Here is a 57671-nt window from a genome sequence, read left to right on the forward strand (position 1 = left end):
ACCTTGCACGATGCCGCCGCCACCGTGCCGTACTTGAAGTCCCTGGGCGTGGACTGGGTCTACCTGTCGCCCATCCTGACGGCAGAGCAGGGCTCGGACCACGGCTACGACGTCACCGACCCGGCGGCAATCGATCCGGATCGCGGCGGTGCCGAGGGGCTGGCGGCGGTGTCCCGCGCCGCGCGGGAGGCGGGCATGGGCGTGCTCGTGGACATTGTGCCCAACCACGTCGGCGTCGCCACCCCTGCCCAGAACCCGTGGTGGTGGTCGCTGCTCAAGGAAGGCCGGGAGTCCCCCTACGCCCGGGCGTTCGACGTCGACTGGGACTTCGGCGGCGGCCGCATCCGGATTCCCGTGCTGGGCGATGATTCGGACGTGGACGCGCTCGAGGTCCGGGACGGCGAGCTGCGGTACTACGACCACCGCTTCCCGCTGGCCGAGGGCAGCTACGCCGAGGGCGACCGCCCGCGCGAGGTCCACGACCGGCAGCACTACGAGCTGGTGGGCTGGCGCCGCGCCGACACGGACTTGAACTACCGCCGGTTTTTCGCGGTCAACACCCTCGCCGGGATCAAAGTCGAAATCCCGGAAGTCTTCGATGAGGCCCACGGGGAAGTTGTCCGCTGGTTCAGGGAGGACCTGGTTGACGGATTGCGGATCGACCACCCGGACGGCCTTGCCGACCCGGAAGGTTACCTGCAGCGGCTGCGCGAAGTAACGGGTGGGGCATATCTGCTGATCGAGAAGATCCTTGAGCCGGGGGAGGTGGTTCCGGCCGGTTTCGAGTGCGAAGGGACCACCGGGTACGACGCCCTCGCGGACGTGGACCGGGTCTTCGTCGATCCTGCCGGCCGGGCTGGCCTGGACGCGCTCGACGGCTCGCTGCGCGGCGGGGAACCCGCGGACTACGAGGAGATGATCCGGGGTACCAAGCGCCGTATCACGGACGGGATCCTCCATTCGGAAATGCGGCGGCTGGCCCGGCTGGTGCCGGCCGGTGCCGGGCTGAGCCAGGACGCCGCCGTCGATGCGCTCTCCGAAATCACCGCGGCGTTCCCGGTCTACCGCAGCTACCTTCCGGAGGGGGAGGCCGTGCTCCGCGAAGCGTGCGCCCTCGCAGTCCGCCGGCGCCCCGAAACGGAAGTCGCCGTGCAGGCGCTGCTGCCGCTGCTGCTGCACGCCGGCCCGGGTGCCGACGCCGAACTGGGCCGCCGCTTCCAGCAAACCTCCGGCATGGTGATGGCCAAGGGCGTCGAGGACACCGCCTTCTTCCGCTACACCAGGCTGGGCATCCTCACTGAAGTCGGCGCGGACCCCACCGAGTTCGCGCTTTCCACGGATGAATTCCACACCCGGATGGCCCGCCGCCAGAACCGTTTGCCGCTGTCCATGACCACGCTCAGCACCCACGACACCAAGCGCAGCGAGGACACCCGGGCGCGGATCTCGGTGCTGGCGGAGCTGGCCCCTGAATGGACCGCGGCGCTTCAACGGCTCCAGGAGTTAGCGCCGTTGCCGGACGGCCCGCTGGCCAACCTGCTGTGGCAGGCCGTGGCCGGAGTCTGGCCCGCAGAGCGGGGGCGGCTTCAGTCCTACGCCCAAAAGGCAGCCCGGGAGGCCGGCAACTCGACCGACTGGCTGGACCCGGACCCGGACTTCGAGGCGAAACTCGCAGCCGCCGTCGACGCAGCCTTCGACAACGCTCAGGTGCGTGCCGAACTTGACTCGCTGGTGGCCCTGCTGGATCCCTACGGCTCCGCCAATGCACTGTCGGCCAAACTGGTCCAGCTCACGATGCCCGGGGTGCCGGACGTGTACCAGGGCACCGAATTCTGGGACCGTTCGCTGACCGACCCGGACAACCGCCGGCCGTTCGACTTCGGAACCCGGCGCGCCGCCCTGGCCGCCCTCGACGCCGGTGAGCAGCCGGCGTCGTACCGGCACGACGCGGCGAAGCTGCTGGTGACCTCACGGGCCTTGCGGTTGCGCCGGGACGCACCGGAGCTGTTCACCGGCTACTCGCCGGTGCCGGCGACCGGTGCCGCGGCCGAGCACCTGATTGCCTTTGACCGCGGCGCCGGCGGCTCCGGGGCCGTCACCCTGGCCACGCGGCTGCCCCGCGGCCTCGAACAGCGCGGCGGCTGGCAGGACACCGCCATCGAACTCGCCGCGGCGATGACGGACGAACTGACGGGCCGCAACTTTCCGGCCGGCCCGGTGCCCGTGGCCGAGATCCTGCGCGACTACCCGGTGGCACTCCTGGTGCCTGCCGCTTAAGCACTCCTTGACGAACCGACATGGGGAACGGAAAATGCCATGACCTTGCCTGCAAGCGGGACTGACCGCTTCGATCTCTGGGCGCCGGACGCCCAGGAGGTAACGCTGCTCGCCGGCGGACAGCGCTACCCGATGAGCCGGGCCGACGCGGACGGCCGCGGCGGCTGGTGGACCGCGCCGGAGGCCCCGTCCTCCGGCGAAGTCGATTACGGGTACCTTCTGGACGGCGACACCACACCGCTGCCGGACCCGCGGTCGCGCCGCCAGCCCGAGGGCGTGCACGCGCTCTCGCGGACCTTCGACGCCGGCAGCCACGAGTGGACCGACGGCGGCTGGGCGGGCCGCGGACTGCAGGGCGGGGTGATCTATGAGCTGCATCTGGGCACCTTCACGCCCGAGGGGACCCTGGATGCGGCGATCGGAAAGCTCGGCTACCTCGCCGAACTCGGCGTTGACTTCGTGGAACTTCTGCCGGTCAACGGTTTCAACGGCACCCACAACTGGGGCTACGACGGCGTCCTCTGGTACACCGTGCACGAGGGCTACGGCGGACCCGCCGCCTACCAGCGCTTCGTCGACGCCGCCCACGGGGCCGGCCTGGGCGTCATCCAGGACGTCGTCTACAACCACCTCGGCCCCAGCGGCAACTACCTGCCCCGGTACGGGCCGTACCTCAAGTCAGGCGAGGGCAACACCTGGGGCGACTCGGTCAACCTGGACGGGCCCGGTTCCGACGTGGTCCGCAGCTACATCCTGGACAACGCCGCCATGTGGCTGCGCGACTACCACGTGGACGGGCTCCGGCTCGATGCCGTGCACGCCTTCGACGACGAGCGCGCCGTGCACCTGCTGGAGGAGTTCGGGGCCCTTGCCGACGCTGTAACCGCCGACACCGGGCGCGCCGTGACGATGATCGCCGAGTCGGACCTGAACGACCCCCGGCTGCTCTACCCGCGGGACGCGAACGGCTACGGCCTGGCCGGGCAGTGGAGCGATGACTTCCACCACGCCGTCCACGTCAACGTCAGCGGTGAAACGACAGGCTACTACGCCGACTTCGATTCGCGTGGCGCCCTGGCGAAGGTCCTCGAGAAGGGTTTCTTCCACGACGGGACCTACTCCAGCTTCCGGGAGCGGCACCACGGCCGGCCCATCAACCCTTCCCTCGTCCACCCGGCGGCCCTGGTGGTCTGCAACCAGAACCACGACCAGATCGGCAACCGGGCCACCGGCGACAGGCTTTCCCAGACCCTCGGCTACGGGCAGCTGGCGCTCGCCGCCGTCGCGACCTTGACTTCGCCGTTCACGCCGATGCTGTTCATGGGCGAGGAGTACGGCGCCACCACGCCGTGGCAGTTCTTCACCTCGCACCCGGAACCCGAGCTGGGCAAGGCCACTGCGGAGGGCCGGATCAAGGAATTCGAACGAATGGGCTGGGATCCCGACGTCGTGCCCGACCCGCAGGACCCGGCCACCTTCACCCGCTCCAAGCTGGACTGGTCCGAGGCCGCCGCGGGCGAGCATGCGCGGCTGCTGGAGCTGTACCGGAAACTGATCGCACTGCGCCGTGCGACGCCGGAACTGGCCGGGCTCGGATTCTCGGAAACCGCCGTCGACGTCAGCGAGGACGAGGGCTGGCTGCTGCTTCGCCGCGGCAGCGTGGAGGTCGCGATGAACTTCTCCGCCGAACCGCGGAGGGTTGCCGTCGGCGGCGGCTCCCTGCTGCTGGCCACCGAGGACGCCGTCCGGCTGAGCCCAGACGGGCTTGAGCTTCCCGCCCACAGCGCCGCCGTCGTCGCGCAGTAGCGGCGCAAAACCGACCGTCCAGCACGTCCCCCATTGAGGCAGGATAGACCCATGACATACCTTGCGGCAGAGAACCGCTATGGCGCCATGCCCTACCGTCGCGTGGGCCGCAGCGGCCTGAAACTGCCGGCCATCTCGCTGGGCCTGTGGCACAACTTCGGCGACGACAAGCCTTTCGAGGTGCAGCGCGACATACTGCGCCGCGCCTTCGACCTGGGCGTCACCCACTTCGACCTCGCCAACAACTACGGGCCGCCTTACGGCAGTGCCGAAACCAACTTCGGCCGGCACTTCAAAGACGACTTCGCCCCATACCGCGACGAGCTCATCATCTCCAGCAAGGCCGGCTACGACATGTGGCCCGGGCCCTATGGCAATGGGGGCTCCCGCAAGTACCTGCTGGCCAGCCTGGACCAGTCGCTGGCGCGCATGGGCCTGGACTACGTGGATATTTTCTACAGCCACCGGCCGGATCCGGAGACGCCGCTGGAGGAGACCATGGGCGCGCTGGACCATGCCGTGCGCTCCGGTAAGGCGCTCTATGCCGGGATTTCGTCCTACACCCCGGAGCAAACCCTCGAGGCGGCGCGGATCCTGCAGGAACTGGGTACCCCGCTGTTGATCCACCAGCCCAGCTATTCAATGCTGAACCGCTGGACCGAGGAGGGCAGGCCGAACCTTCACGAGGCGCTGGAGCAGGTGGGCGCCGGGTCCATCGCCTTCTCGCCGCTGGCGCAGGGCATGCTCACGGACCGTTACCTCAACGGCGTGCCGGAGGATTCCCGTGCCGCTCAGCACAAATCCCTGGATGAAGGGATGATCACCGGGGAAAAGCTGGACCGGGTGCGCGGGCTCAACCGGATCGCCGAGGGCCGGGGCCAGACCCTCGCGCAAATGGCCATCGCCTGGATCCTCCGCGAGCAGGCCAAGGGCAGTCCCGTGACCTCTGCACTGGTCGGCGCCTCCAGCGTCCGGCAGCTCGAGGACAGCCTGGCCGCGATCAACAACCTGGATTTCACAGCCGGTGAGCTGGAGGAGATCGACGAGTTCGCCGTCGAGTCCGGCATCAACCTCTGGGCCCAAAAATGAGTCGGGGACGGGGCATTCGGCCGTCCGGGCGCCGGATGTAACAGAATAGGTGCCGCTGCCGGGAACAACTGAGGTCGCGGCGCCGTTGAGTAGAATGCAAGGGCGCCTCTTGGCGTTGTGCCCGTTTGCCGCCGTCGTACATCAGAGTGCGCCCGCGCCGGGTACGTACAGTTTGTTCTCAAAGGGAGTTTCGTGTCTGCTAATCCGATTCGTGTTGCAATCGTCGGCGTGGGTAACTGTGCCACTTCGCTGGTCCAGGGTGTCCAGTACTACCGGGATGCCGACCCCCAGGCCACGATCCCGGGTCTGATGCACGTGGAGTTCGGCAAGTACCACGTCAACGACGTGCAGTTCGTCGCTGCGTTCGACGTCGACGGCAAGAAGGTGGGCCAGGACCTCTCCGCCGCGATCCTCGCTAGCGAAAACAACACCATCAAGATCGCCGATGTCCCGCCGACCGGAGTGACCGTCCAGCGCGGCCCGACCCTCGACGGCCTCGGCAAGTACTACCTCGAGACCATTGAGCAGTCCCCGGAGGAGCCGGTCGACGTCGTCCAGACGCTCAAGGACGCCAAGGTTGACGTGATGGTCTGCTACCTGCCGGTGGGGTCCCAGGAAGCGGCCGAGTTCTACGCGCAGTGCGCGATCGACGCCGGCGTGGCGTTCGTCAACGCCCTGCCCGTCTTCATCGCCGGGACCAAAGCGTGGGCGGACAAGTTCACCGCCGCCGGCGTCCCGATCGTAGGCGACGACATCAAAAGCCAGATCGGTGCCACCATCACGCACCGCGTCATGGCCAAACTCTTCGAGGACCGCGGCGTCACCCTGGACCGAACCTACCAGCTGAACGTCGGCGGCAACATGGACTTCAAGAACATGCTGGAGCGCGACCGGCTTGAGTCCAAGAAGATCTCCAAGACCCAGGCCGTCACCTCCAACGTGGAAGCCCACATCGCACCCCGCGACGTGCACATCGGCCCGTCGGACTACGTGCAGTGGCTCGACGACCGCAAGTGGGCCTTTGTCCGCCTTGAGGGCCGCAACTTCGGCGACGCCCCGGTGTCCCTCGAGTACAAGCTGGAGGTTTGGGACTCGCCCAACTCCGCCGGCGTGATCATCGACGCCATCCGTGCCGCCAAGATCGGCCTGGACCGCGGCATCGGCGGGCCGCTGCTCTCGGCGTCGAGCTACTTCATGAAGTCCCCGCCGGAGCAGTTCAACGACGACCTCGCCCGCGAAAAGGTTGAGGCTTTCATCCGCGGCGAACTGGAGCGCTAAACCCCGCACCCGTCCCGGTTGCCCTATCACTTACGATCCTCAAACCCCCGGTTTAGCTGCCATAAGTGATAGGGCAACCGTGTTTTAACCCGGCTTGCATGCAGTGCCGACCTTTCGCACCGCGGTTCGAACCTTATCGGCCCGTCGGAGTTAAACTTGCGCCCGGGGCGGCCGCCGACAGGGCCCGCGCCGAAGTTGCCCACACCCACCGGTTGCCCTATCAGTTGTGGTCCTCTGCCCCCGGAATGGCAACCGCAAGTGATAGCGCAAACGGTCAGAAGAGGCCGACGGGGTAGCCGTCGGCGTCGACGTCCATCCGCATCGCGGCCGGGGCCTTGGGCAGTCCCGGCATGGTCATCACCGCACCTGTGAGCGCCACGATGAAGCCCGCTCCCGTCTTGGGAATCAGGTCCCGCACGTGCACGGTGAAGCCCTTCGGTGCGCCGAGCCTGGTGGGGTCGTCGCTGAAGGAGTACTGCGTCTTCGCCATACAAACCGGCATGCCCGACCAGCCGTTCTTCTCGATCTCCGCGAGCCGCCTGAGCGCCGGCACGGAGAAGTCCACGCCGTCGGCCCCGTATATCTCCTGCACGATCGTGCGGATCTTGTCCTCGATGGACATCTCCAGCGGGTACAGGTGCCGGAAACCGTGCGGGCCGGCGATGGCTGTGGCAACCTTTGCCGCGAGCTCGTCACCCCCGTCGCCACCTCCGCCGCGGCCCCAGACATCGGCCACGGCCGCCTGCACGCCCTCCGCGGCGCACCAGTCCAGCAGCCAGTCGAGCTCCTCGGCGGTGTCGGTGCCGAACTTGTTGATCGCCACCACCGGGGTGATACCGAACTTTTCCACGTTGCGGACATGTCGCTGCAGGTTGGCGGCACCCGCGGCCAGCGCCTCGATGTTGGGTTCCGTGAGCCGGTCCTTGGCTATGCCGCCGTGCATCTTGAGCGCGCGGATGGTCGCCACGACGACGACGGCGCTCGGCGCGACGTCAGCGATCCTCGCCTTGATGTCCATGTACTTTTCGGCGCCCAGATCCGCGCCAAATCCGGCCTCGGTGACGACGACGTCGGCCAGGGCGCGGGCGGTCTGGGTGGCGATCAGGGAGTTGCAGCCGTGCGCGATGTTGGCGAAGGGGCCGCCATGCACCAGGGCCGGGGTGCCCGCGATGGTCTGCACCAGGTTGGGTTTGATCGCGTCCCTGAGCAGCACGGTCAGGGCGCCCTGGACGCCAAGGTCCGCGACCGTGACCGGCTCGCGGTCGTAGGTGTAGCCGAAGGTGATCCGGCCCAGCCGGGCGCGCAGGTCGTCCAGGTCGGTGGCGAGGCAGAACACAGCCATGATCTCGGAGGCAACCGTGATGTCGAAGCCGTCTTGCCGTGGCACGCCCTGGGTCGGACCGCCAAGGCCAATCACCACTTCGCGCAGCGACCGGTCGTTCATGTCCAGGACGCGCTTGAACGTCATCCGGCGCGGGTCGATGTTCAGCGCGTTGCCCTGGTAGATGTGGTTGTCCACGAGCGCCATCAGGGCGTTGTTCGCCGAGGTGATGGCATGGAAGTCGCCGGTGAAATGCAGGTTGATTTCATCCATCGGGAGGACCTGGGAGTAGCCGCCGCCCGTCGCGCCGCCCTTCATGCCCAGAATCGGTCCCAGCGACGGCTCGCGCAGCGCGATCATGACCCGGTGCCCGGCGCGGGCCAGCGAGTCAGCCAGGCCCACGGTGGTGGTGGACTTCCCCTCGCCGGCCGGGGTGGGCGACATCGCCGAGACCAGCACCACCTTGCCGGCCGGGTGCGTGCCGGCCCGGGCGAGTTTGGCCGGATCGATCTTAGCCTTGTAGCGGCCGTACACTTCCAGCGCCTCGGCGTTGATCCCGGCCGCAGCCGCCACCTCCTCGATCGGCCGCATCGTGGCCCGGTGGGCAATCTCCAGATCGCTTAGGACCGGAGCCGGGCCCGTGGTTTCCATGCTGTTATCCGACATCGTTGTCCTCCAGCTTGGGCTTCGCGTCACTGCGCCGGGATGCTTCGTGTTCCAAGGTACTGGACCAAGGCGGACTGGTAGCTCTCCAGCGTAATCTCGGCGGTGCGCTGCCAGCCGAAGTCCTGGGCATGCACCGACGCCGCGCGTCCCATGTCCTCCCGTGTCGCCGGGTCGTCGTGCAGGGCTTCGAGGGCATCGGCCCAGTCCGCAGCCTTGTGCCCCTCCACCAGCAGGCCGGTCCGGCCGTCGAAGATCGCCCGCGAGAGGCCGCCCACCTTCGTGGCGACCACGGGCGTGCCGCAGGCCTGGGCCTCGAGGGCGACGAGGCCGAAGGATTCGCTGTAGGAGGGCATCACCACGACGTCGGCCGCACGGTACCAGCCCGCGAGTTTGGGCGCGCTGACCGGCGGATGGTGCGTGACGACGTCGTCCATCCCGGCGGCGGTGATCAGGGCTTTGAGGTCAAAATCCTTCGCACCGCTGACCGCGCCCAGGATGGTCAGCTGCAGATCGATATCCGGGCGGCGGGCGCGCAGCAGCGCTGCGGCCTTAATCAGGATCTGCGGGCCCTTGAGCCGCTGGATCCGCCCGGCGAACAGCAGGTGGAAACGGCCGGGGGTCACGCCGTGTTCGCTCCGGGCGCGGCTTCGGAACGCAGGCGTGAAGACGGTCAGGTCCACCCCCGGTGGCGCCACGTCGATATGGTCCGGGTCGGCGTCGTAGTGTGAGACCAGTTCGGCGGCTTCGGCCCCGGTGTTGGCGATCAGCCGCGTGGCGCCGTCGACGATCCGATGTTCACCGTCCTCGCGCCGCCGCGGCTCGGGCTCCTCGCCGGACTCCAGCAGCAGGTTCTTGACCTTAGCCATGGTGTGCATGGTGTGCACCAGGGGCACCCCCCAGAGCTGCGAGAGCTCCAGCCCGGCGACCCCGGACACCCAGTAGTGTGAATGGATCACGTCGTAGCGGCCGTGCGGCTGCCGTTGCCGGACCCTGTCGATTTCGGCCACCATGCTGTGCAGCAGTGCCGGCAGTTCCTCCTTGGGCAGCTTCCGGGGCGGCCCGGCGAGCACGTTGTGGACGCACACTCCAGGGGACGGGTGTTCGACCGCTGCCTGGCCGGCCGCGGTGGACCGGGTAAAGATCTCCACCTCGACGCCGGTCTCCGCCAAAGCCGCGGCGAGGGCGCGGATGTACACGTTCATGCCCCCGGCGTCACCGGATCCGGGCTGTTCCATCGGCGAGGTGTGCAGGGAGAGGAAGGCTACACGACGGGCCAGCGGCATCCTGCTTCCCTTCCTTGGTGCGACGTGGATTCGATAAAACACTACTCCTGAACCGCGGACCGGTCCGCGGAGGCCCGCCGACTGCTATGGTGACCGGTGTGTGCGTCCATGCCGAAAGCCGACAGGCCCCGGCCGACAGACTAATCCGCGAGGCCACCGGCCACGACTGGCCCGCCATCTGGGAAATCCTGGAGCCCGTCATCCGGGCCGGCGAGACCTTCGCCAGGGACCGGGACACCATCGAGGACCGGGCCCGCGCCAAGTGGATCAAGACTGTACCGGGCCGCACCTTCGTCGCGGTGCGCACCGGGGAGTTCGACGGCGTCGTGCTGGGCACCGGGGGCCCGCGCGCTGTGCGCCTACTCGCTGGAGGCAGCCCGCGCCGCCGGTTTCCGCGCCCTGCAGTTCAACGCCGTGGTGGAAAGCAATAACCGCCCGTCGCCGCCTGGCAGGCCATGGGGTTCGAGATTTTCGCGACCATCCCGGAGGCCTGCAGCCACCCGGCCCTGGGCTACGTGGACCTGCATGCGATGTACCGCAAGCGCTAGGTATCTGCACCCCATCGCGCCGCCAGCTCCGGAAAGGCCGCCTCGTAGCCGGCCAGTAGCCGGGCCGCGAGGACGTCCGACGCGACCAGGGGATGCCGGGCGAAAGCGGCCAGGGCGGCCTCCCTGCGAGTGCCGGCGTTCGGTGGGGCGGTGTTGCTGGCCGGGGCGGTGTTGCTGGCCGGGGCCGCGGCCCGCACCACGAGCCGCTCGACTTCCTTGACCCGGCACATCAGCGCCAGCTGCGCTTCCGCCGGCCGGTCCTGCGGGAGCGGGGTCACGCCGCCGGCGTCCACCCGGCAGGGGACCTCAACGACGGCATCCACCGGCAGGCCCGGAATCGCGGCGGCCGCCGCACCGTCAGGGCCAATCAAGGCGTTCGGAGTATTCAGCACCAGCTCAGCCTCGCCGCCGCCGGACAGGGCGCGCATCACGGCCAGGGCGACGCGCTCATAGCCGCCGCCGGCCAGGTCCTCCTCGTCCCGGCGCTCGCCGGCTGGCCGGGCTTCGGCCAGGTAGCCCTCCTCGCGGGACCGGCGGCCGGCGTCCCACAGCCGGTACGCCTCCGCGCCGGCGGACGCCAGCCGCGGATAAAGCGCGGACTGCTGCCGGTGGATGGTCTCGCCGCGGGTCTGCGCGGCGGAGCGCATGGCGGCAACGGCGCGGGCGGTGTCGTAGTAGTAGTACAGGTATTCGTTCGGCAGGCAGCCAAGACCGGCCAGGAACGGCTGAGGGAACAACCGCCCCTCCTCAAATCCGGCCAGCGCCCCGGCGTCGGCGAGCAGGCCGGGCAGGACGTCCATGCCGCCGGCCTCCAGCCGGTACAGCCAGCCCAGGTGGTTGAGCCCGTAGTAGCCCACCCCGTCAAGCCGGCCTTCCGGCAGGACGACGCCGGCGGCCCGGGCCGCTCGCTGCACCAGACCCCCGGCGGAATCGCAGATGCCCACCACCTTGCGGCCCAGCACGGGGACCAGCGCCTCGGTCACCATGCCCGCCGGATTGGTGAAGTTGACCAGCCAGGCATCGGGACACAGGCGTTTCATCGCGTCCGCCAGGCCCAGCATCGGCGGGATGGTGCGCAGCGCGTAGGAGATGCCGCCGGCCCCGGTGGTCTCCTGGCCCAGCAGCCCCAGTCCTTGCGCCACGCGCTCGTCGGCGGTCCGCCCGGCCGTGCCGCCCGGACGGATGGCAGCGAACACCAGGTCCACTCCGGCCAAGGCATCGGCCAGCGACGTCGTGCTCCGGACTGGCGGGCCGGCCGGTGCCCGTCCATTCGGGCGAGCCTGCCCGGGCAAGGTTGCCTGCCGCGGCACGGCCGCCAACACGGCCTCGACGGCGGCCAGCCGGCCGGCGTCGACGTCGTATAGCACCAGTTCGCTGACCAACCCCGCGAACGGGCCTGCCAAAAGCGCCCGGTAGACCAAAGGCACCCGGAATCCGCCGCCGCCGGCAATCATGAGCCGCATTCCTGCAGTCTATGCGCGACCGCGCTGCGTCCGGCGGGGCGGCGTGGTGGGCCGGCGGACGGCTGGCCGGGTGGGCTGCGTCCGGAGGGGCTGGCTGGCCGCACCGCGTCCGGCGGGCGGCCCGGCCCGGGCCGGCCGGCCGTGGCGCCGAAGGTAGCCTTTCCGCGGTCCGCGGGACGGCGTAGGGTGCCGGTATGGACGCGATCCCAACCCAGCGTTTCGATCCGCTCGCCGCCGTCCGGCCCACGTCGGCGGAGGGCTTCGACTTGCTCCTGACGGGGACCGTATTCCAGGACATCATTTTCACCGGGTTGCCGCACGCGCCCCGGCCGGGGACGGAAGTCTGGAGCGAGGGGATGGGCAGCTGCCCGGGCGGGGTGGCGAACCAGGCCATCGCCGCGGCCCGGCTGGGGCTGCGGACCGGGCTGGCCGCCGCGTTCGGCGACGACGGTTATGGCGACTACAACTGGAAGATCCTTGACCGGCAGGAACACGTGGACCTCTCGCTGTCCCGGCGGATCCCGGGCTGGCACTCCCCGGTCACCGTGTCGCTCAGCGTCGAGAAGGACCGCTCGATGGTGACCCACGGCCACCCCGCGCCGGTCACCTCGACGGAACTGATCGGCCATCCGCCGCCTGCGCTCGCCGCCGTCGCCGAACTCCACGAGGAGCTGGCGCCTTGGGCCCTCGACGCGCACCGGGCGGGCGTGCCGCTCTTTGGCGACGTCGGCTGGGATCCGACCGGCACCTGGGCGCCGGCGCGGCTGGACAGCCTGCGGTATTTCCATGCCTTCATGCCTAACCAGCATGAAGCGATGGCCTTCACCGGCAAGGACAACCCGTGGGCCGCGCTCTATGCGCTCGCGGACAAGGTCCCTGTGGCCGTGGTGACCTTGGGCCCGCAGGGGTCGATGGCGGTGGACTCCCAGACCGGGGAGGAGGAGTGGGTCCCGTCGTTGCCGGTGACGGCCCTCGATCCCACCGGTGCCGGGGACTGCTTTGGGGCTGCCTTCATCGTCGGCTGCCTGGCCGGCTGGCCGTTGGGGGACCGGCTCCGCTTCGCGAATCTTTGCGCCGCCCTGGCAGTGCAGCAGGTCGGCGGTTCGCTTGCCGCCCCCGGCTGGGGCGACCTGGCCGACTGGTGGCAGCGCGCTAACGCCCGCAAGGAGCGTCAGAGCAGCCAATGGCTACGCCGCTACCGCTTCCTCGAAGAGATTCTCTGCAATGTGCCGCCGGCCGCACAACGGCGGGCGACGGCGACCATCGCGCACCTCTCCGACGCGTAGGGTAGCTGCCTCTAGCTGGGAGCAGCACCGCTGGACATGCCCTCCGTTTGGGCTGAGGAATGGGCATGTTCCCAATGTGCCCGCGCCCGGCGGCGAGGAATGGGCATGTCCGGCGGGGTCGCTCCGGGCCATGGGGTGTGACGGATGAGCATGCCCTCCGTCTGGGCTGTGGAATGGGCATGGTGCCACTATGCCCGCGCCCGGCGGCCAGGAATGGGCATGTCCGGCGGGGTTGCTCCGGGCCATGGGTTGTGACGGATGAGCATGCCCTTCGTCTGGGCTGTGGAATGGGCATGGTGCCACTGTGCCCGCGCCCGGCGGCGAGGAATGGGCATGTCCGGCGGGGTTGCTCCGGGCCATGGGTTGTGACGGATGAGCATGCCCTTCGTCTGGGCTGTGGAATGGGCATGGTGCCAATATGCCCGCGCCCGGCGCTGAGGAATGGGCATGTCCGGTGGGGTTGCTCCGGGCCATGGGTTGTGACGGATGAGCATGCCCTTCGTCTGGGCTGTGGAATGGGCATGGTGCCACTATGCCCGCGCCCGGCGGCGAGGAATGGGCATGTCCGGCGGGGTCGCTCCGGGCCATGGGTCGTGACGGATGAGCATGCCCTCCGTCTGGACTGAGGAATGGGCATGTTCCCAATATGCCCGCGCCCGGCGGCGAAGGATGGGCATGTCCGGAACCGGGGAATGGGCATGTCCGGTGGCCGCGGGCGGGCGCAATTCAGCAGCATCTGCCGCCACCCGTAGAATCGTAAAGTGATGTACCCAGCAGCAACAGGTGATTTCCGGCCCTCGGCGGAAGCAGGTCCGGGCGGCCACGTCGAGGAGCGCTCGGCCGTTATCGATCTTGAGGCCATCCGGCACAACGTCCGGCGCTTGGCCGCGGTGGCGTCGCCGGCCAAGGTAATGGCCGTCGTTAAGGCGGACGCCTACGGACACGGCGCCATTCCCGTGGCCCGCGCAGCGCTTAGCGCCGGGGCGAGCTGGCTGGGCGTCGCTCACATCTCCGAAGCCCTTGCCCTGCGCGCCGCAGGGATTGAGGCACCCGTGCTGGCCTGGCTGCACACGCCGGAGAGTAACTTCGCCGCCGCCGTGGCTGCCGGGATCGACATTGGCTGCTCCGGCTGGGAGCTCGGCCGGATTGCGGCCGCCGCCCGTGAGCAGGAGCGCCCGGCCCGGATTCATTTGAAAGTGGATACCGGGCTCGGCCGCAACGGGGTCACTCTCGAGGCCTGGGACACGGTCCTCGGCGAGGCCATGGAATACCAGGATCAGGGACTGTTGCGCGTAGTGGGGATCTTCTCGCACCTTGCCGTCGCTGACGAACCCGATCGCCCCGAAACGGACCAGCAACTGGAGGCTTTCCGGGAGGTCCTGGCGTTAGCCCAGGACGCCGGCGTCGATCCAGAGGTCCGCCACCTCGCCAATACTCCTGCGACGCTTTCCCGCCCGGACACGCACTTCGACCTGGTCCGGGTGGGCCTGGGCATCTACGGGCTCTCCCCGTTCGAGGGACAGGGTTCCGCGGAAGTCGGGCTGCGCCCGGCCATGACGGTGCGGGCCGTTATCGCGCACTGCAAGGATGTGCCCGCCGGCCAGGGCGTCTCCTACGGGCTGCACTACCGCACCACCGGCCCCAGCACCCTGGGGCTCGTCCCGCTGGGGTACGCCGACGGGGTGCCCCGGGTCGCCACCGGTGGCCCCATCCGGGTGGGCGGGGTAACCTACCCCGTGGTGGGCCGTATCGCCATGGACCAGATGGTCATCGATCTTGGCCCGCTGCAGGTCACTGCCGGCGGCCCCAGCCTGCTGGGCGCCGAGGCCGTGATGTTCGGCGACGGCGCCGGCGGCGGCCCCACCGCAGAGGACTGGGCCCGGGCTGCCGGCACCAACAATTACGAGATTGTCACCCGCATCAGCCCGCGGGTGCCCCGCCGCTATATCAACGAAGTGCCGCCATCCGACGGCGGGGCCGTGCAGTGAGCGAACCGGCCTGGCAGCGGACCCTCGAGGTCGGGACCGCTGAGCAAACGCACGCCCTCGCGGCCGCCCTCGGCGCCGACCTGCAGGCAGGGGACCTGGTGGTCCTCAGCGGCGAACTGGGTGCCGGGAAGACCACCTTCACCCAAGGGCTCGGCGAAGGCCTCGGGGTGCGCGCCGGCATCATCTCGCCCACCTTCGTGCTGGTCCGGATTCACCCCAACCTGCAGGACGGACCCCGTCCCGGCGGCCCGGATCTGGTCCACGTCGATGCCTACCGACTGGGATCCGCCTCCGAAATAGATGACATCGACCTGGAAAACACCATGGACTGCGCCGTGACTGTCGTGGAGTGGGGCCGCGGCCGGGTGGAGCACCTGAGCGAGAGCCGGCTCGATATCGAGCTGCACCGACGTCTGGGCGGCGCCCAGCCCGCGCCCCAGCGCGGCGCCTGGCCCCGGCCCGGCGCCCAGCCCGGCGCCCAGCCCGGCGCCCAGTCCCGGCCCGCCGCCCTGGATTTCGACACCGACGACGTCGACGAGCCCCGGACCGTGGTGTTCCGCGGTTTCGGCCCGCGCTGGGCGGAACCGCCGGCGGCTCTAGCCGGACTCCCCGACCTGCCCGCAGCCCCGGAAGAGGACTGACCATGCTGATCCTTGCCATCGACACCTCGGCGGTCGCCAGCGCCGCGCTCGTTTCTGATGATTCGCTGGAATCTGTGATCGGCAGCTTCGCCACCGAGGACACCCGCAGCCACGCCGAAGTTCTTGCCCCTGGCATCGAGCAGCTGCTCGCCGGCGCGGGCCTGCGCGGCACCGACGTCGACGTCATTGTCGCCGGGGTGGGACCGGGGCCCTTCACGGGCCTGCGCTCCGGCATTGTCACGGCCCGCAGCCTGGCATTCGTCTGGCAGAAGCCCCTTTACGGGCTGATGAGCCTTGATGCGATTGCCCTGGAGGTTGCCGAGTCCACAGAGGCCGCCGCCGAGTTCATCGTGGCTACCGACGCGCGGCGCAAAGAGGTCTATTGGGCCCGCTACGCCCTGGCAGGGACCCAGCTGCCGCGCCTGCTGGACGGTCCGCACGTGGGATTCGCCGCCGGGCTGCCGGACCTTCCCGTCTACGGCGCGGGCGCCGGCCTGTACCCGGACGTCCTGCACTCGGTGCCCGAATTCGCCGGGCGGCAACCGGAGGCGCTCTCGCTGGGCCAGTTCGCGCTGGCTCGCCTCGCGGCGGGAGAGCAGCTCCTGGACACCACCCCGCTGTACCTGCGCGAATCCGACGCGCAGGTCCCCGGCCCGCGGAAACGGGCGCTGTGAACGCCCCGGACACGCCCCCGCAAACCCCGCCGGGACCATCCCCGTCCGACGTGACGCTGAGGCCCATGGTTCCCGCGGACATTGCGGTCGTGCACGGACTGGAGTGCCGGCTGTTCCCCGTGGACGCCTGGCCGCTGCAGATGTTTATCGACGAACTGGCGCAGGCCGAGACCCGGCACTACCTAGTCGCGGAGGCATCCGGGGCGATAGTCGGATACGCCGGACTGATGTGCATCGAACCCATCGCGGACGTCCAGACCATCGCCGTCGTGCCCGCGCAGGAGGGCCGCGGCATCGGATCGGCCCTGCTGACCGGACTCATCCGCGAAAGCCGGCGGCGCCGCGCCGCCGATGTGCTGCTGGAGGTCCGGGCCGACAACCCCCGCGCCCAGCAGCTCTACCGGCGCTTCGGCTTCGAGCAGATCCACGTCCGCCGCCGCTACTACCGCGACGGAGTCGACGCGCTGATCATGCGCCTCCAGCTGCACGCAGCGGAGGACCCGCCCGCGGAGGACAAGCCAGCGGAGGACAAACCAGCGGAGGACCCGCCCGCTGACACGGACCGCGCCAACACACCGCATCAGTCACTGCCGAAGGAAACAGGCCAAGCATGAACCACCCGCAGAGCTTCCAGCCGCTGGTGTTGGGGATCGAGTCCTCCTGCGACGAGACCGGCGTCGGCATTGTCCGCGGCACCCGGCTGCTGGCCAACACCGTCTCCTCGTCCATGGCGGAGCATGTCCGTTTCGGCGGCGTCATCCCGGAGATCGCCTCGCGGGCGCACCTCGACGCCTTCGTCCCCACCCTCCGGGAGGCCCTCGCCGTTGCGGGTGTGACCCTGGACGACGTCGATGCCATTGCCGTCACCTCCGGACCGGGCCTCGCCGGAGCGCTCATGGTGGGTGTCTGCGCGGCCAAGGCGCTCGCCGTCGCCACCGGCAAGCCGCTGTACGCGATCAACCACCTGGTGGCGCACGTCGGCGTTGGCCTGCTCGAGCCGGACACCGGCGTTCCGGGCGCCTCCGCCGGGAATGCCCCGCAAGGAGACGCGGTCCCGGCGAACACCCTGCCGGAGAACCTGGGCGCGCTCCTGGTTTCCGGCGGGCACACGGAAATCCTGCGGATCCGCAGCATCACGGACGACGTCGAGCTGCTCGGCTCAACGATCGACGACGCTGCCGGCGAGGCGTACGACAAGGTGGCCCGGCTGCTGGGGCTCGGCTACCCGGGTGGCCCGGCGATCGACAAGCTCGCGCGGACCGGCAACGCGAAGGCGATCCGTTTCCCGCGCGGGCTCACCCAGACGAAGTACATGGGCACGGCCGAGGAACCCGGCCCGCACCGCTATGACTGGTCCTTCAGCGGCCTCAAGACCGCCGTCGCACGCTGCGTTGAGCAGTTCGAGGCCCGCGGCGAGGAGGTGCCGGTGGCGGACGTCGCGGCGGCTTTCCAGGAAGCCGTGGTGGATGTAATCACGTCCAAGGCGGTGCTTGCCTGCCGGGAAAACGGCATCACCGAACTGCTGTTGGGCGGGGGAGTGGCTGCGAACTCGCGGCTGCGCCAGCTTACGGAGCAGCGCTGCAGCGCGGCGGGCATCCGGCTGACCGTTCCGCCGCTGGCGCTGTGCACGGACAACGGCGCCATGGTGGCCGCGCTGGGCGCGCAGCTGGTGATGTCCGGAACCGCGCCCAGCGGGATCGGTTTCGCGCCGGACTCCTCGATGCCGGTCACCTCCGTATCCGCGTAGCGGGAAGGGGCAGTCGCTAGGCTGCGGGCCCCTCGCGCATCTGGTCGACCAGGTCCAGGACGACGGCGCGCAGGTCACCACCGTGCTCTGCCGCCACGCGCCGCTGCCGCTGGTAGCCGGCGCCGCGCTCGATGATCTTCAGGACGTCCGCCAGTTCGGCGCTGCAGCCCAGTTTCACGGCGACGGGTTCCAGCCGCGCGACCGTCTCGCGGATGTGATCCGTGACGAGCTGCTCGTTGCCCGCGGCGTCGAGGATGATGATGGCGTCCAAGCCGTAGCGGGCCGCGCGCCACTTGTTTTCCTGAACGTGCCAGGGCGGCATGGTCGGGATGCTGCCGCCGTGCTCCAACGTCGTGGAGAAGTCATCCACGAGGCATTGGGTCAGGGCGGCGATGGCGCCGACGTCCTCAAGCGTGGCCAGGCCGTCGCAGATCCGCATCTCGATGGTGCCGAAATGCGGGACGGGCCGGATGTCCCAGCGGATTTCGGACAGCGAGTCGATCACGCCGGTGGTGAACATGTCCTGGGCGTAGGACTCGAAGTCTTCCCAGCTGGAGAACTGGAACGGCAGGCCGGCGGTGGGCAACTGCTGGAACATCAGCGCGCGCTGGGAGGCGTAGCCGGTGTCCTCGCCGCCCCAGAAGGGGCTGGAGGCGGACAGTGCCTGGAACTGCGGGAAGTAGTTGACCAGGCCATCGAGCACCGGCAGGACCTTGTCGCGGCTGTCGAGGCCGACGTGGACGTGGACTCCGTAAATGACCATCTGGCGGCCCCACCACTGGGTGCGGTCGATCAGCTTGGCGTACCGGGCCTTGTCGGTGACGGGTTGCAGCTGCGGGGGGCTGAAGGGATGGCTGCCGGCGCAGAAGACCTCGACGCCCATCTGGTCGGTGACCTCGCGCAGCGCGGCAAGGGAACTGCCCAGGTCTGCCTTGGCGTCCGCCACCGTGCTGCAGATGCCGGTGACAAGTTCCACCGTGTTGAGCAGCAGCTCCTGTTTGATGTGCGGATGTTCGTCATCCTCGTTCAGCTCGGGATGTCTGCGGGCCACGCCGCGGAGCACCTCGCCGGCCACCGAGGCCAGCTCGCCGGTTTCGGCGTCGACGAGCGCGAGTTCCCATTCCACACCAAGAGTTGATTGCCTGGATGAAGCGAAATCAATCTTCATGTGGTCCCTTCGCTGTGTTGGTGCCCGCCATTGCGCCGTTGCTGGCCCGCAGTTTTTGCTGCCGGGGCGGCTTCCCGTGGCAGGCCGCCGGCGTTTCCAAGTCTAGTGCAGGGGTAGCATCGAGCCGGTGGCCAAGTTACAGCTGATGCGTGAGAGTTTTCACAGAAGTAGCCTGTTGGCGGCAACGTTGGCGCTCCTGACGGGGCTCGCCGCGGGATCCGCAGGCTGCTCGGTCCCGGGCTCTTCCGGTCCCGGTCCGACCCCGGACCAGAGTTCCACGGCCGGCCCGACGCCGGCAAGCGACCCCCGGCCTGCAAAGCCGCTGGGCTGGGGTCCGGACCAGAACGACGCCGAGGCCGCCGGCAAGGCGGTGGCCGGGATGAGCCTCGAGCAGAAGGCCGGCCAGGTGCTGTTGCCGTTCTTCGCCGGGCTCGACGCCGAAGCCCACGCCGGGATTGCTGAACGCCTGCATCTGGCGGGCTCGATCGTGTTGGGCGACAACGTCCGCGCGACCCCGTACGGGCAGGTCACGATGGGTCCCGCCGACCCAACCATCGGCTCGCGCTCCATCTCCGGCAGTGCCGACACCGCGGCGGAGTTCGGCGCCGCCTTCTCGAGGGGCATGCTGGACTCGGGCGTCCTCCCGGCCGCCAAGCACTTTCCCGGCCACGGCTCCGTGACCGTCAATTCGCACGAGGGCCTGCCGGTCCAAAGCGCCAGCCTGGAGCAGCTGAGGGCAAAGGACCTCAAACCCTTTCAAGCTGCCATCGACGCCGGCCTGCCGATGGTCATGACCGGGCACATTGCCGTCCCCGCCCTTCAGCCCGGTGTCCCGGCCTCCGTCTCGAAGGCGGCCTATGCGGAGTTGCGGCGGATGGGGTTCAAAGGCGTCGCCGTGACCGATGCGATGAATATGGGTGCGATCGAGCGACAGTTCCCAGACGACGCGGCCGCGCCGCTGGCGCTTGCCGCCGGTGCGGACCTCGTGCTCATGCCCGCGTCGGTGGAGACGGCCCACGCGGCGATCGTGAGTGCCGTCCGGAGCGGTTCCCTGCCGGCCGCGAGGCTGGATGAGGTGGCGCAGCGGGTGGCCACCATGCAGCTCTGGCGCGCCCGCAGCCACCCGCCGGAGGGCCGGGCGTCCGGCAGCGGCGCGGCGCTGTCCGAGAAAGTTTCGCAGGAAGCCATCACGGTGGTGGCTGGTCCGTGCCGCGGGCCGATCGTTCCGGCCAGCGTCCGGGTGAGCGGTGGAACCGAGCAGGACCGTGCGCGCTTCGCCGCGGCGGCGAAGGAGGCCGGCGTCGGCATCGGCAACGGTCCACTCGTGACCCTGATCGGTTACGGCGGCTCCCCGGCGGCGGCCGACGTGGCGGTCGCGCTCGATGCGCCGTGGCCGCTGGAGAAGTCAGCCGCGCCCGCCAAGATCGCGCTCTACGGCCGGAGCCAGGAGGCGTTCGACGTGCTGCTGGCGGTGCTGGCCGGTAGGGCCACCGCCCTCGGGAAGCTGCCGGTCGCCGTCGGGCCGCACGGGCCGGGCTCCGGCTGCGGCTGAGCCGTCCCCCGTCGTTTAATGGAGCTGTGCCCATCCTGAATAAAGACACGACCTTGTGCATCTCGCTCTCGGCCCGGCCGAGCAACAACGGGACCCGCTTTCACAACCACCTCTATGACCAGCTGGGCCTGAACTGGATCTACAAGGCCTTTGCCCCCACCGACCTGGCCCGGGCAATCGCCGGGGTGCGGGGGCTGGGTATCCGCGGCTGTGCGGTGTCCATGCCCTATAAGGAGGAGGTCATCGCATTGGTTGACGTTATGGACCCGTCGGCGAAAGCCATCGATTCGGTCAACACAATAGTGAACGACGGCGGTACGCTCACCGCCTACAACACCGACTACACCGCGATCGAGCAGCTGCTGCAGCGCAATGCCGTGCCGACGGCGTACTCCGTGTGCCTCATGGGCTCCGGCGGCATGGCCAAGGCCACGGCAGCCGCGCTTCGCGACGCAGGATTCAGGGACGTCACCATCGTTGCCCGCAACGAGGCAGCCGGGAAACCGCTCGCGGACCTTTACGGGTTCAGATGGAGCGCGGGGCTTCCGACGGCGGAAGCTCGCGGCGCCTCGGACATGATTATCAACGTGACGCCGATTGGCATGGCGGGAGGCCCGGACGTCGACGCGCTGTCCTTCCCGCAGGAGGCGGTGGACGCCGCGAAGGTGGTGTTCGACGTCGTGGCGCTGCCCGCCGAGACGCCCCTGATCCGGGCGGCCCGGGCGGCCGGCAAACAGGTCATCACAGGCGCCGAGGTCGCCACGATCCAAGCCCTCGAACAGTTCGTGCTCTACACCGGCGTCCGGCCCACGGACGAGCAGGTCCGGGCCGCCGAGGAGTTCATGCGGGCGCAATAGCGCGGGCAGCAAGCCCGACGAGATCCTAGACCGGCTGCACCGCGATGGCCACCCGCTCTTCGCCGATCCGGGTGAGGACCAGCGTGGCCGTCTTTTTGGCGGGGTTCCTGGCGCTCCTGCTGCCGGGGAGCAGCTGCTTGCGCAGTTCTTCCGGCGTGACCGAGATGCCGCGCTTCTTGATGTCGAGGACGCCGATGCCGTTGTCCTTGACCCACGCCTTCAGCGACTTGACGTTGAACGGCATCACATCGAGTACCTTGTACGCCCGGGCGAAGGGGGTGTCGAGCAGCTCCGGAGCGCAGATGTAGGCGATGTGTTCGTCCAGCAGGTGCCCGTCAAGCTGGAGGGCGACGTCGGCGACCAGTCCCGCCCGGATCACGGCGCCGTCGGGCTCGTAGAGGTAGCCTTCCGCCGCGCCTATCGGGGCTATCGGCCCGGCGCCGAAGTCCTCAGCGCTGGTGAGTTCCGCGGCGCCGTGCGGGCCCAGGAGCAGCGCGGCGCGGCGGATTCCGGGCCGGCGGACAGCGTTGAACCACAGCGCCACCTCGGTGACGTCGCCGCCCACCGAGACCCACTGCGCCTCGCATTCCGCCGGCACCGAGGCGTGCGGCATGCCTGGGCCCATCTTCACGCCCACGGCGCGGCCGGCTGCGGCCAAAGATTCCACGAAGGACAGCGGAGGGGAAAAATCCTCCGGGTCCCAGAGGCGTTTGGTTCCGGAGCTGGAGGTGGTGCGGCGGGCCGGGTCGAGCCAGACGCCGTCGATCCCGTCCAGCGCAACAGTTGCGGCATCGGCATGGACCACGGCTGCGTTCCGGAAGGGGATCAGGTTCATGGTGGCGCAGGCGGCAGTGGTTTCGTCCAGTTCCACGGCGGTGACACTGATGTCCAGGGAGGCCAGCGCCATCGCGTCGGCGCCCAGCCCGCAGCCCAGATCCGCCACGTGGGCAATCCCGGCCGCAGCGAACCGCTGCGCATGCCGCGCGGCCACGGTGAGCCGCGTGGCCTGCTCCAGGCCGGCCCGGGTGAAGATCATCTGCCGGGCGAATTCGCCGAACTTAGCCTCAGCCTTGGTCCGCAGCCGGGACTGCGTGAGGACGGCTGACACCAGCTCAGCGGAATGGCCGGCTTTGCGCAGCGAGGCATTGAGCCGGAAGGCCTCTTCCTCGCGGTAGGGCCCCAGCGACGCCAGCAGCTCCCAGCCCTCCGGATTGAGCAGCGGGGCGATCTGGTCCTGCGTAGTCTCAGCCATGCCATCAAGCGTAGTTCAGGCACCGGACGCGCGCCGTGCCCGATAGGCTGGATGGCATGGATGACAGGCGCACCGACGACTTCGGCACGGCAGGGACCCGGGAACACCGGGACAAAGAATTTCCGGCCAGCCGGGGGCTGGCCCGCTTCGCCCGGCCGGCGCTGATCGCCGGCAGTGTCCTCGCCATTGTCTGCGTGGCGTTGCTGGTGATCATCTTCTTCCTCGATTCGTTTAATGCGACCGTGTATTCCGTGGGCGGCAAAGACGTGAAGGACGCCACCGATGAGGCGCGGGCCATCCGTGACACCTACGCCGGCGCCCGGTTGGGCGGCATCGTCTTCCTGGTCCTCGGTGCAGCGGCCGCGCTGGCCGGGGGATTCGTCATGTACCGCGAACGGAATGCGTCTGACCGGGACGAAGAAGACGACGACGGCCTGGACTGGGACTACGAGGACCTCGCGGGGGGCTAACCGGCCGCCACACCCCGTCCGGGGCCGCCGTCGGACGTTCACCCGGGGATGAACTTCTGGCACTCGCCTTGACCGAGTGCTAACTCCTTACATAGAGTCGTCATTAGCACTCTCCCTAGGAGGGTGCTAACACCCCGAAGCTTTATCAGCCAGGCTGCTGCCGGCACCGCGACGACGGTCTGTATGCCTTGGCCACACAGCTTTAATGTCCACGAATTTGCTGACGAAAAGGAGAGGTCATTGTCGGTCTCTATTAAGCCTCTTGAGGATCGTATTGTTGTCCGCCCGCTCGAAGCCGAGCAGACCACGGCTTCCGGCCTGGTCATCCCGGACTCCGCGCAGGAGAAGCCGCAGGAAGGCGAAGTCGTTGCAGTAGGCCCCGGCCGCTTCGAAGATGGCAACCGCGTTCCTGTTGACGTAGCCGTCGGCGACGTCGTCATCTACTCCAAGTACGGCGGAACCGAAGTCAAGACCGGCGGCAACGAGTACCTCGTACTGTCCGCCCGCGACGTTCTGGCGATCGTCGTAAAGTAACTCCCTTGGACCCCGCGCCGCCGCTCCTTCGCTTAGAACGGACGGCTGCGCGGGGTTCTGTCTTGAAAGGACAAAACCATGGCAAAGCAGCTCGCGTTTAACGACGCTGCCCGCCGGTCGCTCGAAGCCGGCATCGATAAGCTCGCCAACACGGTCAAGGTGACGCTCGGCCCGCGCGGCCGCAACGTCGTGCTGGACAAGAAGTGGGGCGCCCCCACGATCACCAACGACGGTGTCACCATTGCCCGTGAAGTCGAGCTGGACGACCCGTACGAAAACCTTGGCGCGCAGCTTGCCAAGGAGGTCGCCACCAAGACCAACGACGTCGCCGGCGACGGTACCACCACCGCCACCGTGCTCGCCCAGGCCCTGGTCAAGGAAGGCCTGCGCAACGTGGCGGCCGGCGCTGCCCCGGGACAGATCAAGCGCGGCATCGAGGTTTCGGTTGAGGCCATCGCCGCCCGCCTGCTCGAAAATGCCCGCCCGGTCGAAGGCGACCAGGTCGCCAACGTCGCTGCGATCTCCGCGCAGAGCGACGAGATCGGCGAGCTGCTGGCCGAGGCGTTCGGCAAGGTCGGCAAGGATGGTGTGATCACCATTGAGGAGTCCTCCACCACGCAGACCGAACTGGTCCTCACCGAGGGCATGCAGTTCGACAAGGGCTACCTGTCCCCGTACTTCGTCACCGACGCTGAACGCCAGGAAGCGGTGCTCGAGGACGCTTTGATCCTGATCAACCAGGGCAAGATCTCCTCGGTCCAGGACTTCCTGCCGCTGCTGGAGAAGGCGCTGCAGAGCTCCAAGCCGCTCTTCATCATTGCTGAAGATGTCGACGGCGAGGCCCTCTCCACGCTGATCGTCAACCGCATCCGCGGCACCCTGAACGTCGTGGCCGTCAAGGCACCGGGCTTCGGCGACCGCCGCAAGGCCATGCTGCAGGACATTGCGACCCTCACGGGCGCCCAGGTTGTCTCCCCGGAACTGGGTCTCAGCCTGGACACCGTTGGACTTGAGGTGCTGGGCACCGCCCGCCGCATCACCGTGACGAAGGACAACACAACCATCGTCGACGGCGCCGGTTCGGCAGAGGACGTCGCGGCCCGGGTTGCCCAGCTGCGTGCCGAGCTGACCCGCACCGACTCCGACTGGGACAAGGAAAAGCTGCAGGAACGCCTGGCCAAGCTGGCCGGCGGCATCGGCGTGATCAAGGTCGGCGCAGCCACCGAGGTCGAGCTGAAGGAAAAGAAGCACCGCATCGAGGACGCCGTGTCCTCGACCCGCGCTGCCCTGGAAGAGGGCATCGTGGCCGGCGGCGGCTCCGCTCTCATCCACGCCCTCAAGGCGCTCGATGAGGATCCCGCCGTCCAGGCGCTCGAAGGTGACGCGGCTGCTGCTGTCGGCATCGTCCGCCGGGCACTGACCCAGCCGCTGCGCTGGATCGCCCAGAACGCGGGCTTCGACGGTTACGTCGTCGTCGCCAAGGTGGCCGAATCCGCCAACAACCAGGGCTTCAACGCCAAGACCGGCGAGTACGAAGACCTGATCGCTGCCGGCGTGATCGACCCCGTCAAGGTGACGCGTGCGGCCCTCCGCAACGCAGCGTCCATCGCGGCTCTGGTACTCACCACCGAAACCCTCGTGGTGGAGAAGCCGGCCGACGAAAATGAACACGCAGGGCACCAGCACTAAGCCTTCGCGCAACAAGGACCGGGTCAGCGTCAGCTGGTCCGGTCCTTTTTGTCTGCGGTCTTTGTCTGCGGCCTCTGTCTGCCGACGTTTTGTCTGCGGCGCTCTGACTCAGGCGTTCTGCCTTCCCGGCGGCGGTTTCGCTCAGCGGCTCTTCGGCTGTGCCCTCCGCCGCAGCCGAAGGGCCGCGTCACGCGGCAGGCGTCTGGTGATCACACGGTAATACAACAACACCGCCACCGCCGAGACCACGATCCCGATCAGGTTCACAAAGAGCTGGAGCGCGGAGCCCGCGGCCTTTTGATACTCGCCCAGCACCAGTGCCACCGCCACGTAGCCTGCCGCGGGGACCGTGGTCACCGAGATAAAGACGCCGATCAGGGCGGCCGACCGCCTGCTGATCACGGACAACATTCCGGCCGTACCGGCCAGCAAGGCGACGATCAGGGAGTAGGGCCCCGGATGGTAGATGAACTCCACTGCCGAGCCGCGGTCCAGGGCATCGGCGGGAAAGAGCCCGAGCGGGACGGAGAGCCAGGCGGTGAGGGCGGCCGCCAGCATGGCGACGGGAAACCCCACGCCGAGGGCCAGGGCCGCGCCGCGTCCCAGCCGCCACTGGCGCCGCACCAGCGCCACGGCCAGGGCAGCGAGCGGCCCGAACTCGGGACCCACCGCCATCGCTCCGACGATCGCGATGGGCGAGTCCGTGACAATCCCGATGGCGGCGAGCTGGGTGGCCAGGACCAGAAACACGAGGTAGCTCCACGTCAGCCTTGAGTCTTCCCCGGTCTGCCGTGACACCTCATCCCAGATCATGGCGTCTGCGCCTTCGCCGGGGGCCGCAGCCACCGCCCGGTCCGCGCGGTCGGAGAGCATCAGCTCCGGCGTCGTGACCGAAATGGATCCGACTTCCTGGACCTTCAGGGCGTGGAGTTTCTCGATCAGCGACTCGACGGATTCCCTCGCCATGAACAGCAGGATGACGTCTCCCGGCGGGACCACCTGGGCGCCCGGGTGCAGCGCCACCTCGGCCACGCCGGGCTCGCCGGAGCAGCATTCCAGGACGGCGCCCGAGAGCTCGGCCGGGACACTTATTCGCAGCTGCACGATCACTTGCGGCCTCCTTCGACTCGTATCAGACTAGCGGCGCCGGCAGGAGGGGCCTCCGCCGGCGCCGGCTCCGGGAACGCGCCCGTCGATTGGCACGAAACATTACGGCTCGGTAACATTGATGCTTTGAAAGCCGGCCTGAGGGGTCCGAAGTATCGAATCCGCGAATCACAGCAAGCCCTAGCCCGGCGGCGTCGGGTTCTGCTGCGAGCCGCAAATCTGGCTACCGGCCGGAGGTTCAGGGCCTGCGCGCGCTCGCCGTCCTCATGGTAGTGACTTACCATGTGTGGCTCGGCCGGGTCTCCGGCGGCGTGGATATCTTCCTGCTCATCTCCGCCTTCCTGATGACCCTAAGCTTCGCCCGGAAGGTGGAATGCGGGAAGCCGCTCCGCCTCGTGAGCTACTGGCTGCACCTGCTCAAACGGTTGCTGCCCGCCGTCATGGTGGTGGTTATGGGCCTACTGCTCGGCACCTGGGCTGTCCTGCCGCAGAGCCGCTGGCCGGATATCCTTGACCAGGCCTGGGCCTCCCTGCTGTACCGGCAGAACTGGCTGCTCGCGGATACCGCCGTCGACTATTACGCGCAGGACCATTCGGGCGCCAGCCCGCTGCAGCACTTCTGGTCGCTGTCCATCCAGGGTCAGGTTTTCCTGCTCTGGCCGCTGGTCTTCGCCGGTGCCGCCGTGTTGCGCACCGCGCTGCGGCGCTGGACCGCGCTGGATGAGCGGCTGCTGAACCACCGGCTGTTCCTGGCCTTGGCGTTCGGTGCGATTTTAGCCGCCTCGCTGGCCTACTCGATCGACGAGACCGCCAGCAATCAGGCCTACGCGTACTTCGATACCCGGGCGCGGCTCTGGGAATTCGCCCTGGGCTCGCTCCTGGCGCTGGCCCTGCCCTACCTCAAACCGGGCAAGGTGCTGCGCGTCGTGCTGGGCTGGGCGGGCCTGGCAGCGATGCTCTCCTGCGGGCTGCTGCTGAGCGTGGACAGTTCCTTCCCCGGTTTCATCGCCCTGTGGCCTACCCTCGCCGCGGCCTGCATCATCGTGGCCGGGCGGAGCGGCAGCCGCTTCGGAGTGGACCGGTTCCTGACATGGCGGCCGCTGGTCGCCCTCGGTGACAACTCCTACGCCCTGTATCTCTGGCACTGGCCGCTGCTGGTGCTCACTCTCGCCGGGTTGGGCCTGAGCAAACCGAACCTGTGGCAGGGGCTCGCCATTGTCGCCGCGTCCGTGCTGCTGGCCGTGCTCACCACGCGCTTCGTGGAGAAGCCGTTGCGCCAATGGCACTGGCCGCAGCGCGGGGCCTGGCACACCGCCGTCGTCATCGCCGCCTGCGGTGCCCTGCTGGCCGGCCCGGTCACGCTCTGGCAGAGCCACATGGTGGCCGACGAGGCCGCTGCCGCGTCCCAGCCCAGGGAATTGACGCCCGGCGCCGCCGCCCTGGCACCGGAGAACGCCGGCAAGCCGACACCTGACGCCAGGATCATCCCGGCCCCGGGTGCCATGAAGAACGAATGGGCCGATATTGACGGGCTATGCACGGACGGCAACGTGCCCGGCAACCCGCTGCTGGCCGGCTGCCTGCAGAACAGCCGGCCGGACCCGGTCGCCAAGAGAATCGTGGTGCTCGGCGACTCCCATGCCCAGCAGTACATGGCCGCGCTGGGCCCCATCGCCAAGAGCCGCGGCTGGGAAGTGGTCACCCTACTCAAGGGCAACTGCCGCTTCGGCGGGGAATCCGGCGAACGCAACGCGGACTGCAACGCGTTCAATAGGGCCAGCGCCGACTACGTCCTGGAGCACGAGCCGGACGCCGTCTTCACCGTCGCTTCGCTCACCCTCAAGGACGCCCCGTACGAAACCGAGGTGCCGCAGTACCTTGAAGGCATTAAACCGTTCACCGACGCCGGGATAGAGGTGGTCGGCATCCGCGACAACCCGCGCTTTAACATAAACATGCCCGAGTGCGTCCAGAAAAAGGGCGCCCGCGCGGCTGACTGCAACGTGCCGCTCCAGGAGTCCCTGGCCGAGGCCTCGCCGCTGGACGATTACCGCGGCAAGGTTCCCGGGCTCCACCTCATGGACCTGAGCGATTTCATCTGCGCCGACCGGAACTGCCCCGCCGTCGTCGGGAATGTCTACGTCTACAAGGACGACAACCACTTGACCAAGACCTACGTGCAAAGCATGGCCCCGATGTTCGAGGAGCGCCTGCTCGCCGCCACCGGCTGGAAGTGACGCCCGCGGCGCCGCCCGCCGGATGTCCTTGCTCACATTCGCCGCCCGGAATATGGGGATCGCCGCCAAGGTTCTACTATTTACTCAACACTTCTGCACAGGCCATGCCCGTAATGACGGGCTGGTCATCTGCTGCAATCCCTACCCGTGAACCCGGAAACCCAAGGTAAGAGGCGCACTCATGACCCAGCCCGAACATGATCCTTTCGGCTTCATCGGCCTGACCTACGACGACGTCCTGCTCCTGCCCGGACACACCAACGTGATCCCCTCCGAGGCGGACACCTCCTCCCGGATCTCCAAGCGCATCACCGTCAACACGCCGCTGCTTTCCGCCGCGATGGACACCGTTACCGAGTCCCGGATGGCCATCGCGATGGCCCGCCAGGGCGGCCTCGGCGTCGTGCACCGTAACCTCTCGATTGCCGACCAGGCCGACCAGGTGGACCGGGTCAAGCGCAGCGAATCCGGCATGATCACCAACCCGCTCACCATCGGCCCCGAGGCTACCCTCGCCGAACTGGACGAGATCTGCTCGCATTTCCGCGTCTCCGGCCTGCCGGTCGTGGACGAGGGCATGCGCCTGCTCGGGATCGTCACCAACCGTGACACCCGCTTCGTGCCGGAGGCGGACTTCCCGATCCGGCTGGTCAGCGACGTCATGACCAAGATGCCGCTGGTTACCGGGCACGTCGGTATCAGCCGCGAGGAGGCCTCGCACAAGCTGGCCACGAACAAGATCGAGAAGCTTCCGCTGGTTGACGAGCAGGGCCGGCTCAAGGGCCTCATCACTACCAAGGACTTCACCAAAGCCGAACAGTACCCGCTGGCCACCAAGGACGAGGCGGGCCGGCTGCGCGTCGGTGCGGCGATCGGGTTCTTCGGCGACGGCTGGGAGCGCGCCATGACCCTGGTCGACGCCGGCGTCGACGCCCTCTTCGTGGACACCGCCAACGGCCACTCGCAGGGCGTCCTGGACATGATCCGCCGGTTGAAGTCCGATCCGGTCACCGCGCACGTGGACATCATCGGCGGCCAGGCCGCCACCCGCGAAGGCGCGCAGGCGTTGATCGACGCCGGCGCCGACGGCATCAAGGTCGGCGTGGGCCCGGGGTCCATCTGCACCACCCGCGTGGTGGCCGGCGTCGGCGTCCCGCAGATTACCGCCATCTACGAGTCCGCCAAGGCGGCCATCCCCGCCGGGGTGCCGCTGATCGCCGACGGCGGCCTGCAGTACTCGGGCGACATCGGCAAGGCCCTGGTCGCGGGCGCCGACACCGTCATGCTCGGTTCCCTGCTGGCCGGCTGCGACGAGTCCCCGGGCGACCTGATCTTTGTCAACGGCAAGCAGTTCAAGCTGTACCGCGGGATGGGATCGCTCGGCGCCATGCAGACCCGCGGGAAGAACACCTCCTACTCCAAGGACCGCTACTTCCAGGCCGATGTCTCCGGCGACGACAAGCTGATCCCGGAAGGCATCGAAGGTCGCGTCGCCTACCGCGGCCCGCTGGCCTCGGTGGCCTACCAGCTGGTCGGCGGACTCCGCCAGACCATGTTCTACACCGGAGCCCCGACAATCCCCGAGCTGAAGGCCCGCGGCAAGTTCGTCCGGATCACCGCGGCCGGCTTGAAGGAATCGCATCCGCACGACATCCAAATGACGGTGGAGGCGCCGAACTACGGCTCGCGCTAAGCGGAAATGACCGAATTGCGGCCGGCCCGGGCGCCAAGCCGAAAGCTCGCGCTAAGGCCATACGCCCGGGCCGTCTCGCAGGTGCTGCGGGTCAGCTTCCGGGCCTCGCCCGTCGCCGTCGCGATGAAGGTTGTGGGCTCGCTGATCTCGGCGCTGCTGCCGCTGGTCACCACCTACTTCGCCGCGCTGACCACGACGGCGCTGGCGGCGGCCTACGCGGGCAACGGGGAGGCAGGGCGGCAGGCCATCGTCTACGTCGTCATCACCGCGGCGCTCGGGCTCTTCTGGGGCGCGTTCGGCAGCGTAGACCGCTACATTCAGCAGCTCATGAGCTTCCGGGTCGGCGCGATCGTGGGGGACTTGATGTACGAGCGGTTCCTCGCCCTCGACTTCTGGCGCTATGACGACAAGGAGACGGTGGATCTTTACGACCGGGCCAAGCGTTTCTCCGATTCCTACGCCCGGGTCCTGGACCGGATCGCCGCCATCTTCACCCAGTTGGTCTCGGTGCTCCTGGCGATCGGCGCGCTGTTGCTGGTGAGTTGGTGGATCGCCGTGATTGTCCTGGTCGCGATCGTGCCCAGCGTCTACCTGCAGTTCAGGCTCTCCCGGGAACAGATCGCGCACTGGAATACCCAGATCGATTCGCGCCGGCAGCGCCGGATGATCGAAACCAACCTGCTGCGGCCGCAGCACATCGCGGAGATGCGGCTCTACGGGATTGTCGGCTACCTGATGGGGCTCCGTTCCCGGCTCCGGGACGCGGATGAGAAGCGCCGGCTGGATTTCCAGAAACGCTATATCCCGAAGCAACTCGCCGCCGATGCGCTGCAATACGGCGCCGAGGTGGTCTCGCTGATCTGGGTGGTGGGCCGGATCATTGCCCGGGCCCAGCCGGTGGGCCAGTTCCTCTACGTCCAGCAGATCGTCAGCCGCGCCCTTTCCACCGCCAACAGCCTGGTCTCGTCGCTCAGTTCCATCGACGAGGACTTGGCAAACCTCAAGGACTACGAGCTGTTCATGGCGCTGCCGGTGCACTCCGAGCATGCCCCGCCCCTGCCCGGGGCGCCCCGGACCGTTGAGCTGCGGGACCTCCGGTTCACTTACACCGGCAGCGAACTGGAAGTCATCAAGGGTATCTCGCTGACCATCCGGCAGGGCCAACACATCGCCATCGTGGGGGAGAACGGCGCCGGCAAGTCCACCCTGATTCGGATTCTTGCCGGGCTCTACCGCCCGGATTCCGGGCAGGTACTGCTCGACGGCGTCGACCTTGCCGCCGTCGACGTGAAGTCCTGGCACCGCCACCTGGCGGTGCTCAGCCAGGAGTTCCTCAAGTACGAGTTCGCCACCGCAGCCGAGAATGTCTTCTTCGGCGACGTTGACGCGCCCCGTGATGACGTACGGATCCGACGGGCCGCGGCCGATGCGGAGGCTCTCGAGTTCATCAACAAACTGCCCAACGGCATGGACAACCACGTCAGCAACTGGATGGAGGATCCCCGCGGCCGGAAGGGCAGCGGGCTCTCCGGCGGCCAGTGGCAGCGCCTGGCGATGGCCAGGAATTTCTACCGCGGCGCGTCCTTCATGGTGATGGACGAGCCGACGTCGGCGATCGACGCCCTGGCCGAGCACCGGATCTTCACCCGGCTCTTCGCGGCCCGCAGCAGCACGATGATCGCCATCAGCCACCGCCTAGCGACGATCGAGAAGGCGGACATCGTCTACATGCTGGAGGACGGCCGGATCGTCGAGCAGGGCACCCACAAGGAACTCGTGGCCCTGCGCGGCCGCTACTTCCGGATGTTCGAATCGCAGCTGACGGTGGAGGAATCCGAAGGGGTCTGAGCTGCGTCAGCCATCCGGAGCCAGGTCGCAGACGGTGGTCAGTACCCGTGCCAGGCCGGGCTGCGCAGGGACGCTGCTGAAGCCGAACGTCACCGGTGGCCGGACGGCTGTCAAAACGCCTGCACTCTGCCCCGCCCAGCTGACGTCGGCATGGCTGATGCGGTGGACGTCGGTTACACCGTACGACTCATGTCTTCCGCCGCCTGCAGTTCCCGAGGTCCTGGCGCCCGGGCTGAGGAGGCCGGCCAGCGGGCTGACCGCCCGTAGCCACCCGGGGCGCACCGCAAGGGATCGCGGGACGGCGCGGAGGGCTAAACCGAGGGCAGTCCGGCCACCCGTCCGGGCGTTGACCGTCAATGGTCCGGCGTCCACGACGAGTGTCCCCGGCTCCAGCGAAACGTCCACGTTGATCACCCGCACCTCGTCGAACGTGTAGGTCGTGGCCACGAAGTCGGCCACTTCTGGAGTGGGTGCGAGCAGGATCCGTTGCGTGGAGGGCAGCTGCACCATGACGTCGGCGAACGGCCCGAACGGGGACGCCTGCCAGACCCCGATCACGGCCCTGAGCCCGGACAGCGTTCCGATGCCTGCGATGTGGCCGTCGAAAATCCAGCGGTTGCCCACCCCCACCATCCCCACCAGCCCCCTAACCTCGCAAGCTTGGCCAGGGAACCCCGCTGGCGTGGACTCACTTTAGCCCGTCTATGGCGGCCGCCCGGGGCGGTGTCGTACTGGGATAACCTAGAGCAGTGACTTACGAGATTGAGATTGGCCGCGGCAAGCGTGGGCGTCGTGCCTACTCCCTGGACGACATTGCGATCGTCCCTAACCGGCGTACTCGCGACCCAAAGGACGTATCCGTCTCCTGGCAGATTGATGCCTACAAGTTTGACATGCCTGTCATCGCGGCGCCGATGGATTCGGCGATGTCGCCGGAAACTGTCATCGCGCTGGGCCGGCTCGGCGGCCTGGGCGTCCTCGACCTCGAAGGCCTGTGGACCCGCTACGAGGACCCGCAGCCGGTACTGGACCAGATTGCCGCCCTCGAAAACGAAACCAACAGCCCGGCCGTCACGCGCCGCATGCAGGAGCTCTATAAGGCCCCGATCCAGCCCGAACTCATCACCTCCCGGCTGGCAGAGATCCGCGCCGCGGGCGTAACTGTTGCCGGCTCCCTGACCCCGCAGCGTACCCAGGAGCACTACAAGACAGTATTGGCGGCCGGCGTCGACATCTTTGTTATCCGCGGCACCACGGTCTCGGCAGAGCACGTCTCCAAGGACCATGAGCCGCTGAACCTGAAGCAGTTCATCTACGAACTCGATGTTCCCGTGATCGTCGGCGGGGCGGCGGGCTACACCCCGGCACTGCACCTGATGCGCACCGGCGCCGCAGGCGTGCTCGTCGGGTTCGGCGGCGGCGCCACCACCACCACCCGCCGCGCCCTGGGCATCCATTCGCCGATGGCCTCCGCCATCTCCGACGTCGCGGCCGCCCGCCGGGACTACATGGACGAGTCCGGCGGACGCTATGTGCACGTGATCGCCGACGGCGGCATGGGATCCTCGGGCGACATCGTCAAGGCCATCGCGATGGGCGCCGACGCCGTCATGCTTGGCAGCGCCCTGGCCCGCGCCGAGGAAGCGCCCGGCAAGGGCTGGCACTGGGGCCAGGAAGCCCACCACCTCGAACTTCCCCGCGGCGACAGGGTTAACGTGGGCGTCGTCGGGCCGCTCGAGGAGGTCCTGTTCGGCCCGGGCCACCACACCAATGGCACCTCCAACCTGATCGGCGCGCTGCGCCGTTCCATGGCGACCACGGGCTATTCGGACCTGAAGGAATTCCAGCGCGTCGACGTCGTCGTCTCGCCCTACGACGGCAACTGAACCGCGCGGCGGCGGTGCCTGAGCCCTGCCCATCTGGAGAACTTGGAAGTAGTGTGGTGGACTACGAGGTTTGATCCGGATGGAGGCGCGAGATGAACAGTTTTCCTGGTGGGGCTCCCTTGGCGGGCGGCGCATTGGGGCCAGCGGAACGCGAAGCGTCGCTCGCTGCCCTCAAAGCCAGCACGGAACCCGGCAAGGAGATCGACATCCTGATCGTCGGCGGCGGCATCGTCGGCGCCGGGGCCGCCCTGGACGCAGTGACCCGCGGCCTGAGTGTGGCCATTGTGGAGGCCAACGACTGGGCGGCAGGCACTTCGTCGCGGTCCTCGAAGCTCATCCACGGCGGCCTGCGCTACCTGGAGATGCTGGACTTCGCGCTGGTCAAGGAGGCGCTCCACGAGCGCGGACTGATTCTTTCCGTCCTGGCACCGCACCTCGCCAGGCCGGTGCCGTTCCTGTACCCGCTCACCAAGCGCTTCGTGGAACGGCCCTACATCGGCGCCGGAATCGCCCTCTACGACGCCATGTCCATTACCGGCGGTCACAGCCGGGGCGTTCCGTTCCACAAGCACCTGTCCCGCCGCGGCACCCTGCGGGCGGCGCCGAGCCTCAAGGATGATGCTTTCGTAGGATCCATCCGGTACTACGACGGCCAGGTCGACGACGCCAAATACGCCGCCAACCTGGTGCGCACGGCAGCCTACTACGGCGCGCATGCAGTGAACCAGATGGCGGTCGTGGATTTCATCCGCGAGGGCGAACGGGTCGTCGGCGCCAAGGTCGTCAACCATGAGGACGGCTCCAGCTTCAACATCCGGGCTAAGCAGGTCATCAATGCCACTGGCGTCTGGACCGACGAGACCCAGGCCATGGTCACGGACCGCGGCCAGCTCAAGGTGCGAGCTTCCAAGGGCATACACCTTGTGGTGCCGCGGGACCGCTTCCAGTCCACGGTTGGATTGATCCTGCGGACCGAAAAGTCTGTGCTGTTCGTGATTCCGTGGGGCCGGCACTGGATCATCGGCACCACCGACACCGACTGGCACCTGGACAAGGCGCACCCGGCGGCGTCCAGCAAGGACATCGACTACCTCCTCGAACACGTCAACAAGGTGCTGAAGCGGCCCCTGACGCGCGAGGACGTCGAGGGTGTTTACGCCGGTCTGCGCCCGCTGCTGGCGGGGGAGAACGATTCGACCGCCAAGTTGTCCCGCGAGCATGTGGTAGCCCACCCGGTTCCCGGCCTCGTTGTTGTGGCCGGGGGCAAATGGACCACCTACCGGGTCATGGCGAAGGACGCAGTTGACGAGGCGACGCGCAGCATGGACGAGCGCGTCCCGCCGTCCTGCACCGAGTCCATCCCGCTGCTGGGCGCCAGCGGGTTTAAGGCCGCGTGGAACAAACGCAACCGGATGGCGGAGGAAACCGGGGTGCACGTGGCGCGGATCGAACACCTGCTCAACCGGTACGGCTCGATGGCCCCGGAGGTGCTGGCGCTGATCAAGGAGAACCCCGAGCTGGCGGAGCCGTTGCCCGGTGCCGACGATTATCTTGGCGCCGAGGCGGTTTACGCGGCCAGGTTCGAGGGTGCCCGCCACGTCCAGGATGTGCTGACCCGACGGACCCGGATATCGATCGAGGCGTGGGACCGCGGTGTGTCCGCGGCGCCGGTGGTCGCTAAACTGATCGGTGAGGTTCTCGGCTGGAGTGACGCGCAGCGCGAGAGCGAAATCAAGCACTATCTGGCCCGGGTCGCCGCCGAACGGCTGAGCCAGGAGCAGCCGGACGACGAATCCGCGGACGCCGCACGCCTGGGTGTCGAGGACATCGTTCCGCTGCGCTGACCGGGGCGCCGAAGGGCGCACTACCGGCGCGAACCGACGCCACTTCGAAGGGACACCTCTTGGCGGAATCACTGGACCGGTACGATGCCGACCTCACCACGCCGCAGATGGTGATCCTGGAGCTTGATGCGGAGGACAAGTACGACGCCGCCGTGCAGCTCGCGCAGCGGATGTATGAGGCCGGCCGGATTTCCGACCTTGACGGGTTCCTCCGCCACGTCAACGCCCGCGAGCATCAAATGGCCACTGGCCTTCCCGGCGGGATCGGGCTGCCCCACGCCCGCAGCGAGTCTGTTGCCCGCACCTCGATCGCGGTAGGTGTCACGAAGTACGGCAGGGCGCTGGACTTTGGTGCGGCCGACGGGCCCGCCACCGTCGTACTGCTGATCGCGACACCGGCGAGTTCCTTCTCGGACCACCTCGAGGTGCTTGCCACCCTGGCACGCTCGCTGTCCAAGGAGTCGTTCCGGGAGTCCCTCCGCCGCGCCTACGATCCCGAGGTGATCGCCGAATTGATCAATTCCAGCCTGGTGTTCTTCGACCACTAGAGATCGGGGCAGGCCCCGCTCTAGGGAACCAACGCCCGTTTCGTTGTTCTACACGCGGACGAAGTACGGTTAAGGGGTGCTGAAAACCGCCCTTCAACCCCGCTGGATCGCAGGCCTCCTGCTTGCGCTCGTGATGTCGGGCGTCTTTGTGCTGCTGAGCCAGTGGCAGTTTGACCGTTCCGCACGCTCCGAGGCGCCGGTCTCCACCGGAACCGAGGAATCCCGCCCGCTCACCGCGGTGCTGAAGCCGGGAGAGTTCTTTGCCGGCTCGGTCGCGGACCAGGTTGTCACCGCGTCCGGCCACTATGATCCGCAGAAACAGGTCCTGGTGCCCGGCCGGCTTAACGACGGCGCCAAGGGCTTTTGGATCGTCTCCGCCTTCGCTGTCCAGGGCGCGCCCGCGCTGACCGGTGCCGGGGCCTCGCCGCAAACCTGGATTCCGGTGGCCCGCGGCTGGGTGGCCGATGCCGCGGACGCCCCGGCGCCGCCGTCGGGCGCAATTGTACTCACCGGACGCCTCATACCGTCCGAAGCGCCGGTGCCCAACACGGATGCCGGCTCCGGTCGCGCCAGCGCCGTCTCCGTCGCAGAACTCATCAACGTCTGGGACGTCAGCAGTTATCCCGGCTTTGTCGCAGCCAGTGCGGAGCGTTCCGCCGGCGTCGACGTGGCCGCCTCCGGTCCGGTTAAGCCGCTGAACATCGGTCCGCAGCCGCCCGCGCAGACGGTCAACTGGCTTAACCTGTTCTATGCCGCGGAGTGGGTGGTTTTTGCTGGCTTCGCGCTCTTCATCTGGTGGCGCCTGGTCAAGGACGACTACCGCCGGGGCCTCGAAGACGCCGAAGACGAAGCGGCGGCCATCCGAGCCTCCGCGGGCGGACCCCGGAACGCGGGTTCCCCCGAAACCGACCCGCATCCAACCAATCCGAGAGTGCAATCATGATCGAGCCCAGACCGGCCGTCCAGCCGCAGCAGCCCAGCGGAACGGGAAGGCCCGGCAGCAAGAAGCGCCGCTTCGGCGGCACCGAGGCGCAGATCCGCTCCGCCTTGAAGTTCTACAAGGTCCTCGCCTACCTCACGGGCTCCATGCTGCTCCTGCTCTGCTCGGAGCTGATCGCCCGTTACAGCTTCGGCCAGTACTTGTTCGCCGGCGGCACCAGCGCTGTCACCGGCCAACCGTTCGGCTTCGGTTTCGCCGACGCCGAGCCGCCGGGAGCCATCGGGGGAGTGAACGTCTCTGTCACGGTGCTGATCGTGCACGGCTGGATGTACGTCGTCTACCTCATCTCCAACTTCCGCCTCTGGACCCTGATGCGCTGGCCCTTCGCCAAGCTCATCATCCTGGCCCTGGGCGGCGTCGTGCCGTTCCTGTCCTTTTTCGTGGAGAAGAAGTTTCACGCCGAGGTGGAGGCGGAACTGGCCGCCAATCCGCAGGCGTCCCAGCGCTACTGATCCGCTCGCAGACAGCGGCGCACCGTCTTGTGAGTTCGCTTACGCGCAGCTTCTCTAGGTGCGGGCGACCGGCGCTGCCAAGTAAGCTGAGAGGGTGACCACTCCCACTGCATCCCAGACGTCCCACAGGCCCGTGCTGGTTGTTGACTACGGTGCCCAGTACGCGCAGCTGATTGCCCGCCGCGTCCGGGAAGCGAATGTGTATTCGGAAGTCGTTCCGCATACCTACAGCACCGAGCAGCTGCTGGCCAAGAACCCGGCCGCCATCATCCTCTCCGGCGGCCCCGCAAGTGTCTATGCGGACGGCGCCCCGAGCGTCGGCGCAGAACTGTTCGAGGCCGGCGTCCCGGTGTTCGGCATCTGCTACGGCTTCCAGGCCATGGCCAACGCGCTCGGCGGCAAGGTCGCGCAGACCGGGCTCCGCGAATACGGCGCCACCGAGACCACCGTCCTCGGCGAAGGCCGCTCCATCCTCGAAGGCATGCCGCAACACCAGAGCACCTGGATGAGCCACGGCGACTCCGTCCACGAGGCCCCGGAAGGCTTCGAGGTCCTCGCGACGACGGCGGGCGCCGACGTCGCCGCGTTCGCCAACGAGGAGAAATGCCTCTACGGCGTGCAGTGGCACCCCGAAGTGAAGCACTCGGCCTACGGCCAGCAGGTGTTGGAGAACTTCCTGTTCAAGGGCGCCAAGCTGGAACCGAACTGGACCACGGGCGACATCCTCGAGGAACAGATCGACCGGATCCGCGCGCAGGTCGGCGACTCCCGGGTGATCTGCGGACTCTCTGGCGGCGTCGACTCTGCCGTGGCAGCGGCCCTGGTGCAGCGCGCCGTCGGCGACCAGCTGACCTGTGTCTTCGTGGACCACGGCCTGCTGCGCGAAGGCGAAGCAGAGCAGGTGGAACGCGACTTCGTTGCCGCCACCGGCGTCAAGCTCTACGTCGCCAACGAACAGGAGCGCTTCCAGGCAGCGTTGGCCGGCGTCAGCGATCCGGAAACCAAGCGCAAGATTATCGGCCGGGAATTCATCCGCGCCTTTGAGGAAGCCGAGCACGCCATCATCGCCGAGGCCGCTGCGGACGGCGAAAAGATCAAGTTCCTGGTCCAAGGCACCCTGTACCCGGACGTCGTCGAATCCGGCGGCGGCGAAGGCTCGGCGAACATCAAGAGCCACCACAATGTGGGCGGACTGCCGGAAGACCTGCAGTTCGAACTCGTGGAACCACTGCGGGCACTGTTCAAGGACGAAGTCCGTGCCGTCGGCGCCCAGCTCGGCCTGCCGCAGGAGATCGTCGGCCGGCAGCCTTTCCCGGGCCCGGGCCTCGGCATCCGGATCGTCGGCGAGGTGACCAAGGAGCGGCTGGACCTGCTGCGCAAAGCCGACGCGATCGCGCGAGCCGAGCTGACCGCTGCCGGCCTCGACGATGAAGTCTGGCAGATGCCGGTGGTGCTGCTTGCCGACGTCCGCAGCGTCGGGGTGCAGGGCGACGGCCGCACCTACGGGCACCCCATCGTGCTGCGGCCGGTGTCCTCCGAGGACGCCATGACGGCGGACTGGTCCCGGCTGCCCTACGAGCTGCTGGCCCGGATCTCGAACCGGATCACCAACGAGGTGGATGGCGTCAACCGTGTGGTGCTGGACGTCACCAGCAAGCCGCCGGGAACCATCGAGTGGGAATAGCGTTGTGAATGGCCGGCCTCCTTGGAGGCCGGCCATTCTCTATTTCAGGTGCCGGGCGGCCGGCCTGCGATTTACCCCATGAATTTGGCGTCCGCCAGTGTTGCGGCCCCGCACCCGCGCCGGATTCGGGCTACCCTCGAAAGCATGCCGGTATGGTCCAGAGCGTCCCGCGCGAACGCAGAAACCGCGAGAGCAGAAAAGAAGGCAGCAGTGTCAGTAGGTCAAGGCCACCCCGAGGGCTCCGAGGAGCTCAGGAAATGGCTGTCGGGTCTTAAACCCGTCACCGGAGCAGACACCATGCTGCGCTTCACGAAAACTCCCGAGGGCTCCGTAGACCTGACCCACGCCCATCCTTCGGGCCTGGCGCAACTGATGGCCGGCCGCCGCACCCGTCTGTCGACCCTGATCCGCGACCGCCAGCAGTTCGTCGTCGCCGCCCGGGCCTCACGCAACCTTCGCTCCAAGATCTTCGAACTCGCCAACGACCGCGGCATCGACGCGGGCTACTTCTCGGCAGGAACCGTCGTCTGGACGTCTGCCGTCGGCGGCAAGCCGCAGCGCGTCTCCGCGCCGGTCATGCTCACCGCCATTTCCCTGACCGTCCGCCCCGGCGAAGACGATTACGAACTCCAGCTCACCGAGCAGGCCAGGATCAACCCAGCCTTGGTCCGGCACCTGAAGGCCATTCACGGGATCGTCTTCGACGTCAACGCCGTGACCCGGATGGCCTACAGTACGGCCCGGTACGATCCGCAGCCCGTCCTGGAGCGCCTTGGCACCCTGATCCAGCCGATCCACGGCGCCGAAATCGAGCACAACCTGCTGGTCTCGACCTTCGCCGACCTTTCCGGGAACCTGGATGACCCCTGGATCAACCCGAACAACCCGTTGGTGGCGGCGCTGGTGCGTTCCTCAACCGGCGAACCGGCGGACGTGCCCGTGCTCCAGGACGGAAGGTTCCCGAGCACGGATCAGCGGAGCCCGGCCGATGAGCTCCTCCTGCTCGACGCCGACACTGACCAGCAGTACGTCGTGGACGCGGTGCGTGCCGGCGATTCGCTCGTGGTGAGCAGCCCGCCCGGCACCGGCCAGACCCAGACCGCCATCAACACCATCGGCGCGCTGATTGACGAGGGCAAGAGCGTCCTGGTTATCGGCGATCGTCGGGCCAGCCTTGGTGAGCTCTCCGGTCACCTGGACACGCTGGGGCTCGAATCGGTGCTCGTCCCGCTTGCTGGCAGCTCCACGCCGCTGCAGCTCAAGGGCCAACTGGTCCGGGCGATTGTCCGCAACGAAAAGTCGCTCGAACCGCAGCTGAAGAACCTTCACTCCACGCTGACCGCGCACCGGCACGCGCTGATGGACCATGTGGCTTCCCTGCATAACGTCCGGCAGCGCTGGGGATGCTCTCCGTATGAGGCCATGCAGTCGCTCGCGGCGCTGACCGCGATCCACCCGGCGCCGGCCACGACTGTCCGGCTCAAGCGCAGCGTGCTGGACAGCATCCGGGACCGTGAGGAACTGGCGGGACGGCTCCGACGCGCGGCCGAACTGGGCAGTTTCAGCCGTGCGTCGACGATGAGCCCGTGGCATGGGGCCCGGCTCCTGACGCGTAAGGAGACCGAGGAGGCGCAGCAGGTGGCCTGCTCCGTCGCGGAGAAGCTCCCGCTGCTGCGCGAGCGGATGATCGGCGTCGCAGAGCACGCCGAGATCCGGCTCGGCGGGACCTTCACCGAGTGGGGTGACCAGATCGCGCTGCTGGTCGCGGTCCGCGAAAGCCTGGACAAGTTCACTCCCGACATTTTCGACCGGCCGGTCCATGACCTCATCTCGGCCACCGCCCCGTCCGCGTGGCGCCGGGAGCGGAATATCGACATGCCCTCCATGCAGCGTTCCCGGTTGCGCCGTGTCGCCAAGGAGTACGTCCGCCCCGGGGTGCACATCGCGGACCTCCACAGTTCGCTGGTGCTGGTCCAGGACCAGCGCGCCACGTGGGCGGAGTACGCCACCACCCAGCGCCACCCTGCCGTGCCTTCCGGACTGGCTGAGATCACCGCCATGTTCCGGGAACTGGAAGCGGAGCTGGACGAGCTCGGCGCGGCCGTCCGGCACACCCACGCCGGCGGAGCTGTCCGCGACACCCCTTACGACGAGCTGATGGACCGCCTCAACCGCCTCGTCGCGGATACCGGCACGCTCGAGACCTTGCCCGAGCGGACGCTGCTGGTGGAGAACATGCGCGAGCATGGCCTGGGCGAGCTGCTCGCCGACCTGGCCGAGCGCGAGGTGCCCGCCGAATCGGTGGCAGCGGAGCTTGAACTGGCCTGGTGGCAGTCGGCCCTGGAAGCCATGATCAGCGGCGACGACTATCTCGCCATGTCCGACGGCGACGCCCTCCGCCAGCTCGAGGCAGAGTACCGGCTCGCGGACAACGCGCACATCGCCAGCGGCGCTGCACGGCTGCGCTGGAAACTGGCTGAACGCTGGCGGGCCGCCCTCACCGAGCATCCCCGGCAGTCCGAGCTGCTACGCAGCCTACTTAAGGACGGGCGGGTAACGCCGGCGGCACTGACCGGGCAGTCACCCGAGCTCATCCCCATGCTGGTGCCGGTCTGGTCCGTCAGCCCCTATCTCCTGACCAGCCTCCTGCCGGCCGAACAGCGCTTCGATGCCGTGGTGATCCTCGATGCCGAGGCGACGTCGCTGCAGGCTGTGCTGCCCGCCGTCGCGCGTTCCCGCCAGGTCATAGCCTTCGGCGACGACCAGATTGCCAGCCCGCGCAGTTTCACCGTGGGGGTTGAGAGGCTCGCCGCCGGCGAGAGCTCGCACCAGCGCGTGGACAGTGCCTACCAGGCCCTGGCGGAGGTGCTGCCGGTCCGGAAACTGCGAACCGTGTACCGTGCCGTTGACGAAGACGTCGTGCGGCAGCTGAGCAAGGGGTTCTACGACGGCGAACTCCGACGACTGCCTGAGGGCCAGTCGGCGACCGGCCTGGAGCGCGCGCTGACGGTGGAATATTTGCCCGACGGGACAGGCCTGCCGAGCGCGGACCACGACGGCGTCGAGTCGGTCGTAGCCGAAGTGAACCGTGCGGTGGAGTTGGTCTTTGAGCACGCGAGACTTCGTCCCCGCACCTCGCTGGCGGTCGTCACAGGCAGCCTGCGCCACGCGGCCCGGATCGGCGAAGCCATCCGGCGGCAGCTGCCGGACCACCCCCTGCTGGGTAGTTTCTTCACCGCCGGCGAAGAATCGTTCCGGGTAGTGGATCTGGAACGGGCCCAGGGCCTGGTCCGCGACCGCGTGATCTTCTCTCCCGGCTACGGCCGCACACCGCACGGGCGTGCCCTTCACAACCTCGGACCGCTGTCCGCCGAGGGCGGCCGCGCCCGGTTCGCCCTCGCGATGACCCGGGCACGGCGCTCACTGCACGTGCTGAGCTGCTTCCGACCCGAGGATCTGGACGTCACCCGCCTGAGCCACGGTGCGGTGGACTTCTACGAACTCCTGGACCGTGAAATCGCCGGCAACTCCGATCTGGGCAGCCCGGCCTCCCGTGCCGCGGCCAGCGAACAGGCCCTCGGCGCTGATCCGCTGGTGGCCGACCTGGGCGACCGCCTTCGTGCACGCGGGGCGCGGGTCTGGCATCAGTACGACGGTGTCCTGGATATGGTGGCCGCGGCCGACCCGATGCACACGATCGGCCAGGACGACGCCGAAGTCCCCAGCCCGGTCGCCATCGAGTCTGACGGTACGGATCGATACCGGCGGATGACAGTGCGTGAGCGCAGCCGGCTCCGCCCGCAACTGCTGGAACGCATGGGCTGGCGGTACATGCCACTATGGACCATAGAGGTATTCACGGATCCCTCGGTGTGCGCAGACCGAATCGGCGGATATCTCGGCCTGGAGAAGCCGGTGGCTCCGAGTCGGCTCGGCACCTCGCCAGGCTTTTCCGACGATATCGAGAACATGAGCGTGGGAGACGGACAGGGAATCTACGCGTCCGCCGCGGAGCGAGGATAAGCGGCGGATAAGGCCCGTGGGCAGGATTGAGCGATTCGCAGCAAGGAGGTCGGCGGCATGAACGCAGACGGCGACATGGATGAGAACACCGCGCGGCGCGGAAGTAAACGCCGCGCTGAAGACCTAGGGAGTGCTCAGGGGGCTGCCTCACAGGCTGCCCCCGGCGTACATGCGACGGCCGAGGACGCGCAACGCGATCCGCAGCAGCAAAAACCGAAGCACGGGCCTGCTGCGCGCGCCGCCGGACCCGGGGGAGTGCTGCCCAACAAGGCGGCAGAAGACGATCCACGCCGCTGGGGCGACCGGACCGGAAGCTACGACCACGACGCCTGGCTGCAGGAGCAGAAGCCTCCGCACTGGGGCTGAATCCGCACAGGGGCTGAATCCGCACAGGCGGCCCGGCCGCCCGGCCGCCCGGCCGTCATCCGCCTAGCCTGGCCGCGCGCCCACCAAGACAAAGAACAGCTTGCCCTGCGTTGATGCGCCCGCGAGTCTCCCGGCTTGGACCGGGTCGGCCGCCACCACCATCAGGCCGTCCGTCTCCCCGGCGTCGGGCCACTGGCCGGCCCGGCTTCCGTGCGCGGAGGTCCACAGGACCGGAACCGCGGAGGCGAGTACCTGGGACGACGCGGCCTGGTCGTAGCCGTTGCCGCTGGTCATCACCACGTTGACAAGCTGGCCGGGAGAGAGCAGCTGGATGGACGCAGGGTCAGCCATGCGGAGCGGCACGGCGGCGGCCCCGGGCGGGCTGCCGGCCAGCAGTCCCGGTCCGACGAGTTGGGAATCCGAGAACAGCTGGCCCTTGCGCAGGGCCACGGCGAGCTGTTTACCCTCTAACGCCGCGTGGCCGAGGGAACCGCCGGGAAGCACCCCAGGCGGGACCTCGACGGAAGCGAGGTCGACGGCCGCCAGTACTCTGCCGGCCGGGAGATCCTGGGCCGCTGCCCAGGTTGGCACGGTCGCCTCGGGTGCCGGCGTCAGTTGCTGCACCGCCAGGCCGGTGGCGAGGCACAGTAAGAGGGCAACAGCCAGCCGGCGGTTTCGCCGGAGCCAACCTCCGAGGCGCCGGCGGGGCGGCAATTTGCGGGAAGTGCCGGAGCGGAAAGCTATGCGGCGCGGCCGGGACCCACCCGATACGAAGGACAGGGACGGTGCCCCTGGCGGTGCTGGGAAGCTGTCTGACGGGCGGCTGTGATGGGCCATGACGCCACGCTATGACGGTCCCGCGCGGCGGCGTCAGACCTGGGCGCGGCTATGTGGATAACAAGCTGAGTCGATAACAGGATGCGCGGACAACGCACTGCATGGGCAACGCCCAGCCGGACAGCCGCTGGCGGGGTCGGGAATCCTAGCTGGCCGCAGCCGACGCCGTCACGGCAGGCGCAGGTGCTGCCGGGGCGGGTGCGGGGGCCACTGTGCTGCCGTTGGCGGCGCGGGAGTCGGTCCGGTAGAAGCCGGAGCCCTTGAACACGACGCCAACGCTGTTGAACTTCTTGCGCAGGGTCCCCTCGCATTCCGGGCAGGATGTCAGCGAGCTGTCCGTGAAGGGCTGCACGATCTCGAAGGCGTGGCTGCAGTCCTTGCAGGCATATGCATAGGTGGGCACTGGGTTCCTCCTCAGGGGCAAACGAGTAGGTCCTTCGACTGCAGCGGGCGGGGCGCCGTCACCATAACCGGTGGAGCGGAACCAAGCGTTTTGAATCGTGCATTAGCAGTCTCAGGGCCTGAGTGCCAATTCTAACACCCGCCGGAGTGCTCCTCGGTAAGCGCTGTCAGCCGGACCAGACCACCGGGCGTCAGGGCGGAAGCCACCTTCCGGTCGAAGGACTCCGCCGGAATGCTGCCGGCGGGCAACACCTCGGTGTCGAAGACGACCGCCGCCGTCGGGACCGGGGCGGTTTCCGCTGCGGCGCCGCCCCGGCGCAGGGCTGCCAGGGCGGCAAGGAATTTGTCGTAATAGCCGCCGCCCTGGCCGATCCGGTTGCCTGAAAGGTCAAGGGCGGTGGCGGGCAGGAATATCCCGGTCACACCCAGCATTACGGACGTGCCGAGTCGCTCACCGGCAGGCTCCTGGATGGGTGCGTAGCGGCTGCGGACAAAGGCTGACGCGGGGGTCCAGTACACCCAGCTCAGAGCGAGGTCCGGTTCGCAGACCGGGAGCAGCACGCGATGGCCGGCGTCGTGCAGGGCCGCCAGGAGGGGCATGGTGGGCGGCTCGGAGCCGACGCCGAGGTAAGCGGCAAAGGTGCTCTGTCCGGCGTCGGCCAGTCCCGCCGCCCACGCCAGCCCGCGGCGGGCCAGCGCATTACCGGCGGCGTCCAGATCTGCCGGCAACAAGGCGGCCCGGCTCAGCCTGTGCCGGGACCGGATCTCGTCCTTGGTGGTCATGCGATGGCGTCCTTTCGGCTGGGCGGCGCCTCCGCGCCCGACGGGATGCCGCGGCAGACATGCCGCCGCGACAATTACCTGATGTTTGCCCCCTCCGCTAGATTAGTCGAGTGACCACACCAAACGCCTCAGTTCGCAAGGCCGTCATCCCCGTTGCGGGCCTCGGCACCCGTTTCCTCCCCGCCACCAAGGCGATGCCGAAGGAGATGCTGCCAGTCGTCGACAAGCCGGCCATCCAGTATGTGGTCGAGGAGGCCGTGAGTGTCGGCCTGAATGACATCCTGATGATCACCGGACGCAACAAGCGGGCGCTCGAAGACCACTTCGACCGGGTGCCCACCCTGGAAGCGACGCTGGAGGCCAAGGGCGACACCGCCAAGCTGGAGTCCATCCAGGCCACCAGTAACCTCGGCGACATCCACTACGTCCGCCAGGGCGACCCGATGGGCCTTGGCCACGCCGTGCTGCGCGCCAAGCAGCACGTCGGCTACGAGCCGTTCGCCGTCCTGCTGGGCGATGACCTCATCGATGCCCGAGACGATTTGCTCAGCACCATGATCGAGGTGCAGGCGAAGACCGGTGGCTCCGTCGTGGCCCTGATCGAGGTCGACCCCTCGCAGATCAGCGCTTACGGCTGCGCCGACGTCGAGGCGGTTGAGGGTGAGGAGTACGTCCGGATCAAGCAGCTCGTGGAGAAGCCGGACGTCGACGAAGCCCCCTCGAACCTGGCCATCATCGGCCGCTACGTCCTGCACCCCGCGGTCTTCGAGGTCCTCGAGCGGACCGAGCCCGGCCGCGGCGGCGAAATCCAGCTTACCGACGCCCTGCAGGAACTTTCCGCCGGCGAAGGCGAAGGTTACGGCGTGTACGGCGTCGTCTTCCGCGGCCGCCGCTACGACACCGGCGACAAGCTGAGCTACCTCAAGGCCTGCGTCCAGCTCGCCTGCGACAGCGAGGACCTCGGCCCCGGACTGCGCGAATGGCTGCCCGGCTTCGCTTCCAGCTTGACGAAATAGTTCCGTGGGGGGCAGCTTCACCTGGCCGGTGACGTTGGAGTGCGGCGACCTTGTGCTGCGTCCCATCCGATACCGGGACCGCAGGGAGTGGAGCGAACTGCGGGCCCATAACGAGCAGTGGCTGGCCCCCTGGGAAGCGTCCAACCCGGTTCCCGGCGGCGGGTTGCCCGACTACCGCCAGATGGTGCGCTCGCTCAAATCGCAGGCCGCCCAGGCCACCGCGCTGCCCTTCGTCATCACGGCCTGGACGCCTGGCTTCAAGGACCCTGTGATCGTGGGGCAGTTGACAGTCTCATCCATTGTTTGGGGATCGGCCATGATGGCCACGCTCGGCTACTGGGTCGACCGGGACCGCGCGGGCCACGGCATAGCACCGACCGCCGTTGCGATGGCCACGGACCACTGCTTCCGCACGCTGGGGCTGCACCGGATGGAAATCAATATCCGGCCGGAAAACCGGCCGAGCCTGCGGGTGGTGGAGAAACTCGGGTTCCGTGACGAGGGATACCGGCCGCGCTTCCTGCACATCAACGGGCAGTGGGCGGACCACCGCACCTTCGCCCTGACCGCTGAGGAAGCACCCGAAGGGCTCCTGGCCCGGTGGCTGGAAAACCGTCCCGCGTAGCCATCGCCAATACGCGGCTGACCAGCGCTTTCGTCATATATCCAGTGATTTGGCAGTTGTCTCGCGACACACCGACGGCAATGCCGCATGCGTCGTCGTCTTGCTCATACCGTTTTGATTGTGGACTTCCCTCTTAGCAGCTCAGTGATCCTTGTCATTGTTGTTGCGCTCTGGCTTGTGTGGGTGGCCCCCTACATGCTCCGGAATGGCCGCCCCCGGCTGCAGCCGGCGGGTGAATTCCTGATGGACGTCGTAAATATAGACAAAACAGACCCCCAGGCCGGATACGTCATGAAAATGGCGGCCCCGCAGGAGAAACCGATGACGAGTACGCAGCGGCCCCAGTCCGCCCCGAGTTCCCTTGACCTCGACGGCGATCGGAAGACCGCAGCGGCCGGCCCGGCGTTCCGGATCCGCTACGGCCGTTTGGCCCTCGCTCTGCTGGGTCTGCTCTCGCTGCTTACCGGCGTCGTGTCCGGTGTCCTGCGGCTCTTCGGGGTTGGGTCCGGCTGGCTGCCCGTCCTGACGCTGCTCGGTGCGGCCGCCGCGGTTGTGTCGCTCCGCAAGCTTGCAGTGCGGGATCGCCGGCGCAGAGTCGATGCTGCGTTCCGCTCGGCCATGGGCTCGCCGGCGCGCGGCGCCGGAACGGAACCGCGCCCGGACCGGGCAGCCGTCATCCCCGAAGCGGGGCCGGCGAAGGAGAGCCCGCTGTTCGACGCCGAAGCCGGCGCCACGGCGCTCCCGGCCGCCGCTAAACCCCTAACAGCCGACGAACTTCGGCAGGCCGCCCTGGCCGAAGCCGCCGCGTCGGGCGACACTTCCGTCCGCCGCGTCGAAGATGCCGCCTCCGCGGCAAACTCCAGTTGGGAGCCCGTGGAGGTTCCGAAGCCAAGCTACGTAGAGGCGCCCAAAGCCGAACGCCCTGCTCCCGAGCCGCTGGACCTGCCGGAAGCCCCGAAGGCTGTCGGCAAGCCTTCGCTCAAGCAGGCCTCGGTCCGCCCGCCGGAGACGTCCGATGCCGAGTCCAAGCCGTTGGGTAAGGGCCAGAGCGCACTGAGCAACCTCGACGACGTCCTGCAGCGCCGCCGCGCCTGATCTGAGCTCCTATTTCCGCCCCGGGCGGCCGTCGCATCGGCCGGCCGGGGCTTTTTCATCCCTGCTGGCGGTAGCCTGACAAGCATGACCAGAATCTGCGTTGCCGGGGGAACCGGACAGGTGGGCCGCGAGGTGGTGCGTCTGGCAGTTGCCGCCGGGCACCGGGTGGCCGTGCTCAGCCGCAATATGCCCCCGCCCGGGTCTGCCGGTCACGACGACGGCGCGGACTACTTCCGCGGTGATGTGACGACGGGGGAGGGGCTGGCTGCGGCACTGGCCGGCGCCGACGTCGTGATCGATTGCCTCGAGGGACAATGGGGCAAGGCACTGAAGAACTTCGCCGACGGCGGAGCGAGGCTGGTGGCCGCCGCGCAGGAGGCCGGGGTCGCCAAGGCCGTGATGCTCTCGATCGTCAATTGCGACCGCAGCAGCGTCGGATATTACCGGTCCAAGGCGGCCAAAGAAGAGGTTTATGAGCGGTCCGGACTTGAGACGCTGGTGCTTCGTGCCACGCAATTCCATTCGTTGCTCGCACGCGTGTTTGGCGCCGGCGCCAGGGTCCGGCTTGTGCCCGTGGTGAAGGGTGCGCGGTTCCAGCCGATCGCGCCCGCCGAGGTGGCCGCCGGCCTGCTTGAGGCGGCGCTGGCCGCGCCGTCCAACGAGCGGCACTGCACCCGGACCATCGGGGGTCCCGAGATTGTGGGCATGCGCGAATTGGCCAGAAGCTGGCAGCACGCCTCGGGGTCGCGCGGACGCCTGGTGGCGCTGCCGCTGCCGGGCGGGATGGGCCAATACCTGCGTGCCGGCCTCAACCTGGCGCCCGCGGAACGACACGGCACGCAGACTTTCGAGGGCTGGCTGGCAATGCGGGCGGATAGTTTGTAGCCTAGGAACGTTGGAAACGCCGTTCCCCCGGGAACGGCTTTCTTACGGGGCTATAGCTCAGTTGGTAGAGCGCTTCGTTCGCATCGAAGAGGTCAGGAGTTCGAATCTCCTTAGCTCCACCATGAAAGCCCTTTGACCTGCTGAAACGTTCGGTTGGAGGGCTTTGCTTTTGATGTTTTTTGGTGCAACCCAACATTTTGGATCGAGGGATTACCCCACAACAGGCGGAGTAGTTGTCTTGACGGCGCGCGGGTATGGGTTACCCTCAAGCCCTCCCGTATTCGGGGATGTCAGTTGCACCGGCTGGTCTGATGCTGTCGCGGTGTACTTCGGCCTGTCAAGGCCGTTGTGCACGGGTGGCCTGACTTTGTGGGTCAGCCCGTGCTTCGTAGCAAAGGCTGGCCAGATCTGCTGGTCGCTGGATCCCGGTTCGGGCCGGTGCTGAAGCCTGGGTCTCGGTTCCGCGGGTGATGAATCGGTGCCCGAAGACCGGATGACACTTCAGAATCCGGCCGGGAGGTGTGGGAGATAGGGAGATTCAAGCTCAGCGTGTTCTGATTTGTCGAGTGTAAGCTCCAGCGCCGCCACGGCATCGCTGAGGTGCCGTTCGTTGGTGGCTCCTATGATGGGTGCGGTCACTGCCGGTTGTTGGAGGAGCCAAGCCAGGGCTACCTGTGCACGCGGGACGCCCCGCCGTTCGGCAACTCGGCCGACTGCGTCCACGATGGTCTTGTGGCCGTCCTCGTACAGCGTGGTCCCGAAGACATCCGTTCCGCTTCGCGGTGTTTGCCCACCCCACTGCCGGGCCAGCCGTCCCCGGGCGAATCTTTTTTCGCATGCCACCGGCCGTGCACGGCTTGTGGGCTTGTTCGAACAGCCCTGACCCGGCAGGCAGACAGTGGGTGGACGGTCCGGGCCTGCACGCGGCCCTGCCTTGAAGCTCCTGCACCCGGGGCTGCCCGATTTTCGGCGCCAGAGCGGAGCACGACTTTGTTCCCCGATGATTACAACTGCGTCCGGAGTGTGGAAGTCAACGGCCGCCAGATCGTCTATGCGATCTGGTTCTACGCAGAGCCCAGCCTCGGGCACTGGCCATCAAAGACCGTTGCCTTCGGGCGCGGAGTCAGTGTCTTCGAGTAAGCACTAAAGACACGCCGCGTGGCGCTGCGGGCACTATGGCCAGGCCTTCCCCCGGATATAGCACATCCGGCACAGCTGCCCATCAGGCTGCGTCCTGGGCGAGCAACAACTCCTTCCACATGATGCCGGGCGGCCCCAGCGGGAAACATGGCCCGCCCGTTTGCAGTGTGTTCCTTAGGCGGGAAGTTCGAGTTCCCAGTCCTTGACGTCCGCGACCGGGGCGAACAGGCTGGTGTCGAGCTCATCGAAGGCCAGGTTGTTCCGTACCCGGTGCGGCCAGTTCCGGTTCGCCAGGGCTGCCTTTCCGAGGGCGATCACGTCGGCAGCACCGTCACGGAGCAGAGACGCGGCAGTTTCGGGGTCGTCGAGGCTGCCGTTGGCGATCACGACAACTCCGGAGTACTTTTTGGCCAGGGCAGCCAGGGACTCAGCGCCGTCTTCGAATGCCGGGGCCGCTGCCCGGTATTCGGTGGTGTGGATAAAATCAATCCCGGTAGCGCCCAAGGTTGCAAAGATAGTCCGTGCTTCTTCGGCTCCTCCGCTCCACCGGTGGTCATTGTCACTGACCTTGGACTGGGAAACGCGGATTCCTACTGTCATGTCCGGTCCGACGGCCTCGCGTACGGCGCGGCAGATCTCGGCGGCGAACCGCACCCTATTCTCCGGTGAACCGCCGTAATTATCGGTCCTGTGGTTCAGGTAGTCGGTGAGGAACTGATCCAGGAGATACCCATTGGCGCCGTGGATTTCGACACCGTCGAATCCGGCTTCCCTGGCATGCAGCGCAGCCGTGACGAAACCTGCCCGGACCTCGTCCATCTGGTCCGTTGTGATCTCTACAGGGACACGGTAGGGGCCCTCTCCGCGATAGAACGCCAGCTGCTCGCCCTTGGGTGCCACTGCGGAGGGTCCGACGGTGGAGTCCACGAAACGGTTCCCCTGGGTCTGCGCGCCCGCATGCATGAGCTGGGCAAACATTTTTGCGCCGGCTGAGTGGACGGTATCGACGACCTTGGCCCAGGACTGTGCTTGTTCCTTGGTGGCGAGGCCCGGCTGGAACAGGTATCCCTGGCTGTATGCGGTGTCCGGGTAGATGCCTTCGGTGATCAATAGCCCGAAGCCACCGCGGGCATAGGACTCGTAGTAGGAGGCCATTCTCTCTGTCGCATGCCCGTCTTCGGTGGCGCTGATGCGCGTCATGGGAGCCAGGGCGACACGATTGGACAGCCCGGTGGCACCGATTTGAACAGGGGACCAGAGGGGTGCGAAATTCGGCACAAATATCTCCTTCAAGGGATGTGGGGGAAGGAACAAGGCAAGCCGCGTTGAAGCGCAACCCCTTAGCTACTGCCAACGACACAGCCCGGGCTTATATTTCCTGCACGGGCCGTGTTGCGGCCGTGGGCTTTGGAGCAGGCGTCAGGCGGAGGTGGTTGACGGGGTGCCTGGGTTGTCATCGTCACCTCTCCGTGTCCGGAGAAATGGTTGGAAGGTAGCGCCCCGATCCGAAGGTGCCTTCGGATTCTGCTCTGCAGCTGTGATCAGTGGCTTGCGCCGAGGGCTGTGCGGGCGTTCTGCCTGCGTTCAGCGAGTTCTTTGCGCGCCGCGAGGGCTTGATCCAGGGCGACGGCGACGAATCTTGTGGACGTACCGGGGGCGGCGCGGGCCAGCAGATCCATGTCGGCGCTGATGACTGTTCCCACCATGGCGTAGCCGCCGCCGGAGACGGCATCACGGTGCAGGATGATGGGCTGGGTGCCGCCGGGGATCTGGATGGACCCGACGGCGTAGCCGGCATCCACAATGTTGGACGGGTCGGAACCGGCACCGAAAGGCTGCTCCCGTTCTTTCCACGTGACGCCGGGGCCGGAGTATCGCAAACCCATTCGGTCGGCCACGGGGGTCACCTTCCACTCGCTGTTCAGGAGGTTGCCCAGCCCTTCGGCCGTGAGCCGGTGGTCATACAGGCCCAGCACGATCCTGACAGTCTGCTCTCTTGCGAAGAGCGGACGGAATTCTTCCGGAACAGTATCGGCGTCGGGTCCCGCTCCGCCATGGAACGGGCTGCCGACAGGAACCTGGTCGCCGGCCTCCAGCTTGCGGCCGTGGAATCCGCCAATCGCACCCAAACGGTTATTTCGGCCGCGCCCGGAATTGAATCGGAGCCCTGCTGTATCCGGGAAACTCCGCAGCGGTTGAGGCCCATGGCCCGTTAGGGCATGGGCCTCAACCGCCACCATGATCAGACGGTAGATACCGGTGATGGCTGCTCGGACGCTGTATTTCCTGGCTCGAAGGGCACTTCGTCCTGTCCAGTTTCTAGACCTGCACTTCATACCCGTTGCGGGATCGTTGACATCGCTGTCGACCCAGGTCGCTAAGGCGTGGATCCCTGGCGTCATGCAATCTGCGCCCTGCTGTCGTCCACGTGGCAGCTCGGTTATCGCGTAGACCACATCCGAGGATCTATCGAACGTGTTCAGGTCAGCCAACCCGAACTTTTGGAACATCTGGAGTGTCAGTCCACCTGTGCCGTCCAGCCGGCGGCAGTGATCGCCGCCGCGGCCGCGCTCTCGTCGTTGTCCGAGCTGTCACCGCTGATGCCCACGGCGCCCAGGATGGCGCCGTCGGAATCCCGGACCAGCACGCCGCCGGGAACGGGGATCAGCCGGCCGCCAAGGGCAGCGGTGGCCGCCGCGATGAAGTACGCCTGCTGCTCGGCCCGCTCCATGATGGACCGCGAACCCATGCCGAGGGCCAGCGCCCCGTAAGCCTTGCCCTGGGCGATCTCGAAACGGTTGTTCGAGGCTCCGTCCTGGCGGGCCGCGGCGGTAACGTGGCCGCCGGCGTCAAGCACAACGACGGTGAGGGGTTTGAAGGCGTGCTCCTGGCCCGCGGCGAGGGCTTTGTCGATGATGGTCCGGGCTGATTCCAGGGTCAGGTTCATGATGCGTTCCTTGCCAGGTTGCCGGCATTTTTGTGCGCGGCCCGGCGCCGGTGCAGCACGGGCTCGGTGTAGCCGGACGGCTGGGCCGCGCCCTCGAGGACGAGTTCACGGGCGGCGAGGAACGCCTCGCCGTCGAACGCGGGGGACATCGGCGTGTAGCTCGGGTCGGAGGCGTTTTGTTCGTCGACGACGGCGGCCATCCTCCGCAGCGATGCCTCCACATCCTCCCGGGTCACGATGCCGTGCAGCAGCCAGTTCGCGACGTGCTGGGAGCTGATGCGGCAGGTGGCGCGGTCCTCCATCAGGGCGGTGCCGTGGATGTCGGGCACCTTGGAACACCCGACGCCGTCGTTCACCCAGCGCACGACGTACCCCAGCGTGCTCTGGATGTTGTTATCCAATTCGTTGCGCCGGTCCTCCTCCGACCAGCCCGCCGGGTCGCCCAACGGGATGGTGAGCAGCTGACGGAGGGTGGAGCGGCGCTTTCCGGCGAGTTCGGCCTGCCGGGCATCGACGTCTACCTGGTGGTAGTGGATGGCGTGGAGGGTGGCGGCGGTGGGTGAGGGGACCCAGGCGCAATCCGCGCCCGCGAGCGGGTGGCCTGCCTTCTGGGCCAGCATGTCTGCCATGTTGTCCGGTGCGGCCCACATGCCCTTGCCGATCTGGGCGCGTCCGCTGAACCCGCAGGCAAGTCCGATATCGACGTTGGCGTCCTCGTAGGACTTGATCCAGCTGGAGTTGCGCATGTCCGCTTTGCGGACCATGGGTCCGGCGAGCATGGAGGTGTGGATCTCATCTCCCGTGCGGTCCAGGAACCCGGTGTTGATGAACGCAACGCGTTCGCGTGCCTCGCGGATGCAGGCCTTCAAATTGGCCGATGTGCGGCGTTCCTCATCCATGATCCCGATTTTGAGGGTGAGCGGGTCGAGCCCGAGCACTTTCTCGGTGCCGGCCAGCAGTTCGCAGGCGACGGCGACTTCGGCGGGGCCGTGCATCTTCGGTTTGACGATGTAGACCGAGCCGGCCCGGGAGTTGTGCCCGGCGTGGGGGCCGCGCAGGTCGTGCACGGAGCCGAGGCCCGTGAACAGGGCGTCGAGGATTTCCTCGGGAACCGGAGCGCCGTCAGCGTCCAGGACGGCGTCGCTGGTCATCAGGTGGCCGACCTGGCGGATGAGCAGCAGTGACCGCCCCGGCAGCGTCAACTCCGAGCCGTCGGCTGCGGTGTACGTCCGGTCCGGGTTGAGCCGCCGGGTGTGCGTGCGGCCGCCCTTGGTCACATCGGCCGTCAGCGTGCCCTGCATCAGCTGGAGCCAGTTGCGGTAGCCCTCCACCTTGTCCCCGCCGTCGACCGCGGCGACCGAGTCCTCAAGGTCCATGATCGTGGTCAGAGCGGATTCCAGCACGATGTCCTTGACGCCGGCCGCGTCCCCGGAGCCGATCGGGTGGCTGCGGTCGACCTGGATTTCCACGTGCAGGCCGTGGTGGACCAGCAGCACGGCCTCGGGCTGGCCGGCCTCGCCCCGGTAGCCGGCGAATTGTGCCGGGTCGGCCAGGCCCAGTTCGCCGTCCGGGGTTTCGGCGACGAGGGCGCCGTCCGTGATCCGGTAGGCGGTGACTGCGGTGTGGGATCCGCCGGCCAGGGGAGTATGTTCGTCCAGGAAGCGGCGTCCGAACGCAACGACGGCGGCGCCCCTGACCGGGTTGTAGCCCCCCGTGTGCCCGCGGCCTTCCGCATCGTCGATGGCGTCGGTGCCGTATAGCGCGTCGTAGAGCGAGCCCCACCGGGCGTTGGCCGCGTTGGCGGCGAACCGGGCATTCAGCAGCGGGACCACCAGTTGGGGTCCGGAGACGGTGGCGATCTCGGTATCCACGCCGTTGGTGCTGATGCTGAAGTCGGTCGGTTCTTCAACCAGGTACCCGATGGACCGCAGGAAGTCCTCGTAGGCCTTCGGATCCAGGGACGTCGAGCCCTGCGAGCGGTGGTACTCGTCAATCTGGCTTTGCAGCAGCTTCCTGACATTCAGTAGTTCCCGAACCCGTGGCGAGAAGTCGGAAATCAGGGCGGCGGCGCCGGCCCAGAACTGCTCGGCGTCGAGTCCGGTCCCCGGCAACGCCTCGTCCCGGACGAAGGAGTAGAGCTCCTCCGCGACGTGGAGTCCGTTTGTCTCCATGTGATTCGGCATTCCGGTCACGCTCCGTTCAACTTTCATAATGCGGAAGAAATATATCGATTTATAAAAGGTAGCCAAGGCCTCCATGGCTGTCAAAGCCGTTCCGCGGGTTCATTGGCGGCAGCCCGAATGGCTGACATCAACCATTGACTGTGATCTAAATCTCACATATGGTCTATCCACAAAACAAGAGACAACCTTCACCATGTGGAATTTTTTGCCGTGGTTGGATTCTCACCTCGGGCCGCCCGGCCCACTGTTGCCCGGAAACAAAGGAGTTTTTGTGAGTCCAAGGTTTGAGCCTTTTCAGCAAATCATCGATCCGATTGCCGGGTCTCTTGCTGTCTCGGCGGTGGTTGCCGCGCTTCCGCTGCTCCTGCTTTTCGTCCTGCTCGGCGTCTTCCGGGTAAAGGCGCCCAAGGCCGCTATAGCCAGCCTGTTGCTCTCCATAGTGCTGGCCATCGTGGGCTGGCGGATGCCGTTCGGCCAAGTGCTCAGCGCCACCGCCCAGGGCGCCTTCTACGCCATCTTTCCGATTCTCTGGATCCTCATCAACGCCTTGTGGGTCTACAAGCTGACGGTTGCCACGCCATGGTTCGAGGTTCTAGGCCGGACCATCCGCTCCATCTCCAACGACCTGCGCATCCTTGCGATCCTCGTTGCATTCTGCTTCGGCGCGTTGCTGGAGGCGCTGGCCGGTTTCGGCGCGCCGGTGGCCATTTCCGCTGCCATGCTCGTAGCCGCCGGCATGAAGCCGCTGAAGTCGGCCATCGTGGCACTCCTGGCCAACACCGCCCCCGTCGCGTTCGGAGCGATGGCAGCTCCGATCATCGCCCTCAACGGCGTAACAAACATCCCGCTGCATGACCTCGGCTCCATGGCCGGCCGCCAAACCCCCTTCGTCGCGGTCCTGGTCCCGCTGATCCTCGTCTTCATCGTCGACGGCAAACGCGGCCTGCGGCAGACCTGGCCGGTGGCGCTGGTATCCGGAATAGTGTTCGCTGTGGCGCAGTTCCTCGCCTCGAACTTCCTTGTCGTCGAACTCACCGACGTCGTCGCCGCCATCGCGACGGTTGCAGCGGTGCTGCTGATGCTCAGGTTCTGGCAGCCGGCCGAAATCGTCGGAATGCACAACGTCAAAGGCAGCGACTCCGCAGAGGTGTCGCTGGTCAGTGCCGGCGCTCCCGCCCGTACCGGCTACGGCACGTCCTCCGGCCTCGGAGGTGTCAGTCGCAACGGCGAACCCGTCGACGTCGGCGGGGCGGACACGCCAGCAGGCGCTGCCGTAAGGCCGCCGAGCAAGGAGGTATGGATGGCAGTTGCCCCGTACCTGATCATCATGGCCGTGTTCTCCATCGCCCAGTTGCCTGATGTGAAGAACTGGCTGACCGCCGTCGGCTCCGTCACCTTCGAATGGCCCGGCATCGACGCTGTGGACTCCGCCGGGCACCCGGTCGCGGCCCACAAGTTTAAACTGGACCACCTGAAAGCCA

47 protein-coding genes and 1 tRNA gene (2 of these 48 cut by a window edge) are annotated in these 57671 nt (G+C 67.7%); 33 read left to right on the plus strand and 15 right to left on the minus strand.

Features of this window, described 5'->3' with window-relative positions:
- From treY to ABIB14_RS03150, 4 genes are all read left to right on the plus strand, one after another.
- Positions 1–2277, plus strand: partial view of a malto-oligosyltrehalose synthase gene (gene treY, locus ABIB14_RS03135; RefSeq protein WP_354234010.1) — the 3' portion only. The gene continues 48 nt to the left of window position 1, outside the view; the window shows 2277 of its 2325 coding nt (coding positions 49–2325); its start codon lies off the left edge, out of view; the stop codon is at positions 2275–2277.
- A 39-nt stretch (positions 2278–2316) separates the two neighbouring features.
- A complete protein-coding gene (treZ, locus tag ABIB14_RS03140) occupies positions 2317–4083 on the plus strand; it encodes a malto-oligosyltrehalose trehalohydrolase (protein WP_354234012.1) in 1767 nt (588 codons plus the stop codon).
- Positions 4084–4134: 51 nt separating this feature from the next.
- Positions 4135–5172, plus strand: a complete 1038-nt coding sequence (mgrA, locus tag ABIB14_RS03145) for an L-glyceraldehyde 3-phosphate reductase (protein WP_354234014.1) — start codon at positions 4135–4137, stop codon at positions 5170–5172.
- Between the two features lie 192 nt (positions 5173–5364).
- Positions 5365–6450: an inositol-3-phosphate synthase gene (locus ABIB14_RS03150; RefSeq protein WP_354234016.1), complete on the plus strand. Its 1086-nt coding sequence runs from the start codon at positions 5365–5367 to the stop codon at positions 6448–6450.
- Positions 6451–6724: 274 nt separating this feature from the next.
- Here the strand turns inward: ABIB14_RS03150 and ABIB14_RS03155 are convergent, their stop codons facing one another.
- A complete protein-coding gene (locus ABIB14_RS03155) occupies positions 6725–8422 on the minus strand; it encodes a formate--tetrahydrofolate ligase (RefSeq protein ID WP_354234147.1) in 1698 nt (565 codons plus the stop codon).
- A 41-nt stretch (positions 8423–8463) separates the two neighbouring features.
- Positions 8464–9720: a D-inositol-3-phosphate glycosyltransferase gene (mshA, locus tag ABIB14_RS03160; protein WP_354234018.1), complete on the minus strand. Its 1257-nt coding sequence runs from the start codon at positions 9718–9720 to the stop codon at positions 8464–8466.
- Positions 9721–9806: 86 nt separating this feature from the next.
- Here mshA and ABIB14_RS03165 point away from each other — a divergent pair, with 86 nt between their 5' ends.
- Positions 9807–10151: a GNAT family N-acetyltransferase gene (locus ABIB14_RS03165; RefSeq protein ID WP_354234020.1), complete on the plus strand. Its 345-nt coding sequence runs from the start codon at positions 9807–9809 to the stop codon at positions 10149–10151.
- Between the two features lie 113 nt (positions 10152–10264).
- On the opposite strand, the gene ABIB14_RS03170 is transcribed toward ABIB14_RS03165, so the two are convergent.
- Complete coding sequence (locus tag ABIB14_RS03170) at positions 10265–11731, minus strand: family 4 glycosyl hydrolase (RefSeq protein WP_354234022.1); 1467 nt, start codon at positions 11729–11731, stop codon at positions 10265–10267.
- A 194-nt stretch (positions 11732–11925) separates the two neighbouring features.
- On the opposite strand from ABIB14_RS03170, the gene ABIB14_RS03175 reads away from it, so the two are divergent.
- From ABIB14_RS03175 to tsaD, 6 genes are all read left to right on the plus strand, one after another.
- Positions 11926–13017, plus strand: a complete 1092-nt coding sequence (locus ABIB14_RS03175; protein ID WP_354234024.1) for a carbohydrate kinase family protein — start codon at positions 11926–11928, stop codon at positions 13015–13017.
- Between the two features lie 761 nt (positions 13018–13778).
- Positions 13779–15005, plus strand: coding sequence for an alanine racemase (gene alr / locus ABIB14_RS03180; RefSeq protein WP_354234026.1), 1227 nt, complete (start codon positions 13779–13781; stop codon positions 15003–15005).
- Complete coding sequence (gene tsaE, locus ABIB14_RS03185; RefSeq protein ID WP_354234028.1) at positions 15002–15646, plus strand: tRNA (adenosine(37)-N6)-threonylcarbamoyltransferase complex ATPase subunit type 1 TsaE; 645 nt, start codon at positions 15002–15004, stop codon at positions 15644–15646. Before alr ends, tsaE begins: the two co-directional genes overlap by 4 nt.
- Before the next feature lie 2 nt (positions 15647–15648).
- On the plus strand, positions 15649–16320 hold the full coding sequence (gene tsaB / locus ABIB14_RS03190; protein WP_354234029.1) for a tRNA (adenosine(37)-N6)-threonylcarbamoyltransferase complex dimerization subunit type 1 TsaB: 672 nt from the start codon (positions 15649–15651) through the stop codon (positions 16318–16320).
- 65 nt (positions 16321–16385) lie between these two features.
- Complete coding sequence (gene rimI, locus ABIB14_RS03195; RefSeq protein WP_354234030.1) at positions 16386–16934, plus strand: ribosomal protein S18-alanine N-acetyltransferase; 549 nt, start codon at positions 16386–16388, stop codon at positions 16932–16934.
- Entirely contained in the window at positions 16931–18067 is a 1137-nt protein-coding gene (gene tsaD / locus ABIB14_RS03200) for a tRNA (adenosine(37)-N6)-threonylcarbamoyltransferase complex transferase subunit TsaD (RefSeq protein WP_354234031.1), read from the plus strand. Before rimI ends, tsaD begins: the two co-directional genes overlap by 4 nt.
- A 16-nt stretch (positions 18068–18083) precedes the next feature.
- On the opposite strand, the gene ABIB14_RS03205 is transcribed toward tsaD, so the two are convergent.
- The gene (locus tag ABIB14_RS03205; RefSeq protein ID WP_354234032.1) at positions 18084–19235 is read right to left on the minus strand and encodes a glutamate--cysteine ligase; all 1152 of its coding nucleotides are present in this window, start codon (positions 19233–19235) and stop codon (positions 18084–18086) included.
- 175 nt (positions 19236–19410) lie between these two features.
- Here ABIB14_RS03205 and ABIB14_RS03210 point away from each other — a divergent pair, with 175 nt between their 5' ends.
- Positions 19411–20787 (plus strand): glycoside hydrolase family 3 N-terminal domain-containing protein, encoded by a 1377-nt coding sequence (locus ABIB14_RS03210; protein ID WP_354234033.1) that lies wholly within the window; start codon positions 19411–19413, stop codon positions 20785–20787.
- 26 nt (positions 20788–20813) lie between these two features.
- A complete protein-coding gene (locus ABIB14_RS03215) occupies positions 20814–21644 on the plus strand; it encodes a shikimate 5-dehydrogenase (RefSeq protein WP_354234034.1) in 831 nt (276 codons plus the stop codon).
- A 25-nt stretch (positions 21645–21669) separates the two neighbouring features.
- On the opposite strand, the gene ABIB14_RS03220 is transcribed toward ABIB14_RS03215, so the two are convergent.
- On the minus strand, positions 21670–22896 hold the full coding sequence (locus tag ABIB14_RS03220; protein WP_354234035.1) for a THUMP-like domain-containing protein: 1227 nt from the start codon (positions 22894–22896) through the stop codon (positions 21670–21672).
- 56 nt (positions 22897–22952) lie between these two features.
- Between ABIB14_RS03220 and ABIB14_RS03225 the strand changes: the two genes are divergently transcribed.
- The 3 genes from ABIB14_RS03225 (at position 22953) to groL (ending at position 25589) form a co-directional block, all read left to right on the plus strand.
- Positions 22953–23366, plus strand: coding sequence for a hypothetical protein (locus ABIB14_RS03225; protein WP_354234036.1), 414 nt, complete (start codon positions 22953–22955; stop codon positions 23364–23366).
- 240 nt (positions 23367–23606) lie between these two features.
- Positions 23607–23900 (plus strand): co-chaperone GroES, encoded by a 294-nt coding sequence (groES, locus tag ABIB14_RS03230; RefSeq protein WP_056344177.1) that lies wholly within the window; start codon positions 23607–23609, stop codon positions 23898–23900.
- Positions 23901–23978: 78 nt separating this feature from the next.
- Positions 23979–25589 carry a chaperonin GroEL gene (groL, locus tag ABIB14_RS03235; RefSeq protein ID WP_354234038.1) on the plus strand — a complete coding sequence of 537 codons (1611 nt, stop codon included), beginning with the start codon at positions 23979–23981 and terminating at the stop codon, positions 25587–25589.
- 141 nt (positions 25590–25730) lie between these two features.
- Here groL and ABIB14_RS03240 read toward each other — a convergent pair whose 3' ends face one another.
- Positions 25731–26699, minus strand: a complete 969-nt coding sequence (locus ABIB14_RS03240; RefSeq protein WP_354234039.1) for a DUF389 domain-containing protein — start codon at positions 26697–26699, stop codon at positions 25731–25733.
- Positions 26700–26962: 263 nt separating this feature from the next.
- Between ABIB14_RS03240 and ABIB14_RS03245 the strand changes: the two genes are divergently transcribed.
- The 3 genes from ABIB14_RS03245 to ABIB14_RS03255 all read left to right on the plus strand — a co-directional run bounded on the left by ABIB14_RS03245 (position 26963) and on the right by ABIB14_RS03255 (position 32474).
- Positions 26963–28933 carry an acyltransferase family protein gene (locus ABIB14_RS03245; protein ID WP_502909593.1) on the plus strand — a complete coding sequence of 657 codons (1971 nt, stop codon included), beginning with the start codon at positions 26963–26965 and terminating at the stop codon, positions 28931–28933.
- 181 nt (positions 28934–29114) lie between these two features.
- Complete coding sequence (gene guaB, locus ABIB14_RS03250; RefSeq protein ID WP_354234040.1) at positions 29115–30626, plus strand: IMP dehydrogenase; 1512 nt, start codon at positions 29115–29117, stop codon at positions 30624–30626.
- Positions 30627–30632: 6 nt separating this feature from the next.
- Positions 30633–32474 (plus strand): ABC transporter ATP-binding protein, encoded by a 1842-nt coding sequence (locus ABIB14_RS03255; RefSeq protein ID WP_354234041.1) that lies wholly within the window; start codon positions 30633–30635, stop codon positions 32472–32474.
- A gap of 6 nt (positions 32475–32480) precedes the next feature.
- On the opposite strand, the gene ABIB14_RS03260 is transcribed toward ABIB14_RS03255, so the two are convergent.
- Complete coding sequence (locus ABIB14_RS03260; RefSeq protein ID WP_354234042.1) at positions 32481–33098, minus strand: hypothetical protein; 618 nt, start codon at positions 33096–33098, stop codon at positions 32481–32483.
- A 125-nt stretch (positions 33099–33223) separates the two neighbouring features.
- Between ABIB14_RS03260 and ABIB14_RS03265 the strand changes: the two genes are divergently transcribed.
- The 8 genes from ABIB14_RS03265 to ABIB14_RS18725 all read left to right on the plus strand — a co-directional run bounded on the left by ABIB14_RS03265 (position 33224) and on the right by ABIB14_RS18725 (position 44277).
- Complete coding sequence (locus ABIB14_RS03265) at positions 33224–34360, plus strand: GuaB3 family IMP dehydrogenase-related protein (protein ID WP_354234044.1); 1137 nt, start codon at positions 33224–33226, stop codon at positions 34358–34360.
- 92 nt (positions 34361–34452) lie between these two features.
- Positions 34453–36204 (plus strand): glycerol-3-phosphate dehydrogenase/oxidase, encoded by a 1752-nt coding sequence (locus tag ABIB14_RS03270; RefSeq protein WP_354234045.1) that lies wholly within the window; start codon positions 34453–34455, stop codon positions 36202–36204.
- Positions 36205–36263: 59 nt separating this feature from the next.
- Positions 36264–36752: a PTS sugar transporter subunit IIA gene (locus tag ABIB14_RS03275; protein WP_354234046.1), complete on the plus strand. Its 489-nt coding sequence runs from the start codon at positions 36264–36266 to the stop codon at positions 36750–36752.
- Between the two features lie 76 nt (positions 36753–36828).
- Complete coding sequence (locus tag ABIB14_RS03280) at positions 36829–37695, plus strand: SURF1 family protein (RefSeq protein WP_354234047.1); 867 nt, start codon at positions 36829–36831, stop codon at positions 37693–37695.
- Positions 37692–38204, plus strand: coding sequence for a DUF3817 domain-containing protein (locus tag ABIB14_RS03285; RefSeq protein ID WP_354234049.1), 513 nt, complete (start codon positions 37692–37694; stop codon positions 38202–38204). The genes ABIB14_RS03280 and ABIB14_RS03285 overlap by 4 nt, the downstream gene beginning before the upstream one ends.
- Before the next feature lie 94 nt (positions 38205–38298).
- Positions 38299–39888, plus strand: a complete 1590-nt coding sequence (guaA, locus tag ABIB14_RS03290; RefSeq protein WP_354234050.1) for a glutamine-hydrolyzing GMP synthase — start codon at positions 38299–38301, stop codon at positions 39886–39888.
- Between the two features lie 210 nt (positions 39889–40098).
- Complete coding sequence (locus tag ABIB14_RS03295; protein ID WP_502909594.1) at positions 40099–43911, plus strand: AAA family ATPase; 3813 nt, start codon at positions 40099–40101, stop codon at positions 43909–43911.
- A 57-nt stretch (positions 43912–43968) separates the two neighbouring features.
- Positions 43969–44277, plus strand: coding sequence for a hypothetical protein (locus ABIB14_RS18725; protein WP_502909595.1), 309 nt, complete (start codon positions 43969–43971; stop codon positions 44275–44277).
- Positions 44278–44340: 63 nt separating this feature from the next.
- On the opposite strand, the gene ABIB14_RS03300 is transcribed toward ABIB14_RS18725, so the two are convergent.
- The 3 genes from ABIB14_RS03300 to ABIB14_RS03310 form a co-directional block, all read right to left on the minus strand.
- Positions 44341–44868: an RcpC/CpaB family pilus assembly protein gene (locus ABIB14_RS03300; protein WP_354234051.1), complete on the minus strand. Its 528-nt coding sequence runs from the start codon at positions 44866–44868 to the stop codon at positions 44341–44343.
- Between the two features lie 391 nt (positions 44869–45259).
- Entirely contained in the window at positions 45260–45517 is a 258-nt protein-coding gene (locus ABIB14_RS03305; protein WP_354234052.1) for an FmdB family zinc ribbon protein, read from the minus strand.
- Between the two features lie 131 nt (positions 45518–45648).
- Positions 45649–46299, minus strand: coding sequence for a 5-formyltetrahydrofolate cyclo-ligase (locus tag ABIB14_RS03310; protein ID WP_354234053.1), 651 nt, complete (start codon positions 46297–46299; stop codon positions 45649–45651).
- 110 nt (positions 46300–46409) lie between these two features.
- Here ABIB14_RS03310 and galU point away from each other — a divergent pair, with 110 nt between their 5' ends.
- The 5 genes from galU to ABIB14_RS03335 all read left to right on the plus strand — a co-directional run bounded on the left by galU (position 46410) and on the right by ABIB14_RS03335 (position 50042).
- A complete protein-coding gene (gene galU, locus ABIB14_RS03315; protein ID WP_354234055.1) occupies positions 46410–47315 on the plus strand; it encodes a UTP--glucose-1-phosphate uridylyltransferase GalU in 906 nt (301 codons plus the stop codon).
- A 4-nt stretch (positions 47316–47319) separates the two neighbouring features.
- The gene (locus ABIB14_RS03320; RefSeq protein WP_354234057.1) at positions 47320–47940 is read left to right on the plus strand and encodes a GNAT family N-acetyltransferase; all 621 of its coding nucleotides are present in this window, start codon (positions 47320–47322) and stop codon (positions 47938–47940) included.
- Between the two features lie 120 nt (positions 47941–48060).
- Positions 48061–49035 (plus strand): hypothetical protein, encoded by a 975-nt coding sequence (locus ABIB14_RS03325; protein WP_354234059.1) that lies wholly within the window; start codon positions 48061–48063, stop codon positions 49033–49035.
- Between the two features lie 84 nt (positions 49036–49119).
- Entirely contained in the window at positions 49120–49920 is an 801-nt protein-coding gene (locus tag ABIB14_RS03330; RefSeq protein WP_354234061.1) for an SDR family oxidoreductase, read from the plus strand.
- A gap of 46 nt (positions 49921–49966) precedes the next feature.
- Positions 49967–50042 (plus strand) — tRNA-Ala (locus ABIB14_RS03335).
- A 379-nt stretch (positions 50043–50421) separates the two neighbouring features.
- On the opposite strand, the gene ABIB14_RS03340 is transcribed toward ABIB14_RS03335, so the two are convergent.
- The 5 genes from ABIB14_RS03340 to ABIB14_RS03360 form a co-directional block, all read right to left on the minus strand.
- Positions 50422–51009 carry an aldo/keto reductase gene (locus ABIB14_RS03340; protein WP_354234063.1) on the minus strand — a complete coding sequence of 196 codons (588 nt, stop codon included), beginning with the start codon at positions 51007–51009 and terminating at the stop codon, positions 50422–50424.
- A 225-nt stretch (positions 51010–51234) separates the two neighbouring features.
- Positions 51235–52338, minus strand: a complete 1104-nt coding sequence (locus tag ABIB14_RS03345; protein ID WP_354234064.1) for an oxidoreductase — start codon at positions 52336–52338, stop codon at positions 51235–51237.
- Positions 52339–52601: 263 nt separating this feature from the next.
- Positions 52602–53189, minus strand: coding sequence for a 5-oxoprolinase subunit C family protein (locus ABIB14_RS03350; RefSeq protein WP_354234066.1), 588 nt, complete (start codon positions 53187–53189; stop codon positions 52602–52604).
- Positions 53190–53578: 389 nt separating this feature from the next.
- Positions 53579–54007, minus strand: a complete 429-nt coding sequence (locus tag ABIB14_RS03355; RefSeq protein WP_354234067.1) for a GlcG/HbpS family heme-binding protein — start codon at positions 54005–54007, stop codon at positions 53579–53581.
- Complete coding sequence (locus ABIB14_RS03360) at positions 54004–56178, minus strand: malate synthase G (RefSeq protein WP_502909596.1); 2175 nt, start codon at positions 56176–56178, stop codon at positions 54004–54006. The genes ABIB14_RS03355 and ABIB14_RS03360 overlap by 4 nt, the downstream gene beginning before the upstream one ends.
- 283 nt (positions 56179–56461) lie before the next feature.
- On the opposite strand from ABIB14_RS03360, the gene ABIB14_RS03365 reads away from it, so the two are divergent.
- Positions 56462–57671, plus strand: partial view of an L-lactate permease gene (locus ABIB14_RS03365; RefSeq protein ID WP_354234069.1) — the 5' portion only. 545 nt of this gene lie beyond the right edge of the window; only the first 1210 of its 1755 coding nucleotides appear in the window; the start codon lies at positions 56462–56464; the stop codon falls past the right edge of the window.

Origin of the sequence: Arthrobacter sp. UYEF3, assembly GCF_040546245.1 — a bacterium.
In the GTDB taxonomy this organism is placed as follows: Bacteria; Actinomycetota; Actinomycetes; order Actinomycetales; family Micrococcaceae; genus Arthrobacter.

Coding starts and splice junctions, on each gene's coding strand:
- ABIB14_RS03225 (WP_354234036.1), top strand. CDS start 22,953: ATGGATGACAGGCGCACCGACGACTTCGGCACGGCAGGGACCCGGGAA.
- ABIB14_RS03285 (WP_354234049.1), top strand. CDS start 37,692: ATGATCGAGCCCAGACCGGCCGTCCAGCCGCAGCAGCCCAGCGGAACG.
- treZ (WP_354234012.1), top strand. CDS start 2,317: ATGACCTTGCCTGCAAGCGGGACTGACCGCTTCGATCTCTGGGCGCCG.
- mshA (WP_354234018.1), bottom strand. CDS start 9,720: ATGCCGCTGGCCCGTCGTGTAGCCTTCCTCTCCCTGCACACCTCGCCG.
- ABIB14_RS03245 (WP_502909593.1), top strand. CDS start 26,963: ATGGTAGTGACTTACCATGTGTGGCTCGGCCGGGTCTCCGGCGGCGTG.
- ABIB14_RS03205 (WP_354234032.1), bottom strand. CDS start 19,235: ATGAAGATTGATTTCGCTTCATCCAGGCAATCAACTCTTGGTGTGGAA.
- mgrA (WP_354234014.1), top strand. CDS start 4,135: ATGACATACCTTGCGGCAGAGAACCGCTATGGCGCCATGCCCTACCGT.
- ABIB14_RS03155 (WP_354234147.1), bottom strand. CDS start 8,422: ATGGAAACCACGGGCCCGGCTCCGGTCCTAAGCGATCTGGAGATTGCC.
- rimI (WP_354234030.1), top strand. CDS start 16,386: ATGGTTCCCGCGGACATTGCGGTCGTGCACGGACTGGAGTGCCGGCTG.
- ABIB14_RS03355 (WP_354234067.1), bottom strand. CDS start 54,007: ATGAACCTGACCCTGGAATCAGCCCGGACCATCATCGACAAAGCCCTC.
- ABIB14_RS03330 (WP_354234061.1), top strand. CDS start 49,120: ATGACCAGAATCTGCGTTGCCGGGGGAACCGGACAGGTGGGCCGCGAG.
- ABIB14_RS03255 (WP_354234041.1), top strand. CDS start 30,633: ATGACCGAATTGCGGCCGGCCCGGGCGCCAAGCCGAAAGCTCGCGCTA.
- ABIB14_RS03175 (WP_354234024.1), top strand. CDS start 11,926: ATGGACGCGATCCCAACCCAGCGTTTCGATCCGCTCGCCGCCGTCCGG.
- ABIB14_RS18725 (WP_502909595.1), top strand. CDS start 43,969: ATGAACGCAGACGGCGACATGGATGAGAACACCGCGCGGCGCGGAAGT.
- ABIB14_RS03270 (WP_354234045.1), top strand. CDS start 34,453: ATGAACAGTTTTCCTGGTGGGGCTCCCTTGGCGGGCGGCGCATTGGGG.
- ABIB14_RS03170 (WP_354234022.1), bottom strand. CDS start 11,731: ATGCGGCTCATGATTGCCGGCGGCGGCGGATTCCGGGTGCCTTTGGTC.
- ABIB14_RS03360 (WP_502909596.1), bottom strand. CDS start 56,178: ATGGAGACAAACGGACTCCACGTCGCGGAGGAGCTCTACTCCTTCGTC.
- ABIB14_RS03310 (WP_354234053.1), bottom strand. CDS start 46,299: ATGACCACCAAGGACGAGATCCGGTCCCGGCACAGGCTGAGCCGGGCC.
- ABIB14_RS03220 (WP_354234035.1), bottom strand. CDS start 22,896: ATGGCTGAGACTACGCAGGACCAGATCGCCCCGCTGCTCAATCCGGAG.
- tsaD (WP_354234031.1), top strand. CDS start 16,931: ATGAACCACCCGCAGAGCTTCCAGCCGCTGGTGTTGGGGATCGAGTCC.
- groL (WP_354234038.1), top strand. CDS start 23,979: ATGGCAAAGCAGCTCGCGTTTAACGACGCTGCCCGCCGGTCGCTCGAA.
- guaB (WP_354234040.1), top strand. CDS start 29,115: ATGACCCAGCCCGAACATGATCCTTTCGGCTTCATCGGCCTGACCTAC.
- tsaB (WP_354234029.1), top strand. CDS start 15,649: ATGCTGATCCTTGCCATCGACACCTCGGCGGTCGCCAGCGCCGCGCTC.
- ABIB14_RS03165 (WP_354234020.1), top strand. CDS start 9,807: ATGGTGACCGGTGTGTGCGTCCATGCCGAAAGCCGACAGGCCCCGGCC.